This is a genomic window from Methylobacterium sp. A49B (assembly GCF_053346215.1).
Window position 1 is genome coordinate 1 of sequence record NZ_JBKFBO010000147.1, and the last position, 56,939, is coordinate 56,939.

The window sequence follows — 56,939 nt, forward strand, 5'->3', positions numbered from 1 at the left end:
GACGACGTTCATGGGCGCACCTCCTCGCCGAACAAATCCCCTTTGGCGCCCTCGGCATCGGCCTCGGCGCGGAGCTTGCTAGCGATCGACTGCATGAGTGCTGTCTGGCGCTCTGCGAGCTGCCGCGTCATGCGACCGGCCTCGACCCAACGTGGGTAAGCGCGCTGTCGCTGGCGGACCTCGTGTTCGGCGCATTCGGCGAGTTCGGCAGCTGTGAAGCCGTCGCGCGTCGTTTTGCTGTCGGGCATGGGACTGCTCCGCAGCTCAGGGCGATGCGCACAGCCAGGCGCGCGGCTACGCGCTCGAACTGAAACCGAAGGGGCTGGGCGTGCTCAAAGGCTTTATGCGCGAGGGTGCGCTTCGGCGCTGGGCGCCGTGGATCGGTGCTGCACTGCTGGTTTTGGTGGCGGTGGCGCTTGCGATGATCGTGTGAGTGTCTGAGCGTGCATTGGATGCGTTTCAGTGCACGAGCAGGCGCGACATTGGGAAGCTTTCTGGCGGGACCAACTGCTAATCCGTTGGATGGCGGGAACCTCGTCATTGGCGCCCCCTTGTTACTCTGTTACGCAAACATTCCATGGCCTCGTACCCGTAGATTGGGTCCTCATGGACGCGAATTCTGATCAGCCAGGGGATGACACTGAATTGGCGCTCGACATGATCGGGCGTGCGTACCTCGCGCTCGCAATTCTGTTCGAGACCACACATCCGGGCGAGTTCGAGCAGGCGCAGGCGCGCATCCACGCGTTTGTCGAAGCCAACCTGCGCTTGATCGCGGAGAAGAACGATGCGGGTGGCGGCGTGCCCGACGGCGTCGCGACACGCGTTCACGGCATTCTCACCGACATCGAGCGGGAGGTCGCCGCCATGATCCGACCGAGCGGATCGCTGGATACCTGACGCTGACAGCCGCACCGCCGAGCGAGCGAAGGCTATCGCTGTTGCAACTTGGCCATATGAATACGAAATGCCGACGCGGCGAGGCGCTAGGCGAATATCGAGCCGCGCTTCCAATCGACAGTTATCCACAGCCATGCTAGGCCGCTTCACCCTCGGCTCGGCAGACCAAAAGCGACGATGAGCAGTATCGAGCGGGACGAGACAGGCGATATTGCGCTGCGACTGATTGCACGCGCCTATCACGCGTTGGCCGTATTCTATGAGATAAAGAGTCCTACGGATTACGATTACTTCAATCGGCGCATCATGCCTTATCTGATGGAGACTGTCCGCGCCGACGGGATCCTCGATGGAGATCACGCAGTCCGAACGGCGCGTGCTGTCGAGCGCGTCCGCGTTATCCTCACAGAGGTCGAAGGCGAAATCGCGTCGATCCGGCAGCAGGCGCTGAGCCAGAATTGAGCGCCCAATAGCCTCGCTGCTCGTGGTACAATGGCTGACCTGGTGGTTCCCTTGATCTCGGCAGCCGTCTTCGTTGGCGTGGGCTGGCTGATCGTCCATGCCGGCAGCCATTACGATGACGCGATCCGGCACACACTGACCGTCTTCGCGCTGGTGACTGGTCTGCTGGTGCTGATCGGTGTGACCGCGAAGCTGCGATCCCTGATGACTGTCGGTCGGATGTCGCACCGGATAGAGGCACGGTCGCAGATCGATCCGCCGAAGTCGGTCCGCGCGGTGCGGAAGCTCGATGCGGGGCTGAACCCGTAGCGACGGCCCGCTCATACCCCCTCCCCCGCGCTCACCCGCTCCCCGAACGCGGGGTCAAGTGTGGTGCGAGGCACCACGGCCGATGCAACAATCCACGAAATCTTAGCGACACTGAGCTTAGCCATAAGGCTGTCCCAACGGAGCTGATCACCGGCCGCCGCATTGAGGGAGCTTCCGATGACCAAGCCAGCCACCGTGCGTAGCCGCCTCGTTGACGCGGTCGTGACGGCCGCCACGGCGTTCAGCCTGGTCGTGCAAGCGCAGGCCGTGATTTTACCGCAGCACTTCGTCTGACGCAGGCGCATCACGCCACCGCCTCGCACCGGAATCGCCTGAACGCTGGCCCGCACCCGCACCCGGCTAGCGGCATCAGAACGCCGCCGTCATCCTCGTCGTCGGGCTCATCCATCTCGTCCCCGAAATCGATGTCGTCGGCCTCATCGCTCCAGCAGTCCGGCTCAAAGCAGCCGTCGCAGCCACAGTGGCTGAATTCGTCGCTGCCGCAGCACTGGTTGTTGCAAGCCAAGCACATAGTCAGGCGGCCTCCTCGGCGGTCGGCCGCTCGCTGCACGCGCCGAGGATGCCGGCGGCGTCGAGGCTGGCCCGGGCCGCAGTCTCAGCCGCCAGGGCGAGCTGCAGTGGGTCTATGGTGGAGAGGTCGAGGGTCGCCCTCGTGTCGGCGGCCATCACGCGGCTCTCTCGGTGGCCGGCGTGTCGCCCGGGAAGTCGTCGGATCCGTCTTCATCACGACGGCGCTCATCAGCCTCATCGAGAAGCCGGTTGATGTCGTCCTGGATGTCGACGAGCCGTTCGGCCTGCTCCGGCTTCAGGCGGGCAGTCCACTCATCGTAGACCTCCTGGCCGCTCCTAGCCTTCTCGCGCGCCACATCCTCCAGCGTCCGCTTTGTGCCTTGCTGGCGATCGTTATCGCGCTTCGGGGCCTGCTCCTCCGGCAGCGGCTTGACCGTGAAGGGCCGGCGGCTCGCGCGCTTCTCGGTGAGCGGCATCGTCACCGCCGACGAGAGCCCGGACATGTGGCTGATCCGGATGCCGCCGACCGCCACGCCGCCGAACTGCACCGCATCGTCCCGATAGAGCGTCATGCGCCGGCCGGCGTAGGCGCTGCCGTCGACACCCCAGATGCGCACCAACACCCGGCGCATGGACTTGCCCGGCTTGTACGGCTTGCCGTTGTCGCCCTCGAAGTAGATCGCGATCGGCTGATCCGGCTCCTTCATGGCCGACACGCGCGTCACCTTGATGGTGCGCGGGCCGCCGATGAGGTCGTCGGCGTTCAGCTGGTCGCTCTTCGGCGCGATGGTCTGCGACAGGTCCGTCATGCCTGGATCTCCCGGGGTGTGCGCATCGTCGGAACGGCGCCGGAGGTCGCGACGGAGGCTCGGTAGCGGTCCATCGCCTCCCGGATGCGGCGCTCGAAGTCGCCGGCCGCCTCGACGATCGCCTGCTGGACTTTCTCGTCCGGGTAGGTCCGGATCACCGCCATGGGCAGGCCGCCGGAATACGAGACGAGGTCGCACCAGGACCGCTCGGACACGAGGAGCCCGGTCTGGATCTGAAGCAGGTAGTCGGACGGGATCGTGCCCTCGACCACGTGCACCAGGAACGTCTCGACCTGGTACTTCTGCCGGCGCGACTTGCACTCCACGAGGCCGTCGCGGCCCACCAGCGCGTCCGGCGAGTAGCCGAGGGTGAAGCCCCACCGATCGTTGGTGATGAAGCCGACGTGCTCGGCCTCGGCGTAGTGCTTCGCGTAACCGCGCATGAACCTGTTGAGCAAGGCGATCTATGCGTTCATGCCGGCCGCGCCCGCCGGGATCTCGGCGGCACAGCAGACCGCATCGGATCTGGCCAACGTGCTTCAAGAGTTTCGCGAGAAGCGGGCGGAAGACTTCGCCCAGCTGGCCGATCGCGCCGGTCGAAGCGGCGAGCGCCTTGCTGAAGCGGAACGGGACCGCGATCAATGGATGGCTTACGCGGAGCAGCTCGAACGGCTCTGCCTGCAGCACGGCATCACCATGCCGCCCGCGCCAGACGAAGGCGCCTGATGCTCTGGACCCATACCGGCGAGACCCTGATGTACGTCGGGATCGGCGCGCTGATCGGGGTGATCCTCGCAGGCATCGCGCAGGAGATGCAGTCGAAGCGCCACCCCACGCAGCCGCCTGATTGACAACACCGCTCCGAGATTTGCCCGATCCTATGCCTGCCCCTGCTCAGCGCAAGGCGGGCTTTCCATTGGCAATCACGCTATAACGCTGTGCGTCCGCGTTTCTATTACGTCGACGAAACCCTTTCTTTTGCCAAAGATTGATTTGACACTTAAGCTCTATTTGTAGATGAATATCGCGAATACGAATTGGTCAGTAAGACAAAATGTCCTATATCTAATCGGTCTTTCTACTTTGAAGTTTCATTAAAATACTTCCCCGAACTTTCAAATATCCAAGCTCTAATACAAATCACTCAGAAATTTAGCGGCTATCTTTGGCGGCGACAAATCAAAAAGTAATCTGGATCGAATTTTATCCAAGGTTTTACCTTTCAAATCAGCCAGCTTATCCAGATCGCGTAACCTCAGAACTAGCTCGTTTGCGTTACAATAATGCAAGCCCTCAAGATCGTATGTAGCCGCGACATCTAAGTAGCTCGGAGTAGCAGAAAAAACTGGAATCATCCCCCTCACAATCGATGTAATTAATTTATTCGGCGATTTGATAAGCGAATTCACATGCATATCGAACGGAAAATGACTTAGAAGTGAGTATCTGAATCGCGCCGTATCTTTGTAGAAATCACTGGAGCTGAATTTAATATGATCAGCACCCGGCATCAAATTGTCATCCCCGCTCGCCAAGATGCCGAAATTTCGAGGATCAAGATCGCCCCGAAGAACTAAATCGCGCAATATGAACCCCAAGCTTTTGTCAAAAGATTCAGGATATCCAAACCAGCATATATTTTGATTTTGCTCAACAGGAAATATGCCCGCTTCGCTCGGTAACGCTATAGAATCTACGAATTCAGGCAGGTGAAAGACCGGGCGACCAGTCGACGCCGCGAGGATATTTTGATGTAGTTTAGTAGGAGCAAAAAACACATCAACCCAATTAGAAAGATCAACATACCACTGAAGAGAGTATATGTCCGACGCCAAACATATTGCTTTGCAGCCGGTCGATTTTTTTATTTGATAACTGACTTCGCAAGCCCGACGATTTTTATAATGAAATACAAGGTGAGAGGAGTTAGTTATATTCTCTTCGTTATATGCGAGATCTGGGTTTAAAACGTGGACGGAAATCCCCAAAACTTGCAGACCGCGTATCAAAGGCTCAGACTGTACGCGATGCAGAGCCTCGTTTCGGTCGTAGGGTTCGCGCACAAATATTATAGCGCGGCTTGATGTGCTAAAATTATTTTCATAATCTAGATGCTTTGTAGCTAAATCTTTTAGAACTAAAATTCCTTCTCTCCATACGAAGATTTCTGGTGGCCAGTTTTCCCAACTAACATGTAATTCCTCCTGTTCAATTAAATATTTCCCCTTACTACCATAAACCTCTTGTATTACTTCATTTTTTTCCGGATTGAACCGCGTGAAACTTGACCAATGTCTATGCCATGTTGGTATTCGAACTCCGCTTTCTGCAACGCTGAGCAGATCCTTCGATTTTGACAGCATTTATATTGACCCCAGGTGAGATTTATAAGTCCTGCTTACTTAAACTAACTCGATAATTCTGGATTTAAGCGGCTATTTTGCTATAGTTCGACATTATACAACCAAAATGCTTTTATAGATGAGACAAGATGGGTATTTGCGGGCGATTGAGGCGGGCGACGGTCTCAAGGATCAAGCGATAAGCTGCCACATGCCTTCCTTGTAATGACATTGAGGTTGGCGGTCATCATCCAAGCAGTTCCAATCTGGGGCGGGAGCTTGGGCTTGCCTACCGCCACGAGCTGATCACTGACGGTTTGCAGGCCAGCATAGAAATGGTTCGGCCAGCAAGTCGCTCCTGAAAACTGTCGGATGACCTTCATCGACCGCGAGCCGCCAAATCGCGCGGGAGATCGTCAACCCGGGCAAACAGGTTCGGGTCGGCGAGCGCCTGCTCGTGCATGGGGTGCGCGAGCGGAAGCGCTCCTGCGAGATCGCCCGCCGCTGGTGGATCATCGACGGCAACGGTCGGCGGATCGACTTCGACACCGAGCGATTCGACGCCTACGGGCCGCTCGGCCGCGAGGAGGAGATCATCGGGCCGTACATCCCGCTCGACGCGATGCCGGGGCGCGGCCGCCTCTACGGCGTGGTGGCCTACGACTGCAACGTCCTCCAGCGGGCGCTCGGCTGGTCGATCGTGTCGATCCTGCCGCCGCTGGAGTTCGAGATCCTGCAACGGAAGGCAGCGCCATGAGTTGCGCGCCGCTCCAGCAGGACCTCACCTGGGTCATCGCGCTGGTGGCGCTGATGGCTGGTATCGCCATTGGGACGAAGCTGCCCGGGCCGAGCGATCCGCCTCCCTGATCGGGAACCGCCCGCCTCTCAGCGCGTAGACTGCGCGCATAGTGTCCTCTCGAACCTCCGCCCCGCCGGCACCGCCGCGCGGGGCTTTTCTTTGTTCGCAATCGCAGTAGACTGGCCGGAGGTCTCGAGCCCTCCCCAAGTGCCCTGACCTGAGAAAGCCCGCCCGGTCCGCCGGAGCGGGCTTTTTCGTCTCCACGACTATAATCCTGCACCCCCGGCATGCGTCTGACGCACTGGCATGCCGAGCTCGCGCGGGCTACGGCTGCGCTTCCTCCCAAGAGACTTCCTCAGCTCGCCCGGCTCGGCGCTGCGGCGGGCTTTCTTTCGCCAATCGCACTATTCGCACATCCGGTTCGGCATATCCTTCGCGGATCAAAAAACCTGATCCATATGAGAGAGCCTCCCGTCGTTCTATGTCATAGGCGACCGTAATCGCGGTCACTGACCGGGCATGTCCGCGAGCGAGGGCCATAGCTCCCGCCTCATCACGGCGGGAGAGTTCCGTGGCGCGGTTCCACTTCAACGTCTACGACGGCGTCAGCATGCCCGATCCGGTGGGCACCGACCTGTCGAGTTGGGACGACGCGCGGGTGGAGGCCATCCGCATGGCCGGCGAGATCTTGAAGGACAAGGCGCACCGGATCGCCCTCGGTGAAGATTGGCGCATGGAGGTGACCGACGAGACCGGCCTCGTGCTGTTCCGCTTGGATTTCTCCGTCCTCGAATCTCCGGCTGTTCGGAAGGTTTGGACGCGAGAACGCGGCCCTGATCCCGCCGGGTGACGGCGGATCCATCGCCGCGTCCGTCCACCAAGCCTACGTCACACGCCGATCCGGTGACATGATGCACGACATTGACGACCCGTCCGCTCCTGGCAGCGAAGCACGGTCTTTGCGGCGCCTGCTCATGAAGCTCGCTGACGTTCTCCAATGTCCGGTCAGCGACCTGTTCAGTCCGGATCCGGCAGCAGCCCTTGGGGATGCCGCTGAACTCGTTCGCCTATGGAACGCAACGGCTGATCGCCAGGGTCGCCAACGCATCCTCGCTGTTGCCAGGCAGGAGGCTGCCCGTGGAATTAATGAGATCGGACGCTCCCCCGCCCCGTAAGCAGATCGGGGCGGGGCAGGTAATAACTACAGGAATAAGCTGATCATCTTTTCCAATTTCTTGTCGAATGTCGACTTCGACTGCGTCGGGGGCCATTCTGAACATAGTTTTCTACTGTCCGGAACTCCGATGATCGATCCCTTACAATTGTAGGAAAATCATAATAAGTCAAATCGAAGTTCGACTCGTGCCATTTATTCTCAAGATAGTCTCGAAACACTGTTGCTTTTCGTAAGCGATCAGAAATTTCGTGAGACGCAGCATTTGAAAACAAAACACCACGCGGAACGGTATCAAAGATTGGCTTATCAATCGAAACTGCATCCAAAAAAGCAAATGATCCTGCCCAAAATCGCGTGTGATAGAGGCCGATCGATGTTGCGCGAAAGAAATACTGCAATGGATCAGCATCTTCGGAGACTGGCAATTCACGATAATGCGCTTGAGGAGTTTCTATTAATCTTTTCTTAGCCAAACGCCGCAAAGCGTGTGCAATCTGATCGTCAGTAAAGCTAAGCCGAAGTAATTCTTTTTGGACAGCCGGCCCACCCACAAATCCATCGTTGTCTTTAATTCCCAACGGTGACGATATGTATGCAATTAGAAGGCAACAAATAAAATGCTCCCTCGGATCTGCAGAGCTAACGTCAAAAATATTGCAGGCGACCAATGAAGAAAGTGGATTAAAATACGAGTATTCTCCGAGCAGCGCGTGCTTTGTAAATTCATGAAGCGGAACCTGGTAATCACCCTCCTCTCTTTCAATACTGACAATACGCTCACATTCAACGTTAGGGCTGCCGCAAAATCCGCTAATTAACTCAATCACCAAACGCGTGTTTCCACCGGTAATATTGCTCAGAAACGTCTTTATTTGAGCATTCACTCGGATCGATCGAAGGGTCGCCCGGAGAAAATATACTATACTTTTAATATTGAGCTGAATCCCTTCAAGAGCGTGCGGCGCAGCTTCGCCCTCAGCCACTCGAACAGCAAAGGCAATGCGCTTGCGTAAAACTTCGTCAGCTGGCGGGGGCGAAATTGTTAATATCCTGTTCTGATAACCCGAAAGAGCACCAGTTGTTTTCGACTCAAAAAATGTGCTAGGCCGAAGTGCTTTAAATACGAAAAACCGTCGGAGCGATGCGAGTTCTTGAGCTATCAAGAAAGCATCTTGCTGCACTTTGAAACTTCGCTGATCAGCATTATCAATCACTAAAATAATTTGCTTGCCCATTGCGCCCGAGAGATAAATGAGCGCACGCTTCATATGCTCGTCTGCCTTGCCAGTCCTGGCTGATAGAAAGTCGATACGAGCTCTTTCATAAGATAATAGATCTATGGCTTTAAGTCTACCATGAATGCCATTTTCGAAAGACTTTAAGTCTTCTGCGTACAATGAGTCGACAAAATCCGCGCTATCGATGTCAATCTGATAGCGCCGTCGAAGTGTGTCGGGGATTGCGGCGATAATGAATTCGCCGACCGTCGCGGATAGAGTCGCCTCGATGCCAAGATTGAGATGGATATAGTATGTTCGTGCTTTCTCGGATTGCTCGAGCTGCTCAAAGAGATTTTCAAAGAATGATGTCTTTCCAACGCCGACATCTCCGATGACTACTATAGGTCGCGATCCGGCAATTGAAGTCGATTCTACATCTTCTACATAAAGTTTACCTGCCGATATTTGAGTTTGCAAAGCAGCAGGAGCGCTGCCGCTCTCGCTATTTCGGCGATAACGGGATGATATAATTTTTTTGCTCAAAAGAAGATGTCTGTTATTTGCTTCAAGAGGTACGTAGCAATCTCGATAAAAATCACTCTTAACGTTCGGGTTATCCTCAATGTGTTCAAGTAAAACTGAAGACAAGGTGCGTAAATTCTCTTGGAACGGGCTTCGGTATCTATATGCTTGTGGCTCTCCTATATTTGTGACAGCCTTCGGAGGAATGCGAGGAGTGCGATTTAGGGTGAGTTGTCTTAATGCCCTGTTCTCCTGAATGCCCTCCGGCGAAAGTAATTTCCAAAGTAAGGGGAAGTCCTCAATATATGACTGGTAACCGTTGAATAGAAAGCATTCACCATCCAGTGGGGACATGCCAGGAATATAGTATTGGAAGAGCGCTAATTGCGGACCATTGCAAACAATGGCAATCTGCGCTCCCTGCAGGGCACAGTATTGTAGCACCTGCGTGACAGCACTAGATAAATTACTACACGTATTAACGAGGTCCCGTAATTTTCTGACCGTTTTTGCCTTTCCGGATGGAGGTATATCAAAGCGTATTGCCTCTTTTTTTGCCTCTAGAATAGCTCTTGCCGGCTTGCCAAGGACATAGTCGGATTTTCCTCCCGCCTCATCGCGATGCTCCACTTCCATATATGGATGTTCCCATCCGAGACACTCTTTAAGCAACCGATCAACAAACTGAAATCGGTTTTGAGCCTCGTTCCAATAAGAGCTGCTCTCCGGAAAATCGGCCAGGATTTGCTTCAAGGCCTCGCGGCCGACGCTCATATCCACGGTGGCTTGCATGTGGTCTCCCGAACCCCTCGTGCCGCGTTTCTCCACTTGCGCCACTAAGCGAAGAGGTGTATCGCCATTCCTGTTATCGGCGGGGACGCAATGCGCCGCTCGCTCGTTTAAAATGGTCTACCTACCCAAGCCTTGGTCTGCAACTGCATGTAGTGACTGCGAAGTCTTCTCAACTTCATAGTGAAGTCAACGCAGAAGCGCCCGCCACAATTGTTGGCGGGCGCTTTACGTTATTGGAGCGGAAGCTCACACTGGTATTTGGGCAGCCATGTACCCCGAGTGGTTCGGCGCAGAGGCGCACCGGCTCGGCTGGACCGCGTCCGAGCTGTTCGGCGTTCACCCGTCGAGCGGCACCCTGCGCGTGGATTCCTGCGGCGTGTTGATGCTCGGCCCGGGCGCCGCCGAGACCGTCACGGCCGAGCGGATCGGCTTCGGGCAGATGGCCGGCTACCGCTTCACCAAGGGCCAGATGCCGGGCATTCCGATCTGGGAGTTCGCGGCGCAGGTCCGCTAAGGGTGGAAAGGGAAAGGTCGGCTTGGAGGCTCGCCTTGGCATAAACCGACATGATCCTCGAAGCATCGCGCTCACCGCGGCGGCTCATAGTCTGAACGGCTTTGATGCCGCGCTGCGATGTGGTCGAGGAGAATGTGCGGGACGGTGAGGGCCGACAACATCTGGAGCGTTACAGTCAGAAGATTGGCCGACACGTCAGATGAGCCAGAGGCGTAGATCGGCCAGAGGCCAGCGCCCAGTAGGAGGGTCAGAGCGAAGATCGGCAGTGACGTGCGGACGGCCCGCTGTATCGTATCAACGCCAGGAGCCTTGATCGGGTCTCGCACCAGAGCGAGCATGTGCCTGGGCGCATGAAGGCCGACGAAGTACAGGGTGAATGCCGTTAGGGGTGGTAGCGCCAGGAAGGTCGCAGCCAAGCCCATGATCTCACCGAGCACGTTCCACCGTGCTTGGCGCGTCAGAAGCCAAGCCACTGTCAAGGTAAGCCAGAGCCACGCTGCGGCTGACCACCAAGTGGGGAGCTGTTGCATCGGCATACGCGCAACGACCGAGAAGATCTGCGCCGTTTCCTCCGGGCGCAGCAGCGCTGGCAGGGCGATCGGTAGGCCCCCGCGCACGAGCGCCTCGATCGGTCTGCCCGGGCCCGCGTCCTCCTCGCCGAAATGCAGAACCGATACAGCCAGGAACCCCGCCAGGGTTGCAAGAGGCAGGAAATGCCAAGCCACGAGAACTAGCGCGGAGAGGCCGAGATACGGGATGGCAAAGACCCCGAACCATGCACGCCCGTATCGGGGACGCAGCAGCGGCGCCGCCACCGCGCCGTCTAGGGCACCGTGGGGAACCCCGAGGACGATCACCGCGGTTAGAGCCACAAGCCAGGCGACTTCACGCGGCAGAAAGGCAGAGGCGACCAGCCCGAGCACAGCCAGCACGCTGGCGCCTTGCAGCAGCCGAGTCCACAGTGAAGGCATGCGGTGGCGGCTCGCGCCGGCGGCATCCCCGAGGAGGGAGAAAGACGACGGAGCCGCCATCCGCTTCAGGCCGCCCGGCGTAGCGGCGTGGTAGCGACAGATCCACCCTTTAGGTCGCGATCGACGGCGTGCGTCGTCTCCAGAGTCGCCATGATCCCGTAGACGACCTTGGCAGTCAGATCGAGGATAGCGATCACCGCCAGGGCCGCAGTCGGCGATAGGATGCCGAGGCCGTCCTGACCGACAAGCAGCACGATCGGGTAGGCCGACCACACTCCCGTGAGGAACACGGCATTACGCACGAAGGCTTTGCGCACATCGGCGCGCTCAGAGGCGTTCTCCTCACGCAACTGCACGAAGATCCCGTAGAACACGGCGAGAAACGCGCCGCAGGAGATGGCGAACCACGTCCACTTGACCGCGGCGACATCGGACAGGCCAAAGGCCAGGGCCGTCACGATCATGATCAGGTCGGAGCCGATCAGCCCCCAGACAACAGCCGGCCGGCGCATGCCAGAGTGCATCGCCGTCCGCGAGAGCCCGACGAGCAGCAGAGGCGTGGTGAACGTCCAGTCTATGTAGCGCGCGAAGTAGAACTGGCGCGCAGCCTCTGCCGCGTCGGGACCGGCGGGGAGGACGAGACTTCCCTGTCCCGTGGCCATAGCGAAGTAGGAGCAGGCTGCGATGATCGGCACGATCCCGTGGATGATCCCATCGGCCTCTTCGGCGGGTGTCCGCCGCTTTGCCATGAATAGGATCGCGGCAGCTCCTGCCGCCATGCCTGCGAAGCCGAGCCACAGCCAGAATTGAGGCGTCATCGATGTCTCATTGGGATAGGGATGAAGGAGCCGCGCACGAACGTGGCGGCACCCTGCCCAAGAGGCTTGGAACGACATTGTTGCGTAGGATGATTGTCGCAGTTGCGCCAAATCTGAGCCGCAGCCTTTGCCAAAGGCTTGGCAGCGTGTTTTCCGCTTAGGGAAGTCGCGGGTTCGTGATCCGACGACTTACAGCGGGGCGCATCGGACGTCCGCTTTAGGGTGGGCGAATGGGCTCCAAGTACGGCCGCTATGGGTCGAAAGGGGACGGCACCTAGCGTCGGACTTTGATCCCTAGGTTCCAACCTCGCTGCTCCGAGCTCGTCCCCGCTCGGCTTCATCCTCGGCCGCGTGCCGCTTCTTCGTGGCGATCAGCTCATCGAGCCACGCGATCGCGCTCTCGTGGGCCCGCACCGCTCGAACGTCGCGGATCGCCTGTCCGATCTGCTACCGATGCCAGAACCGGACGTCGGGCAGCGCCTGCACGTAGCCCTTCTGCTCGTCAGTCACGGCTCAGTCCGCTCGCACCTCATGCCGCCCGAGTTGGGACAGCAGGTAACGACCCGCATGCGTCAAGTACCACGCCGACCGCGTACGCCCTGGGCCGCGGGCCACACGCGACTCGACCAGCCCCATCTCGGCCAGCATCGGCATGACGGACGGGTGCGCCTGCATCCGGAGGCCGCCTGGGTTGGCCGCGACGGCGCGCAGGGCCTTCAGCGCGAGGCCGCGGACCGGGGCATGCGGTTCGGTAGGCATGCCGGCGGGCTATTGCAGCATACCTGGCGAGTCCATCAGGCCCAGCCGGATAGCCAAAGCCAAAAGGTCGCTGTCGGTCAGCGTCTCGCCGTCGACCAGCCACAGCGCGAAGTCGTCGCTCCAGGGCTCGACCGTTTTGCCGAGCAGCCGAAGTGCCTCAACGGCCTCCAGGATCGGATCGATGTCGCCCATTTTTACGTCAGCGCGATCAGCATCCAGGCGCGCGCCTTCGCCTCTATGTCGTGCTCGTCGGCCGATGGGTCGTCTGCGATCGCGCGGTTCACGATCTCCCGGGCGTCTAGGCCGCTCATGCCGATGCCTTGAACAAAACCGCTCAGCCGCGCCATCAGGCGGTTGGCCAGCAGCTCGCGCTTTGGTTGCTCGCTCATCCCTTCACCGGATGCGCCAGCAGAACCGCAGTCCGGACCATGTTGCGCTTCCAGGCCGCCTTGTCGGTCTTCAGCGCATCGGCCGCGCGCTCGTTCGTCCGGAGCATCTCGACAAGGTCAAGCGTCCAGCCCTTCGCCAGCGGGTAGGCCTCGGCGGCAAGATCGGCCAGCACGGCATCCACCGCGGCATCGATCTCTTGGTCGGAGATCTCGGCGGACTTGCGCAGCTCGGAGACGGTGGCGGGTTCTTTGGCCATGGGTTTGGACACAGATCCCGAAAGCTTGGACACACAACCTCGGTGGCCACAGAGGCCACCGGGCCTAATATGCTGGCAAAATTGGGTAAAATGGTGAGCGCGCTGGGACTCGAACCCAGGACCTACAGATTAAAAGTCCGTTGCTCTACCAGCTGAGCTACGCGCTCGCGTCCCGCAGCCGCCTGCAGCGGCCGCCCGGGAACGGCGTGTTCGCAATAGGTGAGCTGAACCGGAGGGTCAACACAGCGCGTCGGCCCCGCCTCAGGAAGCGTCACCCCGCGCGCGCTCCACGATCGCCCGAGCCTCATCGAAGGCAGCATTGGCATCGAGGTCGGTGGTGTCGAGCCGCACCGCGTCCTCGGCCATCCGGAGCGGCGCCGCGGTCCGCGAGGCGTCGCGGGCGTCGCGGGCCTCGATATCGGCAAGGATTGCCGCGAAGGTCACCGCCTCGCCGCGACCTTCCAGCTCGCGGTGGCGGCGACGGGCCCGCTCCTCCGACGACGCGGTGATGAACAGCTTCACGCCCGCCTCGGGGCAGACGACCGTGCCGATGTCGCGGCCGTCAAGCACGGCGCCCTGCGGGTCCGCCGCGAAGCGGCGCTGCCACGCGAGCAGGCCGGCGCGCACATCCGGCACCGCGGAGACGCGGGACGCCGCCTCGCCCATCGCGCGCTCGCGCAGCCGCGGGTCGTCGAGCTTCTCCGGATCCAGGTCGCGGGCGGCCTCAGCAGCGGCGGCATGATCCTCGAGCGACAGCCCGGCATCGATCAGCGCCAGCGCCACGGCGCGGTAGAGGAGACCGGTGTCGAGATGCGGCAGGCCGTAATGGTCGGCCAGTCGCTTGGCGAGCGTGCCCTTGCCGGAAGCGGCCGGACCATCGATGGCGATCACGAACGGCATGTGCATCAGGCCCCGATCCGCCCGCCGAGGGCCTGCATGGTCGGCAGGAAGCTCGGGAAGCTCGTGGCGATCATCGCCCCGTCATCCACCGTGACCGGCTCGCGCGTGGCGAGCCCCATCACGAGGAACGCCATGGCGATGCGGTGGTCGAGATGGGTCGCCACCGTGCCGCCGCCGCTGGCCGCCGTGCCGTCGCCCTCCACCACGAGGTCGTCGCCCTCCACCGTGTGGCGGACGCCGTTGACCGCCAGCCCCGCGGCCACCGCCGCCAAGCGGTCGGATTCCTTGACGCGCAGTTCGTGCAGGCCGTTCATCCGCGTCCGGCCCTCCGCGAAGCTCGCCGCCACCGCCAGGACGGGGTACTCGTCGATCATCGCGGGCGCGCGCTCGGCTGGAACGTCGACGCCCCTCAGGCGGCTCGCCCGCACCCGCAGGTCCGCCACGGTCTCGCCGCCCTCCTCCCGCTCGGCCACGCGCTCGATCTCCGCACCCATCTCAAGGAGCGTGGTGATCAGACCGGTCCGCAGTGGGTTCATCATCACCCCCTCGATCACGACGTCGGAGCCAGGGACGATCAGGGCCGCCACCAGCGGGAACGCGGCCGAGGACGGATCGGCCGGCACCACCACGTCGGTGCCGCGCAGGGCCGGCTGTCCGGTGAGCGCGACCCGGCGACCATAACCACCGGGCCCGTGGGGCTCGACGCTGACCGCGGCGCCGAAGAGGCGCAGCATCCGCTCCGTGTGATCACGGGTCGCCGCCGCCTCGATCACGGTCGTGGTGCCCGGCGCGTTGAGGCCGGCGAGCAGCACCGCCGACTTGATCTGCGCCGAGGCCGCCGGCGTCTCGTAGGTGATCGGGATCGCCTCCCTGAGGCCGCGCAGGGTCAGCGGCACGCGTCCACCCGGGGCCTCGGCCAGAACCTGGGCGCCCATCTGGGTGAGCGGGTCCAGGATCCGGCGCATGGGCCGCGAGCGCAGGGAAGCATCGCCATCGAAGGTCGCGGTGACCGGCTGGCCGCCGACCACGCCCATCATCAGCCGCGAGCCCGTTCCGGCATTGCCGAAATCGAGCACCGCGGCCGGATCGCCCAGGCCGCCGATGCCGACGCCGCGCACCCGCCAGCGTCCCTCGCCGAGCCGTTCCACACCGGCCCCGAGCGCCTTCGCGGCGGCGGCGGTGCGCAGCACGTCGTCCCCTTCGAGCAGCCCCTCGACCCGGGTCTCGCCTTCGCTGAGGAGACCGAGGATCATCGCCCGATGGGAGATCGACTTGTCACCGGGCGGACGCAGGCGCCCCCGGAGGGCCGTTCCCGGCACGGCGGTGAGGGGCTCTGGAGGCGAATCGTGCGACACGGGACGTCCGTTCGGGCTCTGCGGGTGGGCCGGGATCCGGCGGGTCGCGCGGCTTCGCCGCGGCGCTGCAATCGGACCGTGAATGCGCCGCGCGGTTAACACGCGTGATGCCCCGCGTCATCCGGGGCCTTACGCGGAAACGGCCCGCGCGGCGACAGAGGTCTTCAGCTCGATTGACAGGGGCGACGCCCGCGACTAACGGGGCCCCTCCCCCGAGACAGCATTGACGACAGAGGTGTCCGCCCGTGGCCCGACCGGAACTTGGCTTGAAGCGCCAGTGCATGAGCTGCGGCGCGAAGTTCTACGACCTCGCCCGCGACCCCGCCGTCTGCCCGAAATGCGGCGCAGTCTATCAGGCGGCTGCCACCAGCCGTGTTTCCGCCCCGGCCCTATCGCGGGCTCCGAACAACGACGACGAGGATGAGACGGACGAGAAGGGTCCGGAGATGGTCTCGCTCGATGAGGTTGAGGCCGCCGAGGACGAGGCGGATCCGACGCCGGAGGACGACACGGCCGAGGACGGGGACACGGCCGACGACGATACCTTCCTCGAAGAGGAGGATAGCGGCGACGACGATGTGTCCGATCTGATCGACGGCGACATCGAGAACGACGAGGAGAGTTGAGGCGGTGATCGCCTCCCCGACGAGACCCCGGGAAATCGCGAAAAAAGGGGTTGAGTCCGCGGCGTGAGCCGCCTATAGAACCGCCTCGCCGGACGCCAGACGGACCGGCGAGGTACCGCGGGACCCAAACTGCGGTGCAGAAAGTGGGGCCTTAGCTCAGCTGGGAGAGCGCTTCCATGGCATGGAAGAGGTCATCGGTTCGATCCCGTTAGGCTCCACCATTCATCTCTCGTTCGACGCGGCCGGGCCAGGCCTCCGCACGAGAGACCGGGATGTCTCAGACTTTAAATCGTGGGTTTGTCGGCGGTCCTGATCTGTCGCTTTCGACCGAAAGCGTTCAGCGGGTCAGGTGCCCGAGCGGCAGGGCGGTCGTGTACTTCACCTGCCCCAGAGCGAAGCTCGAGCGGATGTTGGCGACGCCCGGGATCCGCGTGAGGTGGTCCAGCACGAGCTTCTGGTACTGGCCGAGATCCTCCACCACGACGCGCAACATGTAGTCGGCCTCGCCGCTCATCAGGTAGCATTCCATCACCTCCGGGCGGTTTCGCACCGCTTCGTCGAAGGCCCGGAGCGCCGCCTGGGTCTGCTTCTCCAGCGAGACGTGGACGAACACGTTGACCGCGAGCCCGAGGCTCAGCGGGTCGACCACCGCGACGCAGCCGCGGATGATGCCGGCCTCCTTCAGGTCGTTGACCCGGCGCCAACAGGGCGACGTCGAGAGGCCGACCTGCTCGGCCAGCTCCGCGATGCTGATCTCACTGTCCTGCTGGAGCCGTTCGAGGATGCGCAGGCTCGCGGCGTCGAGCGTTCCCGGAGCTTGAGCCATGCGCGTTCTCCGCCTGCCTTGGATCGATCATAGCGTCGGGCCGCACCACGCGGGCCGCGCCACATCCGGAACGGTTTGCCGAAGAACCGTCACTCAGAGGTTGATTGATCCGCCATTCGGCGCAAGGAAGCAAATAATCGGTATGTCACGCCTCCGGGATGCTCGTATGATCCGGCGCCACAGGGGAGGCCGCGCCGATGAACGCCATACCGCCGAAAGCCACCATCGCGCGGTCCGCCGAGGTCGATCACGACCCGGCCGAGACCCAGGACTGGCTCGCCGCGCTGGAATCGGTCTTCCGCACCGAGGGTGCGGCCCGGGCGCGGTTCATCCTCGACCGCCTGGAGCGGCGCTCGAAGGAGATCGGCATCCTCGATGAGGCCCTGCCCTACTCGCCCTACCGCAACACGATCGCGCTGGAGAAGCAGCCGCGCTACCCGGGCGACCTCGACATCGAGGAGCGCCTGACCTCGATCATGCGCTGGAACGCGCTCGCCATGGTGGTCCGCGCCAACATGGCCTACGGCGAGCTCGGTGGCCACGTGGCGAGCTACGCCTCGGCGGCGGAGCTGTTCGAGGTCGGGTTCAACCACTTCTTCAAGGGCGGCACGGACGGCGATCTCGTCTACTTCCAGCCGCACTCGGCGCCTGGCGTGTACGCGCGGGCCTTCCTGGAGGGACGGCTCTCCGAGGAGCAGCTGAAGCACTACCGCCAGGAGATCGCCGGCGACGGCCTCTGCTCTTACCCGCATCCCTGGCTGATGCCGGATTTCTGGCAGGTCCCCACCGGCTCCATGGGCATCGGCCCGATCCACGCGGTCTACCAGGCGCGGTTCATGCGCTACCTCGGCGACCGCGGCCTCGCCGACACCACCGGCCGGCATGTCTGGGGCGTGTTCGGCGACGGCGAGATGGACGAGCCCGAGTCGATCGGTGGCCTGGCTCTGGCGGCGCGCGAGAGTCTCGACAACCTGACCTTCGTGATCAACTGCAACCTGCAGCGGCTCGACGGGCCGGTGCGCGGCAACGGGCAGATCATCCAGGAACTGGAGAGCCTGTTCCGGGGCGCCGGCTGGAACGTCATCAAGGTGCTGTGGGGCTCCGAGTGGGACGGGATCTTCGCCCGCGACACCAACCACGCGCTGCTGCGGCGCTTCGCCGAGACGGTCGACGGCAAGTACCAGACGCTGGGCGCCAAGGACGGCGCCTACAACCTCGCGCACTTCTTCGGCGAGGATCCGGAGGTGCGCGAGCTCGTCGCCCATATGTCGGACGCCGATGTCGACCGGCTCAAGCGCGGCGGCCACGACTTCCGCAAGCTCTACGCGGCCTTCGCGGCCGCCAAGGCCACCAAGGGCCGGCCGACGGTGATCCTGGCCAAGACCAAGAAGGGCTACGGCATGGGCGGCGCGGGCGAGTCGCGCATGACCGCCCACCAGGCCAAGAAGCTCGACGTCGACGCGCTGCGCGCCTTCCGCGACCGCTTCGCCCTGCCGCTGTCGGACGCGCAGGTGGAGGGCCTGGCCTTCTACAAGCCGGCCGAGGACGGCGCCGAGATGCGCTACCTGCGCGAGCGGCGCGAGATGCTCGGCGGCGTCCTGCCGGCCCGCCGCCGCACGGCGCCGACGGTCCCGGTTCCGGAGCTCTCCACCTACGCGGGCTTCGCCCTCGAGGCCGCCGGCAAGGAGATGTCGACCACCACCGCGGTGGTGCGCCTGTTCGGCAACCTCCTGAAGCACAAGGATCTCGGGCCGCGCATCGTGCCGATCGTCGCCGACGAGGCGCGGACCTTCGGCATGGCCAACCTGTTCCGGCAAGTCGGGATCTACGCGCCGCAGGGGCAGCTCTACGAGCCGGAGGATGCCGGCTCCATGCTCTACTACCGCGAGGCCCGGGACGGGCAGCTCCTCGAGGAGGGCATCACCGAGGCCGGGGCGATCTCGTCCTGGACGGCGGCGGCCACGTCCTACAGCGTCCACGGCCTGTCGATGCTGCCGTTCTACATCTACTACTCGATGTTCGGCTTCCAGCGGGTCGGCGACCTGATCTGGGCGGCGGCCGACCAGCGGGCCCGCGGCTTCCTGATCGGCGCCACGGCGGGCCGCACCACCCTCGGGGGCGAAGGGCTGCAGCACCAGGACGGGTCGAGCCACATGCAGGCGGCCGCGATCCCGAACTGCCGCGCCTACGATCCGGCCTTCGCGTACGAGATGGCGGTGATCGTCGATCGGGGCGCCCGGGCGATGATGGAGGAGGGCGAGGACGCCTTCTACTATCTCACCGCGATGAACGAAAACTACGCCCAGCCATCAATGCCGCAGGGGGCGGAGGCCGGCATCCTGAAGGGCATGTACCGCCTGTCGGGACCGGAGGCCGGACAAGGAAGCGCCGCTGTGCGGCTCCTGGGCTCCGGGGCGATCCTGCCGGAGGTGATCGCGGCGGCGACGATGCTCGCGCAGGATTTCGGCGTCGCGGCCGAGGTGTTCAGCGTGACGAGCTTCAGCGAGCTGGCCCGCGATGCCCGCGAGGCCGAGCGGCAGGCGATGCTCAACCCGGAGGCCGAGGCGCCGGTCAGCCACGTGGCGGCGTTGCTGCCGGGCACAGCGCCCATCGTCGCGGCGAGCGACTACGTCCGGGCCTACCCGCAGCTGATCGCCTCCTACGTCGGCGCGCGCTTCGTCACTCTCGGCACCGACGGGTTCGGCCGCAGCGACACCCGAAGCGCGCTCCGCCGGTTCTTCGAGGTCGACCGGCAGCATGTCGTCATCGCGGCCCTGCACGCGCTCGCCGAGGCCGGCACGGTGCCGCGCGCCACAGTGGCGGACGCGCTCCGCCGCTACGGCATCGCGGCGGACGCGCCCGCGCCGTGGACGATCTGAGGCAGGACGCCCCGTCGCGGGGACGCCGCTTGTCCCGCCCCTTCTCCGAACGCCCGACCCACGGAAATCCGCCCGCATGAGCGCCGCGCTGCAGATCGCCCTTCCGGATATCGGCGACTACCGGGACGTGCCGGTCATCGAGCTTCTGGTGAAGCCCGGCGACCGCCTCGCGGTGGACGACCTGATCCTGAGCATCGAGTCCGACAAGGCCACCATGGAGGTCCCCTCCCCGGTCGCCGGCATCGTGCGCGAATTATTGGTCGCGGTGGGCACGAAGGTGTCGGAAGGGACGCCGATCCTGACGGTGGAGCCTGTGGAGGGTAACAACCCAGATGCGACGCGCGACCTCCCTCCTCCCTCTGCGGGGGAGGATGGCCCTCGCGTGAGCGAGGGTCGGGAGAGCGGAGCGCCGACTCAGGATAAGGCCTTTGCCTCCACGCAGGCCGAGTCCGCTTCTGCACCCGCGCTCCCCTCTTCCGGGATTTCACCCCAGCCCAACATCCTTCGGGGACCACCCTCCCCCCCAGAGGGGGGTGGGAAAATGAGCGTCTCGCCCGACCAGCCGATGGCCGCGACCCGCGGCGACGTGCATGCCAGCCCGTCCGTCCGCCAGCTCGCCCGCGAACTCGGCGTGAGCCTCGACGGCGTGCCGGCGACGGGGCCCAAGGGCCGGATCCTGCGCGAGGACGTGCACGCCTTCGTCAAAGCAGCCCTCAACGCACCAGCCCCGACGCCCGCGGCCGCCTCCGGCATCGGCGCCGGCCTCCCGCCGTGGCCGGAGGTGGACTTCGCCAAGTACGGGCCGGTGCGGCGCGAGCCGCTGTCGCGCATCCAGAGCCTCTCGGGGGCCAATCTCAGCCGCAACTGGCTGACAATCCCTCACGTGACCAACTTCGACCGGACCGACGTCACCGAGATCGAGTCGTTCCGCGTCGGGCTCAACAAGGAGACGCGCACGCCGCCCGCCCGGGTCACCATGGTGGCCTTCCTGATCAAGGCGGCGGCCTCGGCGCTGCGCGCCTATCCGCGGTTCAATTCCTCCCTGGAGGGCGGCGACCTCGTGCTGAAGGACTATGTCCATGTCGGCTTCGCGGTGGACACGCCCAGGGGCCTGATGGTGCCGGTGGTGCGCGACTGCGACCGCAAGGGCCTCATCGAGATCGCCACCGAGATGGCCGCTATGGCCGAGAAGGCCCGGGCCGGGACGCTGGCGGGCTCCGACATGCAGGGCGGCTGCTTCTCGGTCTCCTCGCTCGGCGGCATTGGGGGCGACGGCTTCACGCCGATCATCAACGCCCCCGAAGTCGCGATCCTGGGCGCCGCGCGCTCCCGGACGGAGGCCGTCTGGGACGGCAAAGCCTTCCAGCCGCGCCTGATCCTTCCCTTGAGCCTGTCCTGGGACCACCGTGTGGTCGATGGCGTCGCCGCCGCCCGCTTCCTCGGCCACGTGGCCTCGGTCCTGTCCGACCTGCGCCGCGCCCTGCTGTGACCGCACCCGCCATGCCCGAGACCCACGACATCCGCGTTCCCGATCTCGGGGATTACGCCGACGTGCCCGTCATCGAGATCCCGGTGGCACCCGGCCAAGTGGTCGCCAAGGACCAGACCCTGCTGGTGGTCGAGTCCGACAAGGCGACGCTGGACATCCCCTCCCCCATCGCCGGCCGCTTGGTGGAGATGCTGGTCGGCCTGGGCGACAAGGTCTCGGCCGGCACGCTCGTCGCCCGTCTCGCAACCGGGGCGCCTGCGCCGGCGGCCGAGGCTCGGCCGGATGCCCCGGCGGCGGATCCGGAACCCCGGTCCGCAGCGGCCGAGACCCGTCCCCCTCCGGGCGAGGGCGGCGACGCGGCCTGCGACGTCCTGGTGATCGGCGGCGGCCCTGGCGGCTACGCGACCGCCTTCCGCGCCGCCGATCTCGGCCGGCGGGTGGTCCTCGTCGAGCGCGACGCGACGCTCGGCGGGGTCTGTCTCAATGTCGGCTGCATCCCCTCCAAGGCGCTGCTCCACGTCGCCGCGGTGACCGAGGAAGCCACGCGCCTTGCCGCGCACGGCATCAGCTTCGGTGCCCCGTCGGTGGACTTGGAGAAGCTCCGGAGCTTCAAGGCCGGCACCGTCCGCCGCCTCACCGACGGGCTCGCCCAGATGGCGCGCCAGCGCAAGGTCGAGGTGGTCCGCGGCACCGCGCGCTTCACCGGACCGAACACGGTCTCGGTCGCGCTCCACGCGGGCGGCGAGCGCAACCTTCCCTTCACGCGCGCCATCGTGGCCGCGGGCTCGTCTCCGGTGGCGCTGCCGATGCTGCCGGAGGACCCGCGGATCGTGACCTCGACGGGCGCCCTGGAGCTGCCCTTCGTGCCGAAGCGGCTGCTGGTGATCGGTGGCGGCATCATCGGCCTGGAGATGGCGACCGTGTACAGCGCGCTGGGTGCCCGGGTCGACGTGGTCGAGCGCCTGCCCAACCTGCTGGAGGGCGTCGACCGCGATCTCGTGGCGGTGTGGACGAAGCGGAACGCGCACCGCTTCGACCGGGTCCTGACCGGCGCCGAGGTCGTGTCGGCCAGTGCGGGGCCTGACGGCATCACGGTCGTGCTGGCGGGCGACGCCGAACCGCAAACCTACGACCTCGTGCTCCAGGCGGCGGGCCGACGCCCGAACGGGGCGGGCCTGGGCCTCGACGCGGCCGGGGTGTCGGTGGAGAACGGCTTCGTGTCCGTCGATGCGCAGATGCGGACCGGCGTGCCCCATATCTTCGCCATCGGCGACCTCGTCGGCCAGCCGATGCTCGCCCACAAGGCCGTGCATCAGGGCCATGTCGCCGCCGAGGTGGCGGCGGGGCACAAGGCCGGCTTCGACGCCGGCGTGATTCCGTCCGTGGCCTACACGGATCCGGAGATCGCCTGGGTGGGTCTGACCGAAACCGCCGCCAGGGCGGCCGGCCGGTCCGTGGAGGTGGCGCGCTTTCCCTGGGCGGCCTCGGGCCGGGCCATCGCCAACGGCGCGGATTACGGGGTGACCAAGCTGCTGTTCGACGCGGGGACCAAGCGCGTCGTCGGGGGCGCCATCGTCGGCCCGAGTGCGGGTGACATGCTCGGCGAGATCGCACTCGCGATCGAGATGGGCGCGGATGCCGCCGATATCGGCCGCACGATCCATCCGCACCCGACTCTGGGCGAGACGATCGGCCTGACCGCCGAAGTCGCGCTCGGTCTCTGTACCGACCTCCCCGCCGCGACGCGGCGGGCCTGAAGTTGTCATGACGGAGATCGCTTCCGACATGTCCGGCGGCGACACGTGATCAGTGCCGACGCCACGCGGCCGTCTCGACCGACCGGCTTTTCCTAATTAGATCTCGCGCCTAGCCGTCAGGCTCGGCCGTGGTGATCGCTCCCTTCGCGGTGTCGGGCCAAGCCTCGCGTCTTCGGCCGCTCCGCTGGAGCCGGGACTTCGTTCGGGAGGATGCGTGTCGCGATGCCGTGGTGCTATGGATGGCTGCCCCGACGATCGGTCTCGACTGGACTTCGGGCTGACCGCGGGCTCGCCTCGCAGCGGGACAGCTGGCCCCTTCCTGTCGTCCTGGTGTTCGCTCTGGCATTGCTGGCGGTGAACGTGCCGCGCGCTGCCCTGGCGCAAGCTGCGGTCGCCCCGGATCCGGAGCCCGGCTCACACGACGCCGCACTGATCGAATCGCTGCGAAGCCGGATCCTGGCCGCCCACAGCGCGACCTTCGCCCTTGAGAGCTGGTGCGCCGACCACAATCTGGCTGCGGATCCCCATCTCGTCGCCGAGCGCCTCCCGGGACCCGACAAGCCGCTCACCGCCGCGCAGCGGTCCCGGCTGGCGATCGGCCCGGACGAGCCTGTGCGGTACCGGCGGGTCCGGCTCGCCTGCGGGAACCGCGTCCTGTCGGAGGCGGACAACTGGTACGTCCCGGCCCGGCTGACGCCCGAGATGAACGCCGTCCTCGACGGCACCCGCACGCCCTTCGGCCGGGTGGTCCGAACCCTGGCGCCGGTGCGCAATACGGTCGCGGTGCGCGGCCCGAGCGCGGACGCGGTGCCCGGGCCCACCGACCCGCTGTTTGAGATCGACGCCGTGCTTTCCACCGGAGCCGGACAACCGTTCTGCGAGGTGGTGGAGACCTACTTGGGCAGTGCGCTGCCGCAAGCTTCGCGGTAAGCAGGCGCGTAAGACGACGAACGGGAGGGACGGGATGCGTTTCGAAGTACGTCCGGGGATCCTGGCCGCGCTGGCGGCTGTCCTACTGGCCGGCTCGGCCCAGGCTGCCGATCCTTCGGGGACGTGGCTCACGGAGACAGGCACGTCGCGGGTCCGGATCGCGCCCTGCGGCGGCGGCTTCTGCGGCACGATCGTGAGCGCCCCCGGCAAGGGTCTGGACGCCAAGAACCCAGATCCGGCCCTGCGCGAGCGCAGCGTCGTCGGCATCCAGATCCTCAGCGCGCCGCAGGCCGACGGGGCCGGGTTCAGCGGCACGCTCTACAACCCGAACGACGGCAAGACCTATTCCGGCTCGCTTAAGCTGACCGGGCCCAGCACGCTGGAGGTGGCGGGCTGCGTGATGAGCGTCTTCTGCAAGCGGCAGACCTGGACCCGGGTCAAGTAAAGCTGGCGGGTCGGCAATCGGCGCTCATGGCCGTGGCGCCGCGGGCACGCTCGCCTGCGGTGATGATCTGCATCTGCGCCTGCCGATGGATTGCGCGGGTGTTGCTTCCGGCTGTCGGGACGGGCCCAGATCGTTGCTGTGACGATCGATGCGGATTCTATCCGCCGCGTCGCAACAACGCGGGATCAATCGCGCGCGATTCAAGTTCTCCGGATCTGGACCCAACAAGGATTCCCATGATCCGCACCGTTTTCGCCGGTTTCCTGGCCCTCGCGTCCGTGGCTCCGGCCGCCGCCCAGACTGTCGACAGGCCTGTCGCACCAGGTCCTCAATCGCCGGGGGTGGTGAGCCAACAGCCGAATTCGACCGGCAACGATCCGGCCGTCACCGTCTCGCCCACCGGCCGACCGGCCGATACGATCTCCACCGACTCGGCGGCGGCGGGCAATGCCGGCCAACCGTCGCGGGTGGCGCCGCAGGGCAGCGGCGGCAGCGGAGGCGGCAGCAAGTAAGCTGGGAACGGCCGTCCCGTCACGCGTTTCCAGCCCGCACCGGCAGCGGTGCGGGCTTATCGAACGCGAGGCTCAGGCGGCCTCGGTCAGCGCCTGCTCGACGGCGTCGAGGGCCGCTTCCGCGCCCGCGCCGTTGGGCCCGCCGGCCTGGGCCATGTCGCGACGCCCGCCGCCGCCCTTGCCGCCCAGCGCCCCGGCGCCGGCGCGCACGAGGCCGACCGCGTCGTAGCGCTCGGTCAGGTCTTCAGTGACGCCGACCACCAGCCCCGCCTTGCCGTCCGGTCCCACGCCGACGACCGCCACGACGCCGGAGCCCAAACGCTTCTTCTCCTCGTCGACGATCGGCTTGAGGTCGCGCATGTCGAGGCCCTCGACCACCGAGCGTCGGAAGGCGACGCCGCCGACCTCGGATTGCCGCGCACCGGAGCCCGGCCCCGCCTCGCCGCCCATGGCCAGCTTGCGGCGGGTGTCGGCAAGTTCGCGCTCCAGGCGCCGCCGGTCCTCCATCAGCGCGGTCAGGCGATCAGGCGCCTCGGTGACGGGCGCTTTGAGGATGCCGGCCAGCGCAGCCAGCGTCCGCGCCTCCTCGGCCCGGTGGTGCCGCGCCGCGTCCGCCGTCAGCGCCTCGATGCGGCGCACCCCGGCGCCCACCGCGCTCTCCGCCACGATGGTGATCGCACCGATGTCGCCGGTGCGCGCCGCGTGTGTGCCGCCGCAGAGCTCCACGGAGAATTTCTTCGGCCGGCTCTGACCGACCTCGCCGTCGACGGGCAGGCCCATGGAGACGACCCGCACCTCGTCGCCGTACTTCTCGCCGAACAGGGCCCTCGCGCCGGACGCGATGGCGTCGTCCACCGCCATCAGTTTGGTGACGACGGGTGCGTTCTGGAGAAGCACCGCGTTGGCGATGTCCTCGACGCGGGCGAGTTCGTCCGCCTCGATCGGCTTCGGATGGCTGATGTCGAAGCGCAGGCGCTCGGGGCTCACCAGCGAGCCCTTCTGGGCCACGTGATCGCCCAGTACCTGCCGCAGGGCCTCGTGCAGGAGGTGGGTGGCCGAGTGGTTGGCGCGGATCGCCCGGCGGCGGGCGTGGTCGACCTTCAGCTCTACCGGCTGCTCGAGGCTCAGGCTCCCCTCCTCCACCGTGACATGGTGGACGAAGACGTCGCCAAGCTTCTTCTGGGTGTCGGTGACGCGTGCCCGCAGACCCGGCGCCACGATCAGTCCGGAATCGCCGACCTGACCGCCCGATTCCCCGTAGAACGGCGTCTGGTTGACGAGGACGAGGCCGGTCTGGCCTGCCTCCAGGCTCTGCGCCTCGGCGCCCTCGCGCAGCAGTGCCGTGACGATGCCCTCGGCGGTCTCGGTCTCGTAGCCCAGGAACTCGGTGGCGCCGACGCGCTCGCGTAGGCCGAACCACACCGTCTCGGTGGCCGCCTCGCCCGAGCCCTTCCACGCCTCGCGGGCCGCCTGCTTCTGGCGCTGCATCGCCGCCGCGAAGGCGTCGGTGTCGACGCCGACGCCGCGGGCCTTGAGGGCGTCCTGCGTCAGGTCGAGGGGGAAGCCGTAGGTGTCGTAGAGCGTGAAGGCGGTCTCGCCGGAGAGCTTGTCGCCTTCCCGGAGGTCGCGGCTCTCGGCGCCGAGGATCGACAGGCCGCGCTCCAGGGTCCGGCGGAAGCGGGTCTCCTCCAGCTTCAGCGTCTCGGCGATCAGGCTCTCCGCCCGCATCAGCTCGGGATACGCCTGACCCATCTCGCGGACCAGGGTCGGCACAAGACGGTACATGGTCGGCTCACGGGCACCGAGGATCTCGGCGTGGCGCATGGCCCGGCGCATGATGCGGCGCAGCACGTAGCCGCGGCCCTCGTTGCCCGGCAGCACGCCGTCGGTCACCAGGAAGGAGGCGGCGCGCAGATGGTCGGCGATCACCCGGTATGAGGCGAGCGTCCCGGGCTCCGGCGCCCGCGAGACCGCGTGGGCCACGGCGTCGATCAGGGCGCGGAACAGGTCGGTGTCGTAGTTCGAGTGCACGCCCTGGAGGATCGCCGCCATGCGCTCCAGGCCCATGCCGGTGTCGATCGACGGTCGCGGCAGCGGGTTGCGCGACCCCGGCTCCAGCTGCTCGTACTGCATGAACACGAGGTTCCAGAATTCCAGGAACCGGTCGCCGTCCTCGTCGGGAGAGCCGGGCGGGCCGCCCTGCAGGGCCGGACCCTGGTCGATGAAGATCTCGGAACACGGTCCGCACGGGCCGGTATCGCCCATCTGCCAGAAATTGTCGGACGTCCCGATCCGGATGATCTTCCCGTCCGGCAGGCCGGCGATCTTCCTCCACAGCCCGGCAGCCTCGTCGTCGTCGGCGTAGACGGTCACGAGGAGGTTGTCGGGCTTAAGGCCGAACTCCTTGGTGATCAGCGTCCAGGCCAGCTCGATGGCGCGGTCCTTGAAGTAGTCGCCGAACGAGAAGTTGCCGAGCATCTCGAAGAACGTGTGGTGGCGCGCCGTGTAGCCGACATTGTCGAGGTCGTTGTGCTTGCCGCCAGCCCGCACGCATTTCTGCGCGGTCGTAGCCCGATCGTAGGCGCGCCTTTCCATCCCGGTGAAGACGTTCTTGAACTGCACCATGCCGGCGTTCGTGAACATCAGCGTCGGATCGTTCTTCGGCACGAGGCTCGACGAGGGCACGACCTCGTGCCCGGCCTTGGCGAAGTAGTCGAGGAAGGTCGACCGGATCTCGTTGACGCCGCTCATCAGGGCTGACTCTGGCAGGACACAGGGAAACCGGGCCGCCGCGCGCCACGCGCGCAGGACCCGCTTGGCGCCCTCTTAAGGAGGGATCCCGCGCGAGTCACGGTCGCCCTGCCGCGAAATCTCCTTCGGACGCCGCATCTCGGCCACAAGCGCGGCCGTGTTGTCGCCACATCTGTCAAGCGATGGTGTGTCCGTAGCGCCGCAGCGGCGTGTGGAGAGTCGGGATAACGATGCAGGGCCGCACGGTCGGATCGCCGAGGACTATCACCGGCAAGCAGGGCCATTTCGGCGCCGGCCGCGCCGACGTGATCGCCGCGCAACCAATGCTGGGTCGCGCCCATGGCAGCCGCCCCGCGCTGTTTCGCTCCCTGCTCACCGTCTCGCTGATCGCCGGTGGCCTCAGCGCCGCCCTGATCGGGTCAGGCGTCGATCTCGGCAAGGTCGGGCTCTCTCCGGCGGTCTCGACCGCGGAGGCCGCCACCGAGCTGCCGATGCCGCGGCCGCGGATCCACACCGTCGCCCTGGCCACCGGCCTTGAGCAGACGCCCCTGCGCGCCGCCTCTAGTTTTGCCGCCGTTCACGACCTCGATACCGACATCGGCTCGAACACGGTGGACCGCGTCTCGTACGATTTCCTCCTCTCCGAGAGCGCCGTCGGCGATCCGAACGACATCCTTGAATTCGGCCCGATGAAGATCCGGCGCCACCTCGTGCAGACGATCGTGCGGGCCGCTCAGACCGTGCAGACCGATCCGGTGCTGCTGATGGCGGTGGCCGACAAGGAATCGAGCTTCGTGACCGCGGTGCAGGCCAAGACCTCCTCGGCCACCGGCCTCTACCAGTTCATCGAGCGTACCTGGCTCGGCGTGGTGCGGGACTTCGGCGCCAAGTACGGGCTTGAGAAGGACGCCGCTCTCATCACGGCCGACGCCAACGACCGGCCGGTGATCACCGATCAGGCCGAGCGCGCCCGGGTGCTGGAACTGCGCCGCGACCCCTATCTCTCGGCGCTGATGGCCGGCGAGATGCTGAAGCGCGACGCGGCCCGCATCGCCCTGCGCATCGGCCGCGAGCTCACGCTGGGCGAGGTCTACCTCGCCCACTTCCTCGGGCCGGACGATGCGGAAGAGTTCCTCGCCAACGTCGTGAACAAGCCGGCGGCCGCCGCCGCCGCCCTGCTCCCGGGTCCGGCCAGGGCCAACCGCTCGATCTTCTTCGCCGCCGGGCGCTTCGTCGGGCGCGGCCGTCACCGCAAGCCCCTGAGCCTGTCGGTGGCCCAGGTCCACGAGAAGTTCGAGGCGATGATGAGCACCCGCGGATCGCGCTATCAGAACGTCCGGGCGGTCTCCGGCATCATGGCCTACGCGGACGCCGAAGCCGGCCTCGCCACACAGTAACCCCTCTGCGAGACGCTGCTGGATTCGAAATGTCCCGCGCAACCAGCGGCGGATTGCCGACTTTCCTCCCCAGGCGCCGCATCCTGGACTGGCATGAACGTTCGACTTCGGGGGGAGTCCTTGAAAAAGCATCAGACGAGCGCATTACCACCGCTCACCGATACGCTCTCACCGGGAATTCCGCTCGATCAGATCGGACGGACACTCGCGTCCTTCTACGATGACCTCGTCACGGAGGGCGTGCCCGAGCACCTCGCCGCCCTAGTGCGCCGCGTCCGCCAGACCGAGGGTGATGCGGTGGTCCCGCGCGAGCCGGAGGTCGCATCGCCCGAGGCCGGGCAGCCGCGCCTCGCCCTCGTGGTGGAGGATGACCCCGAGATCCGCGCCCTGGCCGAGACCCTTCTCGAGGAGACCGAACTCGACGTGGTCGGCTGCGACAGCGCCGAGGCCGCGCTGGCGGTGCTGCAGGCGCGCGGCGGAGACGTGGCCCTGGTCTTCGCCGATGTCCGGTTGGCCGGCGAGATGGACGGCCTCCAGCTCGCCCGCGCGGTGGCGACCCTCTGGCCGCGCGCCCGCTTGGTGATCACCTCCGGTCACGGATTGCCGCGGCCGGACCTGCCGGCCGAGGCGGTGTTCATCGCCAAGCCCTGGCGCCCGCTCGACGTGCTGGTGGAGGCCGAAAGGGCCGCCGCCGATCCGGCGCCGCCGGTGGTCTGAACGCGCCACGGCATCGGTCGACGTGCCGGTCGTCATTTCGGAACCGCGCAGCGGAGCCCAGGATCCTGAGCCGCCGATGCGCCGGATTTTCGCAGCTACTGCATTTCTGGGTTCCGGGTTCGCCTGCGGCGCCCTGGCAGGACGGGCCGGTTGATCGAATCGCCAGCGGTGTCTCCGGCGGGCGCCCGGCCTGTCTTATCGGTCTCGGAACAGAATCTTCTCAGAAGCGACGGCCCCGTCGCCTGCGGACGCGATACGCCGCTGGGCCCAAGCCTTGCATCACCATCCATCGCATCGGTGACAGCCCGGAGCCCGCGACGTTGCCGATCCTGTCCGTCCGTCACCGCACACTGTACCGGTACCGGCGTCCGGTTGCGTTCGGCGAGCACCGGATCATGTTCCGGCCGCGCGACAGCTACGATCAGCGGCTGATCGAGGCGACGCTCGACATCACGCCCGAGCCGGCCTCCCTGCGCTGGATGTTCGACGTGTTCGGCAATTGCGTCGCCGTGACGACCTTCGACACCCGCGCGGAAACGCTCACCTTCGATTGCGGCATCACCCTCGAACACACGCCGGAACACGCGCCGGTCTTCCCCCTGGCGCCCCACGCGACCCATTACCCATTCGGCTACGGCGCCGAGGACATGCCGGATCTGGCCCGCTCGATCGAGCGGCAATGGCCCGACCCGCGCCACGAGGTCGACGCCTGGGCGCGCGGCTTCCTGCCCGAGCAGGGACGCATCCCCACGCAGGAGCTGCTCGCCGACATGACGCGCAGCGTCCGGGCGAACTTTACCTATCTCGCACGCTCGGAGAAGGGCGTGCAGGATCCCCTGACCACCCTGCGCGGCAGGATCGGCTCCTGCCGGGACTTCGCGGTGCTGATGATGGAGGGCGTGCGAGCGCTCGGCATGGCCGCCCGGTTCGTCTCCGGCTACCTCTACAACCCCCGGAACGACCGCGCCCGCCACGTCGGCGGCGGGTCCACGCACGCATGGTTGCAGGTCTACCTCCCAGGCGCGGGCTGGGTCGAGTTCGACCCGACCAACGGCATCGTCGGCAATCGCGACCTGATCCGCGTGGCGGTGGCGCGCGACCCCGCACAGGCCGTGCCGCTGCACGGCTCCTTCTTCGGCCTGGCCAGTGACGATCTCGGGATGCGCGTCGAGGTCGACGTGGTCGCGCTGGCCGCAACCGACGTGACGACCCGCGGCGCGCACGGGTCGCCGCCCGGTCTGGCGCGTTGAGCCGTCGGACCCGGAACGAGCGTGCGTGGCGTCTCCGCGCGGCAGGCGACAGAGCAGGGTGGCCACGATGAAGATCAGGACGGGTTTCGATATCGCCTTCACGCTGTCGCAGCCGACCCCGATGATCCTGATGCTGAGCGTCCATCCCTCACGGATGGAAGATCTGCTGACGCCGCAGGTGCTCGTCTTCGACCCGCCGCTTGACGCGCATGAATACCGCGACGGGTTCGGCAACATCTGCCATCGGATCGTCGTGCCACCCGGACAGTTCACGGTCGCGGCGGATTTCACGGTCGCGGATTCCGGGCTGCCCGATCCCGTCGTGCCGGAGGCCCGGCAGATCCCGGTCCAGGATCTGCCCGACGACGTCCTCGTCTTCCTCCTGGGCTCGCGCTACTGCGACACCGACCGGCTCACGCAGACGGCGTGGTCGCTGTTCGGCGGCACGCCGGAGGGCTGGGCGCGGGTCCAGGCCATCGTGGACTACACGCATGAGCGAATCCGCTTCGATTACCAGCGCGCCGACGCCACCCGCAGCGCGCACGACGCCTTCATGCAGCGCGAGGGAGTGTGCCGGGACTTCGCGCATCTGGCGATCACGCTGTGCCGATGCATGAACATCCCGGCGCGCTACGCCACCGGCTACCTCGGCGATATCGGCGTGCCGAAGGATCCGGCCCCGATGGACTTCTCGGCATGGTTCGAGGTCTATCTCGACGGGCCGGACGGGCCGCGCTGGTACACGTTCGATGCCCGGCACAACCGCCCCCGCATCGGCCGCATCGTCATGGCCCGCGGCCGCGACGCAACCGACTGCGCGATCTCGACCAATTTTGGCTACGCGCACCTCGCGCGGTTCGACGTCCACACCGACGAAGCGGGCTGAGGGGCGCGACGCACGCTCAAGCCTATCTGCGTATTCCGCCGGACAGCAAATTCTCGGCGGATGTATGGAACTGCTTGCCTATGCTCACGCTTGTAATGGCAAAGGTTATTGCACAGGCAGGCCACTCATGAAGACCAGGGTCACCGCACTCGCCGCGCTCCTCGGCGTGACTGTTCTTGCCGCTACGCCCGCGCTCGCGGCGTCGTCCTACGATCCGTTCGGAACGGAGAGTGCCGACGACTATTATTCCGATCAGGGCCAGTACGGTTACCAGGGCACTTACGCCCCGGGTTATGGCCAAGGCGTGCAGGCTGCGCCGCAGGCGCAGGTCCAGCCGATTCCCCGTGAGATCGTGGCGTTCAACGCGCCCTACGCGCCCGGCACCATCGTGGTCTCAACCGCTGAGCGCCGGCTGTACTACGTGCTCGGCAACGGCGAGGCGATCCGGTACGGCGTCGGAGTCGGTCGCCCAGGCTTCAGCTGGAGCGGCACCAACAAGATCACCGCCAAGCGCGAGTGGCCGTCGTGGACGCCTCCGAAGGCGATGATTGCCCGGCGTCCCGACCTGCCGCGCTACATGGCAGGGGGCATCGAGAATCCGCTCGGCGCCCGGGCCATGTATATCGGCAGCACCGAGTACCGCATCCACGGCTCCAACGAGCCCGACACGATCGGGCAGGCCGTGTCTTCGGGCTGCATCCGGATGACCAACGACGACGTCACAGATCTCTACGAGCGCGTGAAGGTCGGCGCCAAGGTCGTCGTGCTGAACTGACCGCTGAGACTGCGGGCGCGGGACCCGCGCCTGACCCATTCCGTACAGTTCGGGCCGCGCCACCCCAGTCGGGTGCGCGGCCCTCTTATGTCAGGGGACGACCTGCCCGACCGCGGTCTGCGGTGGGCTGAACGAGGCGATCGGCAGATCGCAGAAGCAGCGCGCCCCAAGCGGCCGCGGACCGGGGAGCGGGCATGAAAACGGCTTCGGCCCGGACAGCCCCTGCTGGATCGCGTCGCAGTTGAAGCCGACGGGCCCACGCTCGGCGCGGCGCGGCGGCCGGCGGTAGCCACCCTCGTAGCCCGGATCCTCGTAGGCGGGGGCCGGCCCGTAGCCTGGCCGCTCGACATATTGGGCCCGTGCCGTCGTGCCGGGCAGCACGGCCGCGAGCGCCAGTGCCGCGACGCTCATGCGGAATGGTCGACGCAGGCCTGTCCGGCCGGAGGCAGTGAGGCGCATCCCTGAACCCTTCGCTCGGGGCGGATCCATCCCGTCCGCTCGGCGGCTGTCGGGGGCAATACGGGCGAAAACGAGACGGCCCGCTCCCGGGACCGGGAGCGGGCCGAGAGCCCCGTTTCGCTACAGACGGCTGTCAGTGCGACGCGCGCTCGGCGGCGTCCTGTGCGTTCTGCGCGGTCTGCTTGGCGGCGTCCTGGCCCTGTTCCATGGCCTTGCGCGCTTCGTCGGCGCCCTGCTGCATCGCCGACTTGGCGCGCTCGGCGCCCTGCTGCATCGCGCTCTGGGCGAGGCCGCTGAACTCCTTCGCCTGGGCCTGGATGGCGGCGAACTGGCTGCGGACGAACTCGGCCTGATGCTGCATCGCCTCCTGCACGTCCTTGGCGCGGACCAGCTTCTGCGCGAGATCGAAGGCCGCGTTCACGTTCTGCTCGGCGTACTCGAAGCCGCGAGACGAGACGTCAAGGGCGTTCGAGCGCGCCAGCTCGGCCGAGCCCTGCACGGTGTCGGCGGTGCGGCGAGCCGCGCCGATGAAGCTGTCGAAGGCCTTGCGCGCCTGCTCGACGCTCTTCTCGGCGAAATCCCGCATTTCGGCCGGAACTTCATAGTTCGGGGGGTTGCTCATGTACCGTCTCCTCTCGTCAGGAAGTCTGTGGATGGTGCTTTTTGCGGTGCAACATAACCGATTCGGCCCCATATGCCACCCGCGCTCATGGCGTTAAGGTTGACATGACGTAAACGTGTGACGGTTGGTGCGAGAGTCCAGCGTCGCGGCGTAAGGGAGTGCAAAAAGACGCTACGGTCGCATGAGTTTCTCTGGCGGAGGGCGCCGGGAACGGGTGGTCGGGCGTGGTTTCGAGGTCGCGGGTTTTGGAGACGACGTTGACACCGACGGCCGGAACAGCCGGGTCAGGGCTCGCCGCCGCATTCGCGGCCTGGCAGCGTGCGCCGCAGGTGGCGGAGGCGTTGGCAAAGCCCGGCTCCGTGCACCTGGTGATCGATCCCGCGGCCGGGCTGATCCTGCACGCGTCGGAGGCGGCGCGCGCCCTCGCGGGCGCCCTTGCGGGTCTCGGGGTCACGGCGTTGTCCCGGCAGATCGCCGCGGCCGCTCCGGCGGATGGCCCGCCGCGTCTGGCACGTCTGCGCCTCGACCTCCGCCGGATCGCACCGCCCGTGCTCTGCTGGCTCGCACACGGTCTGCAGGAAGACGGTCGCCCCGCGATCCTCGTGATCCCTACGATACCGGTAACCCTGCCTCGGGCGAAGCACGGCCGGCCGGACGAGCAGCCGGCGCCTACGCCTGCGAGCGTCCCGGCCGGCGATCTGGCGTCCTCCCCGGAGCCGCCGAAGCGCGAGGATCGTTTTCTGTGGCACGTCGACGCCGCGGGCACGCTGACCGCGCTCACGGGCCCCCGGATCCTGGCGGATCTCGCCGGCCAGCGGGTGGCGGATCTGGCGGCTGCCGGCCGCATCGTCGGCGCCGACGGGATGCTCGCGGCGATGCGCGAGCGGCGTACCTTCCGCGGCGAGCGCGCGACGTTGGCCTTCGCAAGCGGCTCCTGTCAGGTGGAATTGTCCGGCGCGCCGCTGGGACGCGGGGACGCGGCCTACTCGGGCTACAGCGGCTTCGGCCTGATCCGCAGCGCGCCGCCGGCGCTCCCCGATGTGGGGGCTAGTCCGGCGGCCGTGGTTGAAGCCGTCTGGTCGGCACCGGTGGAGGAAGCCGCTTCGGCACCTGCCTCCGCCGTCGTGTCGCCCCCCGCCGCCGCGCCCCTGTCTACGGATGAGCACGCTGCCTTCCGCGAGATCGCGCGGGCGCTTGGGGCGCGCTACGCCGGGGACGAGGCGGAGCCGGAGACTGCCCGGGTGCAGGGCGGCGCGGTTATGCCCTTCCCGGGACCGCAGGCGGGGCCTCCGGACACCCGCACCGCGAATGAACCGGGTCCTGACGCCGGAATTCTGGCGGATCTGCCCGTGCCGGCTCTCGTGCATCGGGACGGCGTGATCCTCGCGGCGAACGGACGGCTCCTCGAGCTGGCGGGCCATGCCGACTTGGCGAGCCTCGGTGCTGCCGGGCTCGGGGGGTTGCTCCCGGGCCTCCCGCGGCAGACGGGCGCGGATCCGGGCACGCGCCGGACAACGCTGGCGGCGGCAGACGGGCGTGCCTGTCCGGTGGAAGCCGCGTGCGGTCCCTGCACCTGGGCGGAGGCGCCCGCCGAATGCCTGATCGTGCGGCCGCTCGACGAGACGGACGCGGCCGACACCCTCGCGGCCGAGCGTTTGGCCCACGCGGCGCAGGCCGAACGGATGGCGGGCGCGGAAGCCGCGCTCGACGCCCTGGACACCGGTGTCGTCACCATCGACGCGGCCGGGCGCATCGTCGCGGTGAATCGCGCCGCCGCCACGCTGTTCTCCTGCGACCCGCGCGAGGTCGTCGGCGGCACCTTCGTCGCGCTGTTCGACCGCGAGAGCGTGCTGACCGTCGCCGACCTCCTGCGCGGTGCGGTCGCGGGTCCGTGTGCCGTGAGGCTCGCCGGCCATGACGTGACCCTCGACGTCAAGCCCGGACGAGGGGATGGGCGCTGCGTGGCCGTGCTCGATCGGCCGTCCCGACGCGCGGGCATCACGCCATCCGATCCGGGCGGGCACTCGGCCCTCGGTCGCCTGGACCGTGCCTTCCGCGAGCCCGTGACCGGGATGGTCCAGCTGGCCGACGCGATGCTGCGGGAGCCGTTCGGCCCGCTGGGCGATCCCCGCTACCGCGGTTGCCTCGCGGAGATCAGGGTCACGGGTGAGACGATGCTGGAGCGCGTTGGGAAGCTCCTCGATCTCGCTGCCCTGGAAGCCGGCTCCCTGCGGCTCGAGCCACGTCCGCTCGACCTCAACGACGTCGCGGCCCAATGTGTCGCGCGGCTCCAGGCCGAGGCGGCGCGCGGGCGCGTCGTCATGCGGACGAGCTTCTCGTCGGATCTGGAGAATCTGGAGGCCGACGAGCGCTCCGTCAGCCGGGCCGCCTCCCTTGTGATCGAGAACGCCATCCGGCGCTCGGCGGCCGGCGGCCAGATCATCGTCTCCACCGGCTCGACCGAACAGGCCATCGCCCTGCGGGTGCGCGATACGGGAATCGGTTCGGCGCCGGTGGCGGCCTCCCCCGGCGGGGAGGCAGAGGATGGCCTCGCCCTGCCCCGCGCCCTCGTGGAGGCCAATGGCGGCCGTCTCCAGCTGGCGGCGCAGGCCGAGGACGGCACGCTTGTGGAAATCATCATGCCGACGCGGCGGGCGGCGAACCAGTGAGGCCGGGCGACGCGGAGAGGGGTGGACGAAGTATTCGCCGCCCTGGATCGACGAGGAGTTTCGAGGCCGCGCAGTCGGGTTGACAGCGCTGCGTCGAGGCCTCAATCAGCCCCTTACATTGCGCCCAATTTATTTCGCAAATCGGGGATCCGCACGAGCGGAACAGCGATGATATCGTCATCGTAGAATGTAGGCTACGTTACTTTGGAAGTCCTGGCTGCGCGGCGAAGGCCGCGATACGATCGGGCACCAAACAGGGATGGAACGCCATGGAAGGCAAGGTGATCGACGTGCAGGCGGCGTGGCGCGAGGGCGCTCACGTCGATGATGCCAAGTATCGGCAGATGTACGAGGCGTCGGTTTCGGATCCGGACGCCTTCTGGGCCGAGCACGGCAAGCGCATCGACTGGATGAAGCCGTTCTCCAAGGTCAAGGATACGAGCTTCGAGCCCGGCAAGATCTCGATCAAGTGGTTCGAGGACGGCACCACCAACGTCGCCCACAATTGCATCGACCGGCATCTGGAGACCCGCGGCGACCAGACCGCGATCATCTGGGAAGGCGACAATCCGGACGAGTCCAAGCACATCACCTATCGCGAGTTGCACGCGCAGGTCTGCCGGATGGCGAACGTCCTGCGCAACCGCGGCGTCGGCAAAGGTGACCGGGTCACGCTGTACATGCCGATGATCCCAGAGGCCGCCTACGCGATGCTCGCGTGCGCGCGGCTCGGCGCCATTCACGCCATCGTGTTCGGGGGCTTCTCGCCCGACTCGCTGGCGTCCCGCATCCAGGGCTGCGGCTCGAAGGTCGTCATCACCGCCGACGAGGGGCTGCGCGGCGGCCGCAAGGTACCGCTCAAGGCCAATGTCGACGAGGCGATCAAGCGGCTGGACTCGGACCTCGTCGATCACGTCGTCGTGGTGCGCCGGACCGGCGGATCCGTCGCCATGGAGGCGGGCCGCGACGTCTATTACGACGAGGCCGCCGAACAGGTGACCGACGATTGCCCCGCCGAGGCCGTGGAGGCCGAGCACCCGCTGTTCATCCTCTACACCTCGGGCTCGACCGGCCAGCCCAAGGGCGTCGTGCACACGACGGGCGGCTATCTCGTCTACGCCTCGATGACCCACCAGTACGTCTTCGACTACCGTGAGGGCGACGTGTACTGGTGTACGGCTGATGTCGGCTGGGTCACCGGCCACAGCTACATCGTCTACGGGCCCCTCGCGAACGGCGCGACGACGCTGATGTTCGAGGGCATCCCGACCTACCCTTCGAGCTCCCGCTTCTGGGAGGTGGTGGACAAGCACAAGGTCAACATCTTCTACACCGCGCCGACCGCGATCCGCTCGCTGATGGGCGGCGGCGAAGGACCGGTGAAGAAGACCTCGCGCGCTTCGCTGCGGGTGCTGGGCTCGGTCGGTGAGCCGATCAACCCGGAGGCCTGGGACTGGTACTACAACGTGGTCGGGGACAAGCGCTGCTCGATCGTCGACACGTGGTGGCAGACCGAGACCGGCGGCATCCTGATCACCCCCCTGCCCGGCGCGACCGCGCTGAAGCCCGGCTCGGCGACCCGGCCGTTCTTCGGCGTCAGACCCGAGATGGTCGATGCCGAGGGCAAGGTCCTGCAGGGCGCCTGCGAGGGCAACCTCTGCATCGCGGATTCCTGGCCCGGCCAGATGCGCACGGTCTACGGCGACCACGAGCGCTTCGAGCAGACCTACTTCTCGACCTATCCGGGCAAATACTTCACCGGCGACGGCGCCCGCCGCGACGCCGACGGCTACTACTGGATCACCGGCCGCGTCGACGACGTCATCAACGTCTCCGGCCACCGCATGGGCACGGCCGAGGTCGAATCCTCGCTCGTGGCGCACCCGAAGGTCGCCGAGGCGGCGGTGGTGGGCTATCCGCACAACGTGAAGGGCCAAGGCATCTACGCCTACGTGACCCTGAACGACGGCGAGGAGGGCGACGACGCCCTGCGCAAGGAACTCGTGACCTGGGTCCGGAAGGATATCGGACCGATCGCCTCGCCCGATCTGATCCAGTTCGCGCCGGGCTTGCCCAAGACCCGCTCGGGCAAGATCATGCGCCGGATCCTGCGCAAGATCGCCGAGGACGATTTCGGCTCTCTGGGCGACACCTCGACGCTGGCCGAACCGGCCGTGGTCGACGACCTGATCGAGAACCGGCAGAACCGGGCCTGATCCCGCGGGCCTGATCCCGCCTGCGCCGCCCCGGCGGCGCGGGCTCGGACCGGGGCGGATGCCGGTGCGGCGTCCGTCTCCAACAAGAACCACGAATCTTCAACGCGACGAACCCGGGGGCCGGAGAGCGCCCTCGCGGGAGGAACAGCCATGAGCGGCACGACACTCGACACCCGAGGGCGCACGGCGCCCCCGGGAACACGCCCCCTCGGCGGCGATCTCGATCCGCAGGTCGAGCGGATCGCCCGGGCCCCGGAATTCCAGCAGCTCGTCAGCGAGCGCACCCGCTTCGGCTGGATCCTCACCATCCTGATGCTGGTGGTATATTTCGGCTTCATCGGCCTGATCGCCTTCGACAAGTCGCTCCTCGCCGTGAAGGTCGGCGGCACCGCCTCCCTCGGGTTGTTCGTAGGCGTGTTCGTGATCCTGTTCGCCTTCGCACTCACGGGTGTGTACGTGGCCCGCGCCAACACGCGTTTCGACGCGCTGAGCGACGCCCTGAAGCGGAGCGTGGCCCGATGAACCGCCTCCTCCTCGGCCTCACGCTCGCCACCATCGCGGCGGGCGCAGCCTACGCCGCCGGCCCGGACCTCGGCGCCGTCCAGCAATCGGCCACGAATTGGCCGGCCATCCTGATGTTCCTGTTCTTCGTGCTGCTGACGCTCGGCATCACCTACAAGGCCGCCAAAGGCACCAAGTCGGCCGCAGACTTCTACGCCGCCGGCGGCGGCATCTCGGCCGGGACCAACTCTCTGGCGATCGCCGGCGACTACATGTCGGCGGCCTCGTTCCTCGGAATCTCGGGCCTTGTCTACACCTCGGGCTTCGACGGGCTGATCTACTCAACGGGCTTCCTGGTCGGCTGGCCGATCGTGCTGTTCCTCATCGCCGAGCGCCTGCGCAATCTCGGCAAGTTCACCTTCGCCGACGTGGCGAGCTTCCGCCTCGACCAGACGGCGATCCGCATCATCTCGGCGGTGGGCACCCTCGTGGTGGTGGCCTTCTACCTGATCGCCCAGATGGTCGGCGCGGGGAAGCTGATCCAGCTCCTGTTCGGCCTGCCCTATCTCTACGCGGTGATCATCGTCGGCGTCCTGATGATCGTCTACGTGGCCTTCGGTGGCATGAAGGCGACCACCTGGGTGCAGGTGATCAAGGCCTGCCTGCTCTTGGGCGGTGCGACCTTCATGGCCGGCGCGGTGCTGTACAAGTACGGCTTCAACCCGGAGGCGCTGTTCGCCAATGCCGTGCAGGTCCATCCGAAAGGCGACGCCATCATGGCACCGGGCGGCCTCGTGTCGAACCCGGTCGAGGCGATCTCGCTGGGCGTCGGCCTGATGTTCGGTACCGCCGGCCTGCCGCACATCCTGATGCGGTTCTTCACGGTCTCGGACGCCCAGGCCGCCCGCAAGTCGGTGTTCTACGCCACGGGCCTGATCGGCTATTTCTACATCCTGACCTTCATCATCGGCTTCGGCGGCATCGCCCTGCTGATGTCGGATCCGGTCTACTTCAAGCTCGGACCGGCCGGCGCGTTCGACAAGCTGAAGGACATGATCGGCGGCACCAACATGGTGGCGGTGAACCTCGCCAACGCGGTGGGCGGCCCGTACTTCCTGGGCTTCATCTCCGCCGTGGCGTTCGCGACCATCCTGGCGGTCGTCGCCGGCCTGACGCTCGCCGGCGCCTCGGCGATCAGCCACGACCTCTACGCCCAGGTGATCGCCCGCGGGCGCACCACCGAGAAGCACGAGGTCAACCTGTCGAAGATCTCGGCCGTGGTGATCGGCATCGTGGCGATCTATCTCGGCTACGTGTTCGAGAACCAGAACGTCGCCTTCATGGTCGGACTCGCCTTCGCGGTGGCGGCGAGCTGCAACTTCCCGGTGCTGGCCATGTCGATCCTGTGGCGGGGCACCACGACCTGGGGCGCACTCACCGGCGGCCTCGTCGGTCTGCTCGCGGCGGTCATCATGGTGGTGCTGTCGAAGGCCGTCTGGGTGACGACGCTGGGTAACCCCGCCCCACTCTTCCCCTACGACAACCCGGCCTTGTTCTCGATGCCGCTGGCCTTCGCGACCATCTGGGTCGTGTCGCTGATGGACAGGTCCCGCCGGGCCCAGCGCGAGCGGGCGGCCTTCGAGGCGCAGTACGTGCGCTCCGAGACCGGGATCGGGGCGGCCGGCGCGCACGCGCACTGACCGCTCGACGAAACGACGCGACCTTGTAAGGGCGCGGCGCAAGCCGCGCCCTTCGTCGTTTCGCGACACAGTCGGCAAGGATCCGGAGCCGGGCATGTTGATGGCCCCGATCACGAACGCTTTACCAATTGACCGGGGCCGGACTTCCGGTAACGCATAGGTGATCTGCGCGCCGCGCAAAACGAGAGCGCGCCGTTCATCAGCGCGCCGCCGGTCGAGGCACCGGCGGCGGATGTCGTCTGGGAGGACCCGATCATGGCTGTGGCAACCGCGATACCGCGGGCGGATGGAGCGGCAAGGCCGATGAGCTCGGCCGAGAAGCGCGTGATCTTCGCGTCCTCGCTCGGCACGGTATTCGAGTGGTACGACTTCTATCTCTACGGCTCGCTGGCGGCGATCATCGGCGCCCAGTTCTTCTCGGCCTATCCGCCCGCGACGCGCGACATCTTCGCCCTGCTCGCCTTCGCCGCCGGCTTCATCGTCCGGCCGTTCGGCGCGCTGGTCTTCGGCCGCATCGGCGACCTCGTCGGACGCAAGTACACCTTCCTGGTCACGATCCTGATCATGGGCCTGTCGACCTTCATCGTCGGCGTGCTGCCCAACGCCGCCACCATCGGCATCGCGGCCCCCATCATCCTGATCGTGCTGCGGCTCGCCCAAGGGCTGGCGCTCGGCGGCGAGTATGGCGGCGCGGCGACCTACGTGGCCGAGCACGCCCCGAACGGCCGGCGCGGCTTCTACACGAGCTGGATCCAGACCACCGCGACGCTCGGCCTGTTCCTGTCGCTGCTGGTGATCCTGGCGACCCGGAGCATCACCGGCGAGGCCGCCTTCGCCGAATGGGGCTGGCGCATCCCGTTCCTGGTCTCGGTCCTGTTGCTGGGGATCTCCGTCTGGATCCGCCTGCAGCTCTCGGAATCGCCGGCCTTCAAGAAGATGAAGGAGGAGGGCAAGACCTCGAAGGCGCCGCTGACCGAGGCATTCGGCGAGTGGCGGAACGCCAAGTTCGCGGTCATCGCCCTGTTCGGCCTCGTCGCGGGCCAGGGCGTGGTCTGGTACACGGGCCAGTTCTACGCGCTGTTCTTCCTGCAATCGATCCTGAAGGTCGACGGCTACACGGCCAACCTCCTGATCGCGTGGTCGCTGCTCCTCGGCACCGGCTTCTTCGTGGTCTTCGGCTGGCTGTCCGACAAGATCGGCCGGAAGGTCATCATCCTGGCGGGCTGCGCCATCGCGGCGGCGACGTTCTTCCCGATCTTCAAGGGCATCACCTCCACGGCCAACCCGAAGCTGGAGGCGGCGATCGAGAACGTGAAGGTCACCGTCACGGCGGACCCGGCGAGCTGCGGCACGCTGTTCAACCCGGTCGGAACCCGGGTGTTCTCGGCCCCCTGCGATCTGGCCCGCGACTTCCTGTCGAAGTCGTCGGTGCGTTACACGACCGTCGCCGGCGCGGCCGGCCAGCCCACGACGATCCGGGTCAACGACACCGAGATCCCGTATCCGCAGGGCGGCAATGCCGAGGCTAACAAGGCCACGACCGCCGCGCTCCAAGCGGCGGGCTATCCGAAGGCCGGCGATGCCGAGATCGTCAAGATGTCGAACCCGTTCGACATCTTCCGGCCGCAGGTTGCTCAGGTGATCGGCCTGCTGTTCATCCTCGTGCTGTTCGTCACGATGGTCTACGGCCCAATCGCCGCGATGCTGGTGGAGCTGTTCCCGACGCGGATCCGCTACACCTCAATGTCGCTGCCCTACCATATCGGCAACGGCTGGTTCGGCGGCCTGCTGCCGGCAACTGCCTTCGCCATGGTGGCGCAGACGGGCGATATCTACTTCGGGCTCTGGTACCCGATCGTGATCGCCGTCGCGACTGTGATCATCGGGCTGATCTTCGTGCCCGAGACCAAGGACCGCGACATCTTCGCGGATACCTGATCGGCACAGCGCGTCGCATCATCAGGCGCCCAGGCCGCTCAGGCGGTCTGGGCGTCGTCATTCAAGGGGGAGGCGCGGCAGCGCAGCGACAATCGGCTGGAGCGAACCAGGGTGGCCGGTACTGCAACTTGCTGCAGGAGACCATCTACGCTCCGTCACCCTGCCGATGGACGAATCACCGTCGGGTTATCCGCTGAATATGGGAGCTGAGTTCTCGATTTTTCTAAATCTGCCTTTCAATATGCGTATGCATTGTCTCATCAACCGTGAATATTTAAACTGAAAACTGATTTCCGAGAGAACTCTCAGGCCGCATCATGAGCCTCTTACAGCTCCATACCTAAGTTGGATCGACCTCTTTCTCGCTCGCGACATCACGGTTTATTGGAACCATAAGGGGTTCTGCGCCGTATAGGGCGTCCCGACGATAGGAATTCGGATCTTGACCATGAGAGGCGCTTCGGTGAACTTGCGGCAGAGGGCCGGAACGCGCCCACCACTTGTGTTTGTTGTCGGCTGGTCCTTGGCGACCATCGCGATCTGGTCCGTCATCAACAATCAGGCCGGGCGATGGGTCTGGTGGTGGTGACGGTCGCCTGCACCGTCAGTTGTTCTCCTGATACCCGCTGCAATAGGCGCCGAGCAGGTAGCCGGACTGATGGGCGGCGAGGTAGCCCAGGGTAATCAGCACGTGGAGGATGTCGAGACCGTAGGTGCTGACAAAGATCGTCAGGGCCGTGAACATGATCACACAGGACGTCATCGCCAAGATGATGACCGTGAACACACGGCCAATCAGCAACCCGACACCGAACAACATCGCCGCGACGAGCATTTTATCACCCGAGCGCCATCGTCTGCCACACATTCCGCAGATAAGATGGCCGTGAAGGCTCCAGATATGCAGATTCGGCCAGAGGATGGCAAGCCTTGCGCGCAGTCTCTCGGTGATCGCCGCAGCTTATAGGCCGAATATCATGTATCTATATCGATGACGTTAGCGCCGATATCGATACGGCAATTGGTTTTGTCTTCAAACGCCCGATGTCACTACAGCGATCAGCCAGATCGGCCGACGCGGATCGACCGTTGGCGGATCGGCCCTGTCGATCGCGGAGGATCGTTAACGGGGAACGGCCGGCTCGGGGCCGACCCACCGGAGGAGTTCGGGCCGCGCTACGGACCGGAGCGCGGCCGCGTCGGGTCGGCGGCCCGCGCCGCGCAAGGGCTCAGTGCCGGAAGTGGCGATGGCCGGTGAGAACCATCGCGAGCCCGGCCTCGTCGGCGGCGGCGATCACGTCGGCGTCGCGCAGGGAGCCGCCGGGCTGGATGACGGCCGTCGCACCGGCTTCGGCTGCCGCGATCAGGCCGTCCGCGAAGGGGAAGAACGCGTCCGACGCGACGACGGACCCGACCGCGAGACTCTCGGCCAAGCCGAGGCGCTTCGCCCCCTCGGCGGCCTTCCAGGCGGCGATGCGCGAGGAATCGACCCGGGACATCTGCCCCGCCCCGATTCCCACGGTGGCGCCGTTCTTCGCGTACACGATCGCGTTGGACTTCACGTGCTTGGCGACCCGGTAGGCGAACCGGAGATCGGCTAGTTCCGCCTCGCTGGGCGCACGACGGGTGACGACCTTGAGGTCCATGGCGTCGACCACCGCCGCGTCCCGACCCTGCACCAGAAGGCCGCCCGCGAGCGTGCGCACGGTCTCGCCCGCCGCCCGCGGGTCAGGCAGCCCGCCCGCCAGCAGCAGCCGCAGGTTCTTCTTGGCGCCGACGATGGCCGCCGCCTCCGGTGTGGCGTCCGGAGCGATGATCACCTCGGTGAAGATCTCGACGATCTTGCGCGCCGCCTCGGCGTCCAGCGTCCGGTTGAGCGCCACGATGCCCCCGAAGGCGGAGGTCGGGTCGCAGCTGAGCGCCCGCTCATAGGCTTCGAGCAGGCTCGCGCCTTCGGCGACGCCGCAGGGATTGGCGTGCTTGATGATCGCCACCGCGGCCGTCCGCGCGGCATCGAACTCGGCCACGCACTCGTAAGCGGCGTCCGTGTCGTTGAAATTGTTGTAGGACAGCTCCTTGCCCTGGAGCTGTCGGGCGGTCGCCACGCCCGGTCGGGCCTTGCCCGGCGTCCGGTAGAAGGCGGCCGACTGATGCGGGTTCTCGCCGTAGCGCAGCCCCTGCGCCAGGGTGCCGCCGAAGGCCCGGTACGCTGCCGGCTCGGCGGCGCCGAAGCGGCCGGCCATCCAGTTGGCGATGGCCGCGTCGTAGGCGGCCGTGCGGGCGAAGGCCTTCTGGGCCAGCGCGCGGCGCAGGTCCGCCCCGAGGGTGCCGTCCTGCGCCTCCAGCGCGGCGAGCACGCCGGCATAGTCCGTCACGTCGGTGACGACCGCTACGTCCGCGTGATTCTTGGCCGCCGCGCGGATCATCGCCGGGCCGCCGACATCGATGTTCTCGATGCAGTCGGCATCCGGCCTGTCGGCCGCGATGGTCGCCTCGAACGGGTAGAGATTGACCACCAGGAGGTCGATCGCGCCGATGCCGTGGGCGGCGAGCGCGGCCTGATGCTCGGGGTTGTCGCGGATGGCGAGCAGGCCGCCATGCACGGCCGGATGCAGGGTCTTCACCCGCCCATCCATCATCTCGGGGAAACCCGTGAGGTCGGCCACCTCCGTCACCGAGAGCCCGGCCTCCTGCAGGGTGCGGTGCGTCCCTCCGGTCGAGACCAGCGCCACGCCGCGGGCGTGGAGCGCGCGGGCGAAGTCGATGAGGCCGGTCTTGTCTGAGACCGAGAGGAGCGCGCGGGAGACCCGCACCTGATCGTGCGCCATAGCTTCGTGCCGAAGTTCGAGATGGTCCGGCGCGGTAGCACGGAAACGGGGAACCGGGCCAGCCGCCTCGGTCAGGGAGGGCTCGCCCCCCGTTGTGGCGCGGAAGCGAGGCGCTCGAAGCTCCAGCGTACCTCGACATCCTCGGACACGCGCAGATGCAGCACGATTTGGTCGGTGCGCCGCGGCCCGGTGAGGCCCGAGAAGTACACGCTCTCCTCGATGGCGATCTCGGCGTTCTCGGCGCGGAACGTCCAGACCTCGCCGAGAGCCGAGGCGAGTTCGAGCCCCTCCGGCACGCCGCGCACGGCGATGCCGGGGTGCAGATGGAAGCGGATCGCCACGTCGTGGCCGCGCACTCGCCCCCTGCTTGTCGCCTTCCCCTGACGCAGGAACGCATCCCGCCCTTCGAGCCGCGCGGTCGCCGCGAAGAGCTGCCAGCGGCGCTCGTGGACGATGCCGAATTCCGGCGCGTAGCCGTTGTGCCGGGCGGCCAGGATGGTGCTGTCGGTCTCCTCGGCCCGTTCGGCCGCCACCGACGCGGGGCCGCTCAGCACCACGGGGCCGCGCCGCCGGATCAGCCAGTCGGCCAGTTGACGATCACCCCACCACCCAGTGCGCGTGAGGAACCGGCAGGAGGAGGCATCGGCCACCGAGGCGGTGGAATGGGCCGGGGTCGAGCGGGCCAGCAGGCGCAGGTCCGGCCCGCTCGCCGGCAGGCCGCAATTGACCACGATGCGCTGCGGGCCGCTCGACATCTCGAAGGCGAGGCAACCGGCGCCGGCATTGACCGAGTAGGGCAGTGGCGGGCTGGCGCCGACATCGGCCACGATTACGACCCGCCCGCCCTCCAGGCGCTCGTAGCCGGAGTTCGGCGCATGCATCAGCGGCCGGGCGAGCGCGCCGTCGTAGACGAGCAGCGTCGCGAGGTGGTCCGCGTCTGTGGCACCCATGCCGTTGAAGTGGCTGAGCGAGGCGTCGGGATGGCGCAGCAGCCGCAGCAGCGGCAGCATCCGGTCGACGGCGCGCAGCAGCGCCATCGGCGGCTCGACGCTGCGGCTGAGGTAGCTCTGGCGCAGGGGCAGAAGGTCGAGCAGCAGCTCCATGGCGAAGCGCGGGTCGCGGGAGCGGTGGCCGCCGTCGGTGAGGATCTGCCGGTCGAGTTCGCGCGACAGGATCCGGGTCGCCCGGCGCAGGATCGGCTGGATGCCGTCGCAGCACAGGCCGGCATAGCAGAGCGCCACGGCCGCGTTCAGGCGCCATTGCGGCGGCACGCCCCGGCGGAGGTCGCGCTCGAGCTGCTGCGCGTTGCGGGCGATGGCCTTGAGGAAGTTCTGGTAGAAGCCGTGGTCCGCCCCCTCCAGAACGAGGGGCGACTGGCACAGGAACGAGATCAGCCGCCGCGCCGCCACCGGCGTATGACGGGCCAGCACCGGGTCGCCCCGGCCGGCGATGAAGTCGGCCACGAAGGCGCGGGCATTGGCGCGGGCGAGAGCCGTATCGGCGGCGCGCAGGTGGCGCAGCCAGCCGAAGCCGTAGAGCTCGTCTGCCCATTCCGGCGAGGGCGGCGCGTAGTCGAAGGGCGAGCCGCCGCTGGCCGCCAGCGAGCGCCCGGCGAACACGAACAGGCCGGAATAGATGTCGTCCGCAAAGGTCGCGTCGGAGGTCCGCAGATCCTGGGGGGCGATCACCAGCCCAGTGACGCGCATCCGGGCCAGGATGTCGGGCGGGGCCGTGAGGCTGGCGCTGGCAGCACGGATTGCCCGTGCAGCTTCGCGTGCGACAAGCCGATAGAAGCGCCAGCGGTCAGGGCCGAAAGCCACGCGATCTCCGAGCCAAGCCGTTCCCCAAGGCCCCAAGGCCTCGAGCCCTCGCGCACGAGGATCGGCTGGCACCCGTTCCGTAAGGCTAGTGGGGGCCTCTTAACCGCCGGTTTACGCTATGTCATGTCCGACCCGGTGAAGGCGAAGTTCCGCCGCACCGCCGCATCCTCAGCCGGGTGCCAGCGCCGTCGCGAAGGCCCGAAGATTGGTCCGCATCATCTCGAGATAGGTCGGCGCCGGCCCGTCCGGTCCGGACAGGGCGTCCGAGAAGACCTTGCCGCCGATGCGGGCGCCGCTCTCGCGGGCGATCTGCTCCATCTGCCGCGGGTCGCTGATGTTCTCCAGGAAGACCGCGGGCACGCGGTCCCGGCGGATCTGCCGGATGATGGCCGCCACGTCGCGGGGGCTGGCCTCGCTGTCGGTGGACACACCCTTGGGCGCGAGAAAGCGCAGACCATAGGCCGCCGCGTAGTATCCGAAGGCATCGTGCGTTGTGATGATCCGGCGCCGCTCCGGAGGGATGGCGGTGATCGCCGTGCGGATGTCCCGCTCCAGGGCATCGAGTTCCGCGAGGTAGCGGGTGGCGGCCTCCCGGTAGGCGTCCGCGTGGGCCGGATCGACCTTCGCGAGGCCGTCGCGGATGTCGGCCACGTAGGTCCGCACGTTGGCGACGTTCTGCCAGGCGTGCGGATCGACGGCGTGGTCTCCATGGTCGTGGCCGGCGTGATCGTGGTCCGCCCGACCAGGGTCGCCGGGGGCGTGCTCGCCTTCGGCCAGGATCGGCTTCACCCCCACCGAGACGGTCACGACCGGCGCGCGTGTTCCGGAAGCGCGGATCAGCCGGTCGAGCCAGCCCTCCAGCCCGAGACCGTTGACGAACACGATGTCGGCTTCGGCGAGCTTGCGCGCGTCGGCCGGGGACGGGCTGAAGCCGTGGGCATCCGAATCCGGTCCCACCAGCGTCGCCACCGTCACGTGCACGCCACCGACCTGCCGGACCAGATCGGCGAGTATCGAGAAGCTCGCGACGGCCCGGACCGGCATGCCTTCCGCCGCGGCCCGCGTCGGTCCCGCGAGACCGAGCCAGAGCAACAGGATCGCGGAGACCGCCACCCGGAATGTCCTCGCCGCCCGCCGCACCACGCCACCTCCCACACACTGCGTCGCGTCCGCCCTAATGTAACAGTGTTACATACACAAGCGGGATACATGCCTGGCGTCCCATGCGCGGCGTGGGACGCTGTCGCGGGCCGTCGGTACCGGTGGCGTCTCAGCGTGAGACGGAGGTTTCCATGTCCCGACCTTTGAGAGCGGCCATCCTCGTCGCCGGTGCCCTCGGCCTGGGGCTGGCGGGCGCGGCTGTCGCGCACGATCACGGACCCGAGGGCCTTCGCGGGCACGGCCGCTGGAGCGCGTTGAGCCCCGAGGATCGTGCGGCCTTCACGGATGCCCGCATCGCCGCCCTCCATGCCGGCTTGAAGCTCAACGCCGACCAGGAGAAGCTGTGGCCGCCGGTGGAGTCGGCGATCCGCGACATGGCCAAGCTGCGCGAGCAGCGCCGCGAGGCGATGCGTGACCGGCCCAGGTTCGGCGACGACGCCCCCGCGGCCCTGCGGGCGATGGCGGACGCCGCGACCGCCCGCGGCGAGGCCCTTCGCAAGCTGGCCGACGCCTCGCAGCCGCTCTACGCCAGCCTGGACCAGGACCAGAAGCGGCGCGCCATGATCCTCGCCCGCCCGATGGGGCGAATGGGCGGACACGGCATGCGGGGCGGCTGGCGCCATGGCCCCGGCGACGACCACGGTCCGGACGACGGTCGCTGAGCAAAGGCCTTGATCCGCGGCGGCGGCGGCGGCACACCGCTGCCGCCGCCCATCCCGCCCGGGGCCGGCACTGACCCGACCCGGTAGGTTTCATGGCGCGCCTTCCCGGCGACACGGCCCCCCTTCTCGCCCGGCTCTGGCGCACGTGGCTGTATCCGCACCGGGCGACCCTGGCCGTGGTGCTGGTGCTGATCGCGCTGGTGGGCGCCTCGACCGGACTCTACCCGGCGCTGATCAAGGCCGCGTTCGACGCGTTCGACCGCAAGGATGCGGCGGCGATCGCCTACGGGCCGCTGGTGGTGATCGTGGTCACGGCTACGCGGGGCTTCGCCCTCTACGGCCAGACGGTGCTGACCAACCGGGTGGTCACCCGGGTCGAGGCCGACATGCAGGCGGCCCTCTACGGGCACCTGATCGAGTCCGACCTCGCGCAGCTCGGCCGCGAGAGCCCGGCGGCGCTGACCCAGCGCTTCACCACCGACTTCGCCTTCATCAAGGAGGCGCTGACCCGCATCTCGACGGTCCTGCTGCGCGACATCGCCATGCTGATCGGCCTCGTCGCGGCGCTGATCTGGATGGATCCGGTGCTGACCCTGGTAGCCGGTGTCACGGTGCCATTCGTGGCGGGGCCGATCGGGCGGATCGGCAAGAAGCTGCGGCGGGTCTCGACGTCGACGCAGGAGCAGATGGGCGCCACAGCCAGCCTGATTTCCGAGAGCCTGCAGGGGGCCAGGGTCGCCAAGACCTATGCCATGGAGACCTACCTGAAGGGCCGGGCCGCCCAGTCGCTCGACGAGGTGCGGCGCCTCAAGATGAAGGCCGCCAACGCCCGCGGGCGCCTCGATCCGCTCCTTGAGATCGGCGGCGGCATCGCGGTGGCGGGCGTGCTCGTGCTGGTCGGACAGCGGGTCCTGGCCGGGGAAAAGACAGTCGGCGACTTCACCGGCTACGTGGCGGCGCTGCTGCTCGCCGCTCAGCCGGCCCGGGCCCTCGGGAATCTCAACGCCATCCTGCAGGAGGCCGCCGCCGCGCTGCGGCGCTACTTCGACGTGATGGACGAGGCCCCCGCCATCCGCGAGGCGGCGGAGGCACGGACGCTCTCGGTGACCGCCGGCGCGATCCGTTTCGCGGGAGTCCGTTTCCGCTACCGGCCCGACGCGCCGGCCCTGGAAGGGATCGACCTCGTCGTCCCGGCGGCCTCGGTCACCGCGCTCGTCGGGCGCTCGGGATCCGGAAAATCCTCGCTGCTCAATCTCGTCCCGCGGCTTTACGACGTGATCGAGGGGGCCGTGACCATCGACGGCCAGGACGTCCGTGCCGTGACCCTGGCATCGCTGCGGGCGTCGGTCGCGGTCGTCTCGCAGGACGTGGTGCTGTTCGACGACACGATCGCCGCCAATATCGGGTTCGGACGGCCCGGCGCCCCCCGGGGGGAGATCGAGGCGGCGGCCCAGGCTGCCGCGGCCCACGGCTTCGTCACGGCTCTGCCGGAGGGCTACGACTTCCGGGTCGGCCCCGGTGGCGGACGGCTCTCTGGCGGCGAGCGGCAGCGGGTGGCGCTGGCCCGCGCCTTCCTGAAGGACGCACCGATCCTGCTCCTCGACGAGGCGACCTCGGCCCTCGACTCCGAATCGGAGCGCCTCGTGCAGGAGGCGCTGACCCGGCTGATGCGCGGCCGCACGACCCTGGTGATCGCCCATCGGCTCTCCACCGTGCGCGACGCCGATCAGATCGCCGTGATGGAAGCCGGCCGGGTGATCGAGACCGGGCGCCACGACGCTTTGATGGCGGCCGACGGCGCCTACGCGCGCCTGCACCGATTGCAGCTGTCGGACCCCGCCGGTCCGGGGTGATTCGCATGTGCGGCGACGCCGTCATGCGCCGGCTCCGTAGATTCGCGCGCCGGAGCGCGCCATAAGGGCCTCAGCCGATGAGGACCACACCGTGAGCGACCTGACCTTCGAGATCCAAAGTCATCCCGCCCCGCGGACCGCCGACGAGCGGGCCGCGCTGATGGCGAATCCGGGCTTCGGGAAGGTGTTCACCGACCACATGGTGGTGGCGCGCTACTCGGCCGGCCGCGGATGGCACGACGCGCGGATCCAGGCGCGCGAAGCGATCCCGCTCGATCCCGCCGCCGCCGTGCTGCACTACGCCCAGGAGATCTTCGAGGGCCTCAAGGCCTACCGCACGGCCGATGGCGGCGCCGCGCTGTTCCGGCCCGAAGCCAACGCCCTGCGCTTCCGGCGCTCGGCCGAGCGCATGGCCATGGCGCCCTTCCCCGAGGATGCCTTCGTCGAGGCGATGCGCAAGCTCGTCGCGATCGATCGCGCCTGGATCCCCGACACGCCGGACGGCAGCCTCTATCTGCGTCCGTTCATGATCGCCAGCGAGGCCTTCCTCGGCGTGAAGCCGGCCTCGGAATACCTGTTCGTGACGATCGCCTCGGCGGTGGGTTCCTACTTCAAGGATCCGACCGGGACCGTCACGGTCTGGGTCTCGGAGCACTTCACCCGCGCGGCCCCGGGCGGCACCGGCGCGGCCAAGTGCGGCGGCAACTACGCGGCGAGCCTCGCGGCGCAGTCGGAGGCGGCCGCGCAGGGCTGCGAGCAGGTCGTGTTCCTCGACGCGGCCGAGCGCCGCTTCATCGAGGAGCTCGGCGGCATGAACGTGTTCTTCGTCTTCGAGGACGGCACGCTGGTGACCCCGCCGCTCTCGGACAGCATCCTGCCGGGCATCACCCGCGACTCGGTGATCACGCTGGCGCGTGAGGCCGGCCTGACCGTCAGGCAGGAGCCCTACACGATCGACGCGTGGCGCGCCGACGTGCGGGCGGGCCGCCTGACCGAAGCCTTCGCCTGCGGCACAGCCGCGGTGATCACGCCGATCGGCACCGTGAAGGGCCGCGAGGAGAGCTTCACCATCGGGAACGGCAAGGCCGGCCCCGTGGCCCAGCGGCTACGGAGCCTGCTCGTCGACATCCAGCGGGGCAACACCAACGATGCCCATGGCTGGTTCCAGAAGGTATTCTAGCTGCTTTTGGAAGGTGCAGTTTGAGGGTCCGCGGCTCGCCTTCCCGATCTGACACGCGCCCTTCCTCCTCTGCGGGGGAGGGTCGCTCCTGCGTCAGCAGGGGTCGGGAGAGGGGAGCGCGGGTTCAGAACAGGGCGCGGCCTGCATGACGGGCAAAGCCTCTTTCTGCACCGCCGCCCCCCTCTTGCGGGACTCTGTCCCGGCCCGACTGCCTTCGGGGGTCACTCCTCCCCGCAGAGGGGGGAGAAAGACGCGCAGATGACGGACGCGGCGACCCGGACCTCGGATCCAGCGATCGGCCCCTGGAACCCGGGCGTTCGCTCCGACCTGCCCTCGGCCTTCCTGCCGCTGGTCACCGTCTACCGCCCGGAGCATGTCGAGACGCCGCTCCGCGACGCCCTCGACCTCAGCGACTTGTGCGGCTTGCCTGCCCGGCAGCTGACGCGCTTCCGGGCCGCTCGCCTCGTCGTCCACGAGGTCCTGATCCGGGTCATGTCCGACCTGTCCGTGCCGGTGGGAGCGGTCTACGCCGATCTCGGCGTGAACTTCCGCGCGATCGTGGCCACGATCCTGCGCGAGGGCGTCGAGCCTCGCCTGGGCGAGGTCGAGGCCGCCCTGGCCCGGATCCGCGCGGAAGCCGACGCCGTGCTAGCCCGCGAGGTCGCCGCCATCCTGGACGACCGGCCGGCGCCGCCGCCGCCTGAGCCGGGCTGGCTCGACAGGCTCCTCGGCCGGCGACCGCCCGCCGTCGAAACCCCGCGCGAGGATCTCGCCACCCGGGCCCTGCGCCATCTCGAATCCTGGCAGCGCCGCGCCGCCGAGTCCGGAGAGGGCCTGGAAGTCGCCGCCTGCGAGGCCCTGCGCACGGTCGTGTCCGGCCTCATCGCCCGGCAGAACGCCGTCATCCGTGACGCCGCCCTCCTGAAGGCCATCGCCGGAACGCTCGTCTCGAACGGCTACGGCAGCCGTCGCATCGGCGAGCAGATTGAACCCTGGATCGCCGCTGTGGTCGAGGCGCATGGCTACCGCCGCCTAGCGCCGCAGGACTACCCGGTGGTGATGAATGTGAAGGGAGCCTCAGCCTCCGGCAAGAGCACGATCCGCCCCTACCAACTCGATCTCGCCAAGCGCCTCGGCATGGCGTGGTCCGACTTCGCCGTCATCACCCCGGACGTCTGGCGCAAGTACCTCCTCGACTACGACAGTCTGGGCGAGGCCTCCCGCTATGCCGGGACGCTCACGGGCTACGAGGTCGAGATCATCGACATGAAGCTCGACCGTTACGTAACGCGGAAGGCGGCGGAGCGGCGGATCTCGAATCTGCTCATCGACCGGTTCCGGTTCGACAGCTTCCAGGCCGAGGCCGGTTCCGACGGCGGCGGCCAGCTGCTCACCCGGTTCGGTGACCGGGTCTACATGCAGTTCATGGTCACGCCCCCGGCCGATACCGTCGAGCGGGCCTGGAAGCGCGGCGAACTCTTCGGCCGCTACAAGGCAGTCGAGGATCTCCTGGCCCACAACGTCGAGGCCTATACCGGCATGCCGCGCCTGTTCTTCAACTGGGCGCTGTCCCGGGACAAGCAGGTGGTCTGCGAGTTCCTCGACAACAGTGTGCCGCTCGGCGAGCGCCCGCGCACCATTGCGTTCTGGGCCGACGGCATCCTCAACATCCTGGACGTGCGGGGCCTGTTCGACATCGAGCGCTTCCGGAAGGTCGACATCTTCGCCCGCTGTCCGGACACGGTGTTCAAGGGTGCCGACCTCTCGGCCTCAGCCAACACGGCCTTCCTGCGCGAGTGCCTGCGCCGGATGGCAGTGATCCGTTTCGTCCAGGCCGAGACCGGCCGGGTGATCCTGCGCCTCGACCGCGGGCGCGTGTCGGCCCTGGATCCGGTCGCCCTGAAGAAGATAAGGGATGAGCCCGAATGGGCGGCGGCGCGCCAGCTCATCGGGGTTCCGGCAGACCCGGCCGCCTTGCCGGTCTTGGACGAAACCTTGAGCCCTTCGGATGCGCCGACGCTCGGCGCATGGGGCCGGATTCCGCCGGCCGGGCAAATGGCATAATATCGCCGCCCTGACAGTTCATTCCGTCCGTCTCACCCTGGTATATTGCATACCTAGAACGGATGTGCATGATTGGCGGCGCACGAGAGACGCCGCCGCAGCAAGGCCGCGCCGCCTAAGTGAAAGGCTCAGGGATGGAACGCCAGGATTCGCCGTCGGCGAAATGGTGGCAGCTCGCCTTCGGCGTGATCTGCATGGCCATGATCGCCAACCTGCAATACGGATGGACGCTGTTCGTCGACCCGATCGACCAGCGCTACCACTGGGGCCGCGCGGCGATCCAGCTCGCGTTCACGCTGTTCGTCGCCACCGAGACTTGGCTGGTGCCCGTCGAGGCGTGGTTCGTCGACCGCTACGGTCCGAAGATCGTGGTTGCCTTCGGCGGCGTGATGATCGCCCTGGCCTGGACAATCAACGCCTACGCCGACAGCCTGGCGATGCTCTATCTGGGCGCCGTGATCGCCGGCATCGGTGCGGGCTCGGTCTACGGCACCTGCGTCGGCAACGCGCTCAAGTGGTTCCCCCACCGCCGCGGCCTCGCCGCCGGCGCCACGGCGGCCGGCTTCGGCGCCGGCGCCGCCATTACGGTGGTGCCGATCGCCCGCATGATCGCGTCCAGCGGCTACCAGGACGCTTTCCTGTATTTTGGAATCGGTCAGGGCGTCGTCGTGCTGGCCCTCGCCTTCCTGCTGCGCAAGCCGTCGACCACCATGCCGGTTCAGCGCAAGAGCCTGCGCCTGCCCCAGACCAAGGTCGACCGCAGCCCCCGCGAGGCGGTGCGCACCCCGGTCTTCTGGGTCATGTACGCCATGTTCGTGATGGTCGCCTCCGGCGGCCTGATGGCAGCGGCGCAGATCGCCCCGATCGCCCACGACTTCCAGGTGGCCGGCGTACCGGTGAGCCTGTTCGGCCTCCAGATGGCGGCGCTGACGCTGGCGATCTCGCTCGACCGGATCTTCGACGGGTTCGGGCGGCCGTTCTTCGGCTATGTCTCCGATAACATCGGCCGCGAGAACACGATGTTCATCGCCTTCTCGACGGCGGCGCTGGCGGTGATCGTGCTGCTGACCTACGGTCACATACCGATGGTGTTCGTCCTGGCCACCGCGGTGTATTTTGGAGTGTTCGGCGAGATCTACTCGCTGTTCCCGGCAACCTGCGGCGACACGTTCGGCTCCAAATACGCCGCCAGCAATGCCGGCCTGCTCTACACCGCCAAGGGCACCGCGGCCTTCCTCGTTCCCTTCGCCAGCATCCTTTCGGCAGCCTACGGCTGGTCGGCGGTGTTCACGCTGATCATCGTCCTCAACGTGACGGCAGCGGCGATGGCGATGTTCGTCCTGCGCCCGATGCGGGCCCGCTACCTCGCCGCGGAGGAGCATCCCGCGGCGATCGCCCCTCAACCGATCCGGGCGGCGTGAGCCCGCTCGTCCCGTCCAAGCCGATCCTATCCTCCGGAGACCTCCGATGACCGCACTCGCCAAGATCGTTCACCCCGCACCCGAGGTCGAGGCGGAGCCCGATCTGACCGACGGCTTCCACCTCGTCATCGACGCGCTCAAGCTCAACGGCATCGAGACGATCTACGGTGTCCCGGGCATCCCGATCACCGATCTCGGCCGCATGGCCCAGGCCGAAGGGATGCGGGTGATCTCGTTCCGCCACGAGCAGCATGCCGGCAACGCGGCGGCCATCGCGGGCTTCCTCACCCAGAAGCCGGGCATCTGCCTCACCGTCTCGGCCCCGGGCTTCCTCAACGGCCTGACCGCTCTGGCCAACGCGACCACCAACTGCTTCCCGATGATCCTGATCTCGGGCTCCTCCGAGCGTGAGATCGTCGACCTTCAGCAGGGCGACTACGAGGAGATGGACCAGCTCGCCATCGCCAAGCCCCTGTGCAAGGCGGCCTTCCGCGTGCTGCACGCCGCCGATATCGGCATCGGCGTCGCCCGCGCGATCCGCGCCGCCTGCTCCGGCCGTCCGGGCGGCGTCTACCTCGACCTGCCCGCCAAGCTGTTCGCCCAGGTGATGGACGCCGAGGCCGGCCAGAAGTCGCTGGTCAAGGTGATCGATCCGGCGCCCGCCCAGCACCCCGCCCCCGAGGCGATCGCCCGGGCGCTCGAGGTCCTGAAATCCGCCAAGCGGCCGCTGATCGTTCTCGGCAAGGGCGCCGCCTACGCCCAGGCCGACGAGGCGATCC

53 protein-coding genes and 2 tRNA genes (1 of these 55 running past the window's edge) are annotated in these 56,939 nt (G+C 66.9%); 32 read left to right on the forward strand and 23 right to left on the reverse strand.

Annotated elements, in window-relative coordinates:
• Positions 1–8 precede the first annotated feature (8 nt).
• Entirely contained in the window at positions 9–248 is a 240-nt protein-coding gene (locus ACLBX9_RS30105) for a hypothetical protein (protein WP_447721443.1), read from the reverse strand.
• Positions 249–645: 397 nt separating this feature from the next.
• Between ACLBX9_RS30105 and ACLBX9_RS30110 the strand changes: the two genes are divergently transcribed.
• The 3 genes from ACLBX9_RS30110 (at position 646) to ACLBX9_RS30120 (ending at position 1,671) form a co-directional block, all read left to right on the forward strand.
• Positions 646–900, forward strand: a complete 255-nt coding sequence (locus ACLBX9_RS30110; RefSeq protein WP_447721444.1) for a hypothetical protein — start codon at positions 646–648, stop codon at positions 898–900.
• 177 nt (positions 901–1,077) lie between these two features.
• On the forward strand, positions 1,078–1,362 hold the full coding sequence (locus ACLBX9_RS30115) for a hypothetical protein (protein ID WP_447721445.1): 285 nt from the start codon (positions 1,078–1,080) through the stop codon (positions 1,360–1,362).
• Positions 1,363–1,413: 51 nt separating this feature from the next.
• Positions 1,414–1,671: a hypothetical protein gene (locus ACLBX9_RS30120; RefSeq protein WP_447721446.1), complete on the forward strand. Its 258-nt coding sequence runs from the start codon at positions 1,414–1,416 to the stop codon at positions 1,669–1,671.
• Positions 1,672–2,205: 534 nt separating this feature from the next.
• Here ACLBX9_RS30120 and ACLBX9_RS30125 read toward each other — a convergent pair.
• The 3 genes from ACLBX9_RS30125 to ACLBX9_RS30135 are packed head-to-tail and all read right to left on the reverse strand — an operon-like array spanning position 2,206 to position 3,454.
• Positions 2,206–2,358, reverse strand: coding sequence for a hypothetical protein (locus tag ACLBX9_RS30125; RefSeq protein WP_447721498.1), 153 nt, complete (start codon positions 2,356–2,358; stop codon positions 2,206–2,208).
• Positions 2,358–3,011 carry a hypothetical protein gene (locus ACLBX9_RS30130; RefSeq protein WP_447721499.1) on the reverse strand — a complete coding sequence of 218 codons (654 nt, stop codon included), beginning with the start codon at positions 3,009–3,011 and terminating at the stop codon, positions 2,358–2,360. Before ACLBX9_RS30130 ends, ACLBX9_RS30125 begins: the two co-directional genes overlap by 1 nt.
• Positions 3,008–3,454, reverse strand: a complete 447-nt coding sequence (locus tag ACLBX9_RS30135) for a YqaJ viral recombinase family protein (protein WP_447721500.1) — start codon at positions 3,452–3,454, stop codon at positions 3,008–3,010. The genes ACLBX9_RS30130 and ACLBX9_RS30135 overlap by 4 nt, the downstream gene beginning before the upstream one ends.
• On the opposite strand from ACLBX9_RS30135, the gene ACLBX9_RS30140 reads away from it, so the two are divergent.
• Positions 3,453–3,737, forward strand: coding sequence for a hypothetical protein (locus tag ACLBX9_RS30140; protein ID WP_447721501.1), 285 nt, complete (start codon positions 3,453–3,455; stop codon positions 3,735–3,737). The two genes, ACLBX9_RS30135 and ACLBX9_RS30140, sit on opposite strands and share 2 nt — an antisense overlap.
• Positions 3,737–3,862, forward strand: coding sequence for a hypothetical protein (locus ACLBX9_RS30145; RefSeq protein ID WP_447721502.1), 126 nt, complete (start codon positions 3,737–3,739; stop codon positions 3,860–3,862). Before ACLBX9_RS30140 ends, ACLBX9_RS30145 begins: the two co-directional genes overlap by 1 nt.
• A gap of 279 nt (positions 3,863–4,141) precedes the next feature.
• Here ACLBX9_RS30145 and ACLBX9_RS30150 read toward each other — a convergent pair whose 3' ends face one another.
• Complete coding sequence (locus ACLBX9_RS30150; RefSeq protein ID WP_447721503.1) at positions 4,142–5,374, reverse strand: hypothetical protein; 1,233 nt, start codon at positions 5,372–5,374, stop codon at positions 4,142–4,144.
• 436 nt (positions 5,375–5,810) lie between these two features.
• On the opposite strand from ACLBX9_RS30150, the gene ACLBX9_RS30155 reads away from it, so the two are divergent.
• Positions 5,811–6,110, forward strand: a complete 300-nt coding sequence (locus tag ACLBX9_RS30155; RefSeq protein ID WP_447721504.1) for a hypothetical protein — start codon at positions 5,811–5,813, stop codon at positions 6,108–6,110.
• Between the two features lie 613 nt (positions 6,111–6,723).
• Positions 6,724–7,002, forward strand: coding sequence for a DUF6894 family protein (locus ACLBX9_RS30160; RefSeq protein WP_447721505.1), 279 nt, complete (start codon positions 6,724–6,726; stop codon positions 7,000–7,002).
• A gap of 368 nt (positions 7,003–7,370) precedes the next feature.
• On the opposite strand, the gene ACLBX9_RS30165 is transcribed toward ACLBX9_RS30160, so the two are convergent.
• Positions 7,371–9,863 (reverse strand): hypothetical protein, encoded by a 2,493-nt coding sequence (locus ACLBX9_RS30165; protein ID WP_447721506.1) that lies wholly within the window; start codon positions 9,861–9,863, stop codon positions 7,371–7,373.
• 268 nt (positions 9,864–10,131) lie between these two features.
• On the opposite strand from ACLBX9_RS30165, the gene ACLBX9_RS30170 reads away from it, so the two are divergent.
• On the forward strand, positions 10,132–10,377 hold the full coding sequence (locus tag ACLBX9_RS30170; protein WP_447721507.1) for a hypothetical protein: 246 nt from the start codon (positions 10,132–10,134) through the stop codon (positions 10,375–10,377).
• Positions 10,378–10,448: 71 nt separating this feature from the next.
• Here the strand turns inward: ACLBX9_RS30170 and ACLBX9_RS30175 are convergent, their stop codons facing one another.
• The 9 genes from ACLBX9_RS30175 to aroA form a co-directional block, all read right to left on the reverse strand.
• Complete coding sequence (locus tag ACLBX9_RS30175) at positions 10,449–11,348, reverse strand: Brp/Blh family beta-carotene 15,15'-dioxygenase (protein ID WP_447721508.1); 900 nt, start codon at positions 11,346–11,348, stop codon at positions 10,449–10,451.
• 65 nt (positions 11,349–11,413) lie between these two features.
• Positions 11,414–12,166 carry a bacteriorhodopsin gene (locus ACLBX9_RS30180; protein ID WP_447721509.1) on the reverse strand — a complete coding sequence of 251 codons (753 nt, stop codon included), beginning with the start codon at positions 12,164–12,166 and terminating at the stop codon, positions 11,414–11,416.
• 513 nt (positions 12,167–12,679) lie between these two features.
• The gene (locus ACLBX9_RS30185; RefSeq protein WP_447721510.1) at positions 12,680–12,925 is read right to left on the reverse strand and encodes a hypothetical protein; all 246 of its coding nucleotides are present in this window, start codon (positions 12,923–12,925) and stop codon (positions 12,680–12,682) included.
• Between the two features lie 9 nt (positions 12,926–12,934).
• Entirely contained in the window at positions 12,935–13,117 is a 183-nt protein-coding gene (locus ACLBX9_RS30190) for a hypothetical protein (protein ID WP_447721511.1), read from the reverse strand.
• A gap of 2 nt (positions 13,118–13,119) precedes the next feature.
• The gene (locus ACLBX9_RS30195; protein WP_447721512.1) at positions 13,120–13,314 is read right to left on the reverse strand and encodes a hypothetical protein; all 195 of its coding nucleotides are present in this window, start codon (positions 13,312–13,314) and stop codon (positions 13,120–13,122) included.
• Entirely contained in the window at positions 13,311–13,571 is a 261-nt protein-coding gene (locus ACLBX9_RS30200; RefSeq protein WP_447721513.1) for a hypothetical protein, read from the reverse strand. The genes ACLBX9_RS30195 and ACLBX9_RS30200 overlap by 4 nt, the downstream gene beginning before the upstream one ends.
• Positions 13,572–13,662: 91 nt before the next feature.
• A tRNA-Lys gene (locus ACLBX9_RS30205) sits at positions 13,663–13,738 on the reverse strand.
• Between the two features lie 94 nt (positions 13,739–13,832).
• Positions 13,833–14,471: a (d)CMP kinase gene (gene cmk / locus ACLBX9_RS30210; protein ID WP_447721585.1), complete on the reverse strand. Its 639-nt coding sequence runs from the start codon at positions 14,469–14,471 to the stop codon at positions 13,833–13,835.
• A gap of 5 nt (positions 14,472–14,476) precedes the next feature.
• Positions 14,477–15,826 carry a 3-phosphoshikimate 1-carboxyvinyltransferase gene (gene aroA / locus ACLBX9_RS30215; protein WP_447721514.1) on the reverse strand — a complete coding sequence of 450 codons (1,350 nt, stop codon included), beginning with the start codon at positions 15,824–15,826 and terminating at the stop codon, positions 14,477–14,479.
• A gap of 245 nt (positions 15,827–16,071) precedes the next feature.
• On the opposite strand from aroA, the gene ACLBX9_RS30220 reads away from it, so the two are divergent.
• Both ACLBX9_RS30220 and ACLBX9_RS30225 read left to right on the forward strand, forming a co-directional pair.
• A complete protein-coding gene (locus ACLBX9_RS30220) occupies positions 16,072–16,452 on the forward strand; it encodes a TIGR02300 family protein (RefSeq protein WP_447721515.1) in 381 nt (126 codons plus the stop codon).
• Positions 16,453–16,597: 145 nt separating this feature from the next.
• Positions 16,598–16,673: transfer RNA gene (locus tag ACLBX9_RS30225), tRNA-Ala, on the forward strand.
• Positions 16,674–16,789: 116 nt separating this feature from the next.
• On the opposite strand, the gene ACLBX9_RS30230 is transcribed toward ACLBX9_RS30225, so the two are convergent.
• On the reverse strand, positions 16,790–17,278 hold the full coding sequence (locus ACLBX9_RS30230; protein ID WP_010683874.1) for an Lrp/AsnC family transcriptional regulator: 489 nt from the start codon (positions 17,276–17,278) through the stop codon (positions 16,790–16,792).
• A gap of 197 nt (positions 17,279–17,475) precedes the next feature.
• On the opposite strand from ACLBX9_RS30230, the gene mdeB reads away from it, so the two are divergent.
• The 6 genes from mdeB to ACLBX9_RS30260 all read left to right on the forward strand — a co-directional run bounded on the left by mdeB (position 17,476) and on the right by ACLBX9_RS30260 (position 25,290).
• The gene (gene mdeB / locus ACLBX9_RS30235) at positions 17,476–20,157 is read left to right on the forward strand and encodes an alpha-ketoglutarate dehydrogenase (RefSeq protein WP_447721516.1); all 2,682 of its coding nucleotides are present in this window, start codon (positions 17,476–17,478) and stop codon (positions 20,155–20,157) included.
• A 76-nt stretch (positions 20,158–20,233) separates the two neighbouring features.
• A complete protein-coding gene (locus ACLBX9_RS30240) occupies positions 20,234–21,646 on the forward strand; it encodes a 2-oxo acid dehydrogenase subunit E2 (RefSeq protein WP_447721517.1) in 1,413 nt (470 codons plus the stop codon).
• A gap of 11 nt (positions 21,647–21,657) precedes the next feature.
• Positions 21,658–23,403, forward strand: a complete 1,746-nt coding sequence (gene lpdA / locus ACLBX9_RS30245; RefSeq protein ID WP_447721518.1) for a dihydrolipoyl dehydrogenase — start codon at positions 21,658–21,660, stop codon at positions 23,401–23,403.
• Between the two features lie 330 nt (positions 23,404–23,733).
• Positions 23,734–24,333 carry a hypothetical protein gene (locus tag ACLBX9_RS30250; RefSeq protein ID WP_447721519.1) on the forward strand — a complete coding sequence of 200 codons (600 nt, stop codon included), beginning with the start codon at positions 23,734–23,736 and terminating at the stop codon, positions 24,331–24,333.
• A gap of 34 nt (positions 24,334–24,367) precedes the next feature.
• On the forward strand, positions 24,368–24,778 hold the full coding sequence (locus ACLBX9_RS30255; protein ID WP_010683869.1) for a DUF2147 domain-containing protein: 411 nt from the start codon (positions 24,368–24,370) through the stop codon (positions 24,776–24,778).
• Between the two features lie 236 nt (positions 24,779–25,014).
• Positions 25,015–25,290, forward strand: a complete 276-nt coding sequence (locus tag ACLBX9_RS30260) for a hypothetical protein (protein ID WP_010683868.1) — start codon at positions 25,015–25,017, stop codon at positions 25,288–25,290.
• Positions 25,291–25,362: 72 nt separating this feature from the next.
• Here the strand turns inward: ACLBX9_RS30260 and alaS are convergent, their stop codons facing one another.
• Positions 25,363–28,041 carry an alanine--tRNA ligase gene (alaS, locus tag ACLBX9_RS30265; RefSeq protein WP_447721520.1) on the reverse strand — a complete coding sequence of 893 codons (2,679 nt, stop codon included), beginning with the start codon at positions 28,039–28,041 and terminating at the stop codon, positions 25,363–25,365.
• 230 nt (positions 28,042–28,271) lie between these two features.
• On the opposite strand from alaS, the gene ACLBX9_RS30270 reads away from it, so the two are divergent.
• The 5 genes from ACLBX9_RS30270 to ACLBX9_RS30290 all read left to right on the forward strand — a co-directional run bounded on the left by ACLBX9_RS30270 (position 28,272) and on the right by ACLBX9_RS30290 (position 33,066).
• Entirely contained in the window at positions 28,272–29,438 is a 1,167-nt protein-coding gene (locus ACLBX9_RS30270) for a transglycosylase SLT domain-containing protein (protein WP_447721521.1), read from the forward strand.
• A gap of 120 nt (positions 29,439–29,558) precedes the next feature.
• Entirely contained in the window at positions 29,559–30,155 is a 597-nt protein-coding gene (locus ACLBX9_RS30275; RefSeq protein WP_447721522.1) for a response regulator, read from the forward strand.
• A gap of 320 nt (positions 30,156–30,475) precedes the next feature.
• Positions 30,476–31,405 (forward strand): transglutaminase family protein, encoded by a 930-nt coding sequence (locus ACLBX9_RS30280; protein ID WP_447721523.1) that lies wholly within the window; start codon positions 30,476–30,478, stop codon positions 31,403–31,405.
• Between the two features lie 67 nt (positions 31,406–31,472).
• Positions 31,473–32,291 (forward strand): transglutaminase-like domain-containing protein, encoded by an 819-nt coding sequence (locus ACLBX9_RS30285; RefSeq protein ID WP_010683863.1) that lies wholly within the window; start codon positions 31,473–31,475, stop codon positions 32,289–32,291.
• Positions 32,292–32,418: 127 nt separating this feature from the next.
• Positions 32,419–33,066, forward strand: coding sequence for a L,D-transpeptidase (locus ACLBX9_RS30290; RefSeq protein ID WP_010683862.1), 648 nt, complete (start codon positions 32,419–32,421; stop codon positions 33,064–33,066).
• A 90-nt stretch (positions 33,067–33,156) separates the two neighbouring features.
• On the opposite strand, the gene ACLBX9_RS30295 is transcribed toward ACLBX9_RS30290, so the two are convergent.
• Positions 33,157–33,525: a hypothetical protein gene (locus ACLBX9_RS30295; RefSeq protein ID WP_447721524.1), complete on the reverse strand. Its 369-nt coding sequence runs from the start codon at positions 33,523–33,525 to the stop codon at positions 33,157–33,159.
• A gap of 133 nt (positions 33,526–33,658) precedes the next feature.
• Positions 33,659–34,147 (reverse strand): phasin, encoded by a 489-nt coding sequence (locus ACLBX9_RS30300; RefSeq protein WP_010683860.1) that lies wholly within the window; start codon positions 34,145–34,147, stop codon positions 33,659–33,661.
• Between the two features lie 257 nt (positions 34,148–34,404).
• On the opposite strand from ACLBX9_RS30300, the gene ACLBX9_RS30305 reads away from it, so the two are divergent.
• The 5 genes from ACLBX9_RS30305 (at position 34,405) to ACLBX9_RS30325 (ending at position 43,171) form a co-directional block, all read left to right on the forward strand.
• The gene (locus ACLBX9_RS30305; protein WP_447721525.1) at positions 34,405–36,816 is read left to right on the forward strand and encodes a sensor histidine kinase; all 2,412 of its coding nucleotides are present in this window, start codon (positions 34,405–34,407) and stop codon (positions 36,814–36,816) included.
• A 269-nt stretch (positions 36,817–37,085) separates the two neighbouring features.
• Positions 37,086–39,032 carry an acetate--CoA ligase gene (gene acs / locus ACLBX9_RS30310; RefSeq protein ID WP_447721526.1) on the forward strand — a complete coding sequence of 649 codons (1,947 nt, stop codon included), beginning with the start codon at positions 37,086–37,088 and terminating at the stop codon, positions 39,030–39,032.
• 150 nt (positions 39,033–39,182) lie between these two features.
• On the forward strand, positions 39,183–39,554 hold the full coding sequence (locus ACLBX9_RS30315) for a DUF485 domain-containing protein (protein ID WP_010683857.1): 372 nt from the start codon (positions 39,183–39,185) through the stop codon (positions 39,552–39,554).
• A complete protein-coding gene (locus ACLBX9_RS30320; protein ID WP_010683856.1) occupies positions 39,551–41,233 on the forward strand; it encodes a cation acetate symporter in 1,683 nt (560 codons plus the stop codon). Before ACLBX9_RS30315 ends, ACLBX9_RS30320 begins: the two co-directional genes overlap by 4 nt.
• 255 nt (positions 41,234–41,488) lie before the next feature.
• Positions 41,489–43,171: an MFS transporter gene (locus ACLBX9_RS30325; protein WP_447721527.1), complete on the forward strand. Its 1,683-nt coding sequence runs from the start codon at positions 41,489–41,491 to the stop codon at positions 43,169–43,171.
• 604 nt (positions 43,172–43,775) lie between these two features.
• Here ACLBX9_RS30325 and ACLBX9_RS30330 read toward each other — a convergent pair.
• The 4 genes from ACLBX9_RS30330 to ACLBX9_RS30345 form a co-directional block, all read right to left on the reverse strand.
• Entirely contained in the window at positions 43,776–43,922 is a 147-nt protein-coding gene (locus ACLBX9_RS30330) for a hypothetical protein (protein WP_447721528.1), read from the reverse strand.
• A 478-nt stretch (positions 43,923–44,400) separates the two neighbouring features.
• Positions 44,401–45,999, reverse strand: a complete 1,599-nt coding sequence (gene purH / locus ACLBX9_RS30335; RefSeq protein ID WP_447721529.1) for a bifunctional phosphoribosylaminoimidazolecarboxamide formyltransferase/IMP cyclohydrolase — start codon at positions 45,997–45,999, stop codon at positions 44,401–44,403.
• A gap of 71 nt (positions 46,000–46,070) precedes the next feature.
• Positions 46,071–47,819 (reverse strand): heparinase II/III family protein, encoded by a 1,749-nt coding sequence (locus ACLBX9_RS30340; RefSeq protein WP_447721530.1) that lies wholly within the window; start codon positions 47,817–47,819, stop codon positions 46,071–46,073.
• A gap of 168 nt (positions 47,820–47,987) precedes the next feature.
• The gene (locus tag ACLBX9_RS30345; protein ID WP_447721531.1) at positions 47,988–48,932 is read right to left on the reverse strand and encodes a metal ABC transporter substrate-binding protein; all 945 of its coding nucleotides are present in this window, start codon (positions 48,930–48,932) and stop codon (positions 47,988–47,990) included.
• A gap of 179 nt (positions 48,933–49,111) precedes the next feature.
• Between ACLBX9_RS30345 and ACLBX9_RS30350 the strand changes: the two genes are divergently transcribed.
• From ACLBX9_RS30350 to oxc, 6 genes are all read left to right on the forward strand, one after another.
• Positions 49,112–49,642, forward strand: coding sequence for a Spy/CpxP family protein refolding chaperone (locus ACLBX9_RS30350; protein ID WP_010683850.1), 531 nt, complete (start codon positions 49,112–49,114; stop codon positions 49,640–49,642).
• A gap of 92 nt (positions 49,643–49,734) precedes the next feature.
• Complete coding sequence (locus ACLBX9_RS30355) at positions 49,735–51,495, forward strand: ABC transporter ATP-binding protein (protein WP_447721532.1); 1,761 nt, start codon at positions 49,735–49,737, stop codon at positions 51,493–51,495.
• A 91-nt stretch (positions 51,496–51,586) separates the two neighbouring features.
• A complete protein-coding gene (locus ACLBX9_RS30360) occupies positions 51,587–52,675 on the forward strand; it encodes a branched-chain amino acid aminotransferase (protein WP_447721533.1) in 1,089 nt (362 codons plus the stop codon).
• Positions 52,676–52,933: 258 nt separating this feature from the next.
• Entirely contained in the window at positions 52,934–54,739 is a 1,806-nt protein-coding gene (locus ACLBX9_RS30365) for a hypothetical protein (protein ID WP_447721534.1), read from the forward strand.
• 134 nt (positions 54,740–54,873) lie between these two features.
• The gene (gene oxlT / locus ACLBX9_RS30370; RefSeq protein ID WP_447721535.1) at positions 54,874–56,160 is read left to right on the forward strand and encodes an oxalate/formate MFS antiporter; all 1,287 of its coding nucleotides are present in this window, start codon (positions 54,874–54,876) and stop codon (positions 56,158–56,160) included.
• A 46-nt stretch (positions 56,161–56,206) separates the two neighbouring features.
• Positions 56,207–56,939 carry the start of an oxalyl-CoA decarboxylase gene (oxc, locus tag ACLBX9_RS30375; protein ID WP_447721536.1) on the forward strand. 1,013 nt of this gene lie beyond the right edge of the window, so only the first 733 of its 1,746 coding nucleotides appear in the window; its start codon is at positions 56,207–56,209; the stop codon falls past the right edge of the window.

Bases quoted from the DNA above. Each gene is read 5' to 3' on its own strand.
- ACLBX9_RS30105 (WP_447721443.1), bottom strand. From the start codon at position 248: ATGCCCGACAGCAAAACGACGCGCGACGGCTTCACAGCTGCCGAACTC.
- ACLBX9_RS30115 (WP_447721445.1), top strand. From the start codon at position 1,078: ATGAGCAGTATCGAGCGGGACGAGACAGGCGATATTGCGCTGCGACTG.
- ACLBX9_RS30125 (WP_447721498.1), bottom strand. From the start codon at position 2,358: ATGGCCGCCGACACGAGGGCGACCCTCGACCTCTCCACCATAGACCCA.
- ACLBX9_RS30130 (WP_447721499.1), bottom strand. From the start codon at position 3,011: ATGACGGACCTGTCGCAGACCATCGCGCCGAAGAGCGACCAGCTGAAC.
- ACLBX9_RS30140 (WP_447721501.1), top strand. From the start codon at position 3,453: ATGAACCTGTTGAGCAAGGCGATCTATGCGTTCATGCCGGCCGCGCCC.
- ACLBX9_RS30135 (WP_447721500.1), bottom strand. From the start codon at position 3,454: ATGCGCGGTTACGCGAAGCACTACGCCGAGGCCGAGCACGTCGGCTTC.
- ACLBX9_RS30145 (WP_447721502.1), top strand. From the start codon at position 3,737: ATGCTCTGGACCCATACCGGCGAGACCCTGATGTACGTCGGGATCGGC.
- ACLBX9_RS30150 (WP_447721503.1), bottom strand. From the start codon at position 5,374: ATGCTGTCAAAATCGAAGGATCTGCTCAGCGTTGCAGAAAGCGGAGTT.
- ACLBX9_RS30165 (WP_447721506.1), bottom strand. From the start codon at position 9,863: ATGCAAGCCACCGTGGATATGAGCGTCGGCCGCGAGGCCTTGAAGCAA.
- ACLBX9_RS30170 (WP_447721507.1), top strand. From the start codon at position 10,132: ATGTACCCCGAGTGGTTCGGCGCAGAGGCGCACCGGCTCGGCTGGACC.
- ACLBX9_RS30175 (WP_447721508.1), bottom strand. From the start codon at position 11,348: ATGCCTTCACTGTGGACTCGGCTGCTGCAAGGCGCCAGCGTGCTGGCT.
- ACLBX9_RS30180 (WP_447721509.1), bottom strand. From the start codon at position 12,166: ATGACGCCTCAATTCTGGCTGTGGCTCGGCTTCGCAGGCATGGCGGCA.
- ACLBX9_RS30185 (WP_447721510.1), bottom strand. From the start codon at position 12,925: ATGCCTACCGAACCGCATGCCCCGGTCCGCGGCCTCGCGCTGAAGGCC.
- ACLBX9_RS30190 (WP_447721511.1), bottom strand. From the start codon at position 13,117: ATGGGCGACATCGATCCGATCCTGGAGGCCGTTGAGGCACTTCGGCTG.
- ACLBX9_RS30195 (WP_447721512.1), bottom strand. From the start codon at position 13,314: ATGAGCGAGCAACCAAAGCGCGAGCTGCTGGCCAACCGCCTGATGGCG.
- ACLBX9_RS30200 (WP_447721513.1), bottom strand. From the start codon at position 13,571: ATGGCCAAAGAACCCGCCACCGTCTCCGAGCTGCGCAAGTCCGCCGAG.
- cmk (WP_447721585.1), bottom strand. From the start codon at position 14,471: ATGCCGTTCGTGATCGCCATCGATGGTCCGGCCGCTTCCGGCAAGGGC.
- ACLBX9_RS30230 (WP_010683874.1), bottom strand. From the start codon at position 17,278: ATGGCTCAAGCTCCGGGAACGCTCGACGCCGCGAGCCTGCGCATCCTC.
- mdeB (WP_447721516.1), top strand. From the start codon at position 17,476: ATGAACGCCATACCGCCGAAAGCCACCATCGCGCGGTCCGCCGAGGTC.
- ACLBX9_RS30240 (WP_447721517.1), top strand. From the start codon at position 20,234: ATGAGCGCCGCGCTGCAGATCGCCCTTCCGGATATCGGCGACTACCGG.
- lpdA (WP_447721518.1), top strand. From the start codon at position 21,658: ATGCCCGAGACCCACGACATCCGCGTTCCCGATCTCGGGGATTACGCC.
- ACLBX9_RS30255 (WP_010683869.1), top strand. From the start codon at position 24,368: ATGCGTTTCGAAGTACGTCCGGGGATCCTGGCCGCGCTGGCGGCTGTC.
- ACLBX9_RS30260 (WP_010683868.1), top strand. From the start codon at position 25,015: ATGATCCGCACCGTTTTCGCCGGTTTCCTGGCCCTCGCGTCCGTGGCT.
- alaS (WP_447721520.1), bottom strand. From the start codon at position 28,041: ATGAGCGGCGTCAACGAGATCCGGTCGACCTTCCTCGACTACTTCGCC.
- ACLBX9_RS30270 (WP_447721521.1), top strand. From the start codon at position 28,272: ATGCAGGGCCGCACGGTCGGATCGCCGAGGACTATCACCGGCAAGCAG.
- ACLBX9_RS30285 (WP_010683863.1), top strand. From the start codon at position 31,473: ATGAAGATCAGGACGGGTTTCGATATCGCCTTCACGCTGTCGCAGCCG.
- ACLBX9_RS30290 (WP_010683862.1), top strand. From the start codon at position 32,419: ATGAAGACCAGGGTCACCGCACTCGCCGCGCTCCTCGGCGTGACTGTT.
- ACLBX9_RS30295 (WP_447721524.1), bottom strand. From the start codon at position 33,525: ATGCGCCTCACTGCCTCCGGCCGGACAGGCCTGCGTCGACCATTCCGC.
- ACLBX9_RS30300 (WP_010683860.1), bottom strand. From the start codon at position 34,147: ATGAGCAACCCCCCGAACTATGAAGTTCCGGCCGAAATGCGGGATTTC.
- acs (WP_447721526.1), top strand. From the start codon at position 37,086: ATGGAAGGCAAGGTGATCGACGTGCAGGCGGCGTGGCGCGAGGGCGCT.
- ACLBX9_RS30315 (WP_010683857.1), top strand. From the start codon at position 39,183: ATGAGCGGCACGACACTCGACACCCGAGGGCGCACGGCGCCCCCGGGA.
- ACLBX9_RS30320 (WP_010683856.1), top strand. From the start codon at position 39,551: ATGAACCGCCTCCTCCTCGGCCTCACGCTCGCCACCATCGCGGCGGGC.
- ACLBX9_RS30325 (WP_447721527.1), top strand. From the start codon at position 41,489: ATGGCTGTGGCAACCGCGATACCGCGGGCGGATGGAGCGGCAAGGCCG.
- purH (WP_447721529.1), bottom strand. From the start codon at position 45,999: ATGGCGCACGATCAGGTGCGGGTCTCCCGCGCGCTCCTCTCGGTCTCA.
- ACLBX9_RS30350 (WP_010683850.1), top strand. From the start codon at position 49,112: ATGTCCCGACCTTTGAGAGCGGCCATCCTCGTCGCCGGTGCCCTCGGC.
- ACLBX9_RS30355 (WP_447721532.1), top strand. From the start codon at position 49,735: ATGGCGCGCCTTCCCGGCGACACGGCCCCCCTTCTCGCCCGGCTCTGG.
- ACLBX9_RS30365 (WP_447721534.1), top strand. From the start codon at position 52,934: ATGACGGACGCGGCGACCCGGACCTCGGATCCAGCGATCGGCCCCTGG.
- oxlT (WP_447721535.1), top strand. From the start codon at position 54,874: ATGGAACGCCAGGATTCGCCGTCGGCGAAATGGTGGCAGCTCGCCTTC.